Raw genomic sequence first — 57,671 nt, 5'->3', positions numbered from 1 at the left:
AACGCCCTGCAGCCGATTGTATAACTGCGGTTTACTCGATAACTTTTACTTAATAAATTACAAATAAAACAATATATATCAACATCCTTAACAAAGCTTGATTGTAATTAGAATAAGGTTTTATTTCTATAGATAAATACTAGTTGATATTCACCACTAATAAATTATAGATCAGTAAATATAACCGTTAATCACCAATAATAGCAAAACATACTTAAAATCAATCACATAGAAAACAAATAAGGCAGAACAAATATTTAGTGATAACTATGGAGCAAAAATTGCTTATTAACTTTAAAAAGGAATGAATAATGGGTTAACAGCGAAGGTGAAACATATGCAACATAAAACATTAGTACTTAGTATTGCTTTAAACGGCTATCAATGGATGTATCAACGGGAATTGAAATCTCATCGACACTATGCACAAAAATACGGTTATGTTCACCAGGCAGTGACTCGGCCTTTTATTTCAGCGCTCGGGGTAGAATGCTGTTGGCTTAAGTTAACGTTAATCCGAGCAGCTTTATTATCAGGCTATGACAACGTATTGTTTTTAGATGCTGATGCTATGGTTAGTCAAAACTGTCCCGATTTAACGTCTGTTTTTCAGGAAGGTAAATATGTTTATATGGCAAAAGGTTATTCTAATCGATTCAATTCAGGCGTGCTTTTAGCGAGACATAATATAAAAACCATCGCATGGCTAACGCAGGTTATCAACGCCCGGCTTAATGAAGTACAAAGAGAAAATAATGTTGGTTGGGGAGAGAATGGGCATGTTATTGAATTCAGTAAAGGCGTGCCATTTATAAAAGAGCTTGAAAAGAAGTGGAATAACACCTTCGATTATCAATTAACCGATTATATTCGTCATCGCAATTGTGGCCCTATGAGAACGGGTGTGCTCAATAATTTCTTTCATCAAGTTGTTTTTTTTCTATCCGCTCGGTTAATAGCTTATAGTAATAAAAAGAAGGGAGTCTCTAGTAAAGAACCGAGTGAAGATACTCTGTCACAAGAAACAAACGAAATATTATCGCTCTATAGCAAACTTGTCTGTCACTAAAAATCATATACCCGCTCCACTTGAAGATGTACGTTTCAGGAAACCAGAGCGAATCATAATCAAGGCACATTTTTTTGTTAAGGGTAGTACAGGAGAATATGCTGCTGCATTCTCTAATAAGCAACATCCATGTAGCGACCTTATAAACAAATGTAACGACGGGTATGGTTTGCTCAGTTTTCCCCAAAGGGCTGGTTTATAAACGCTTTATACTACGTTATTGATTTCGACAATAGAATAACTACTCTCTTCAATCAATGTCTTATCTAAAGGCGTTTATAATTCCAACTGAATCCTGCATCTTCAAGTAGAGCGGGTATACATATTGCAAAATGATAATCAAATTTTTATTTTGCAATATATTAACATCACAATCGGCTCCAACAACCACAAAGAAAAACAAAACTTATTAATTTACAACAAGATAAAATATTTTCACAGATTGGCATAGCTTAAGCAAAGAATCAGTTAACCCTCAACGATAAGGTTAACTGAAATGAAAAATACTAAATTCTCACTTCAAACGACGTCTCTATCTCTTAAGCATTATGATTCTATAAATCATCAATACAATGGACCTCATATTGATCGCCCTATCGCACTGATACTTATGTTAATCCTTCTTCCCTGTTTTCTGATAAATACAGTATTGGCTCTATGCACTAATAAATGCATATTCACGAGGAAACAAAAGACCGACGCTTTAAACAGAACGGTTTTGTTACCAACCTTTAGCTGTGGTATTTGGGTAAAAACTGCCATTTTATTTGATATTTACGCAGGAAAAATTTCATTCTGCGGTATTCCTCTAACTCACAGTCTCTCGCCTGATATACAGTTTTGTGTGCTGAACCAAATGAAGTGTAAAGCCGGCCTTTTTAGTTTGTATGATTTACACCTTAGAACAGGGTTAACTGTCATGAATAAAGAGCAATTACTTGAGCAACAACTTAATGGCAATACGACTGATTATTTGATGCTAATCATCAAGAGTTTTATGGCCATTGTTCTATATGGTCGAGCAATAACAGTATTAAAAAAGGCTAAGTCTTTATCTTTATTTGGTTTGCACGTTAAAAACACAACAATGGCAGAAGCTGTCGACTGGATTACACAAACACAAGCTGACAACACACAAATAGGTTTTTTCGTCAATGTACACTCAATTAACTTGTCGATAAGCGATCCAACATTTTTTAATCAATTATCAAATGCAAATGCTCTATTCGCTGATGGCTCTGGTATGAGATTAGCAGCAAGAAAAGCCGGTTTTCAGTTAAATGGCAACAATAATGGTACAGACATGCTGCCTTACCTTTGCAAAAGCTGTATTAAACGCAAGCAATCAATCTATTTTTTCGGCGCTGCTCCTGGTATTGCACAACAAGCAGCCCGTAAATTATGTAAGAAGTATCCTGATCTTAATATAGCTGGTACAGAGCATGGTTATAACGAAGGTAAGCATACCGAGCAAATTATCGAATCAATTAATAACAGTGGTTGTGACATTTTGTTAGTCGCAATGGGTTCCCCCCTTCAGGAAGAATGGTTACTTAATCACAGAGATAAGCTGCATTGTAAAACCGCATTAGCGGTTGGTGGGCTATTTGATTTTTATTCCGGCAATATATCTCGCTCCCCTTTATGGTTAAGAGAAATAGGTATGGAGTGGGTTTGGCGTTTATTGCAAGAGCCTCGCAACAAATTTAATCGGTATGTTATTGGCAACCCCATTTTTTTATATAGAACCTTCGTTCTTGGTTTAGTTAATACTGGAGAAAAATAATGACTATTCAAACTTTACTGCAAGTTAAAAATAACGCTTTATTTACTGGTACTCAAAAAACTAAGGAGAAAAACTATAGACATAAAGGGATCCCAGTTATTTTGCAACAAACAGTTGCTCTGATCGCATTACTATTCATAAGTCCGTTACTCTTATTAGTGTTCATTTTGATCAAAGCCGAAAGCTCAGGGAGTGCTTTATTTTCTCAAACAAGAGTAGGAGAAAATGGTCGTCATTTTAAAATGTATAAGTTTCGTTCAATGTATTTATCGACAGACCCTAAATATCAAGAACCAGATCCTGCACAAAGCTCTCGTGAAGGTGTTTGCAAAAAGTACATTAATGACCCAAGAATTACTAAAATAGGGCAATTCATCAGAAAATATTCGATAGATGAAATACCACAGTTATTTAATATTGTTAGAGGCGATATGTGTTTGGTAGGCCCTAGACCCGCATTATCTATTGAAACCTATGAATATGATAATGTTGTTCAAACAAGACTATTTACCAAACCAGGCCTTACGGGATTATGGCAAGTATCTGGCCGTGCAGACACTAATTTTGAAGAACAATTACAATTAGATAGAAGGTATATCAAGCAGCAGAGCTTTTTAATGGATTGTAAAATAATAGTACTAACAATTCCTGCAGTGTTAAGTGCAAAAGGCGCTTATTAATATTCACCATTTATTATCTGCAAAACATAATTAGGTTTTGGCCTTTAACAACTAAAGTGAATTGATAACATTAAATATCAATTCACTTTACTATCATAACTATGTATGGCTATTTTCTGGTAAATAGCATTTTGCAAAAGTTAAAAAACGCATTGCACATTGCAAAAACACCTCATGGACCACCCAAATAACGTAACAATAACCCCTTAAAATACAACAGGTAACACCGACAATAACACTTGGTACGTTAAGTGCTACAACTCTTTATATAGCTAACGACATTATGGAGAATATTATGCTGTATCACCTAGTTTATAATTATAAAATGATACCAGTACTTGTTGCTTTAATAGCAGCAATAATGACACAAGGTTGTGCTAAGCATTCTTCAGAAAATATAGATAAATCTGCGCTTCGTTTTTATGGTAATCCGACTGACAATGGCGATGATTTTATGCATGAAAAAGCCCCCGATAGTTTCTTTGCCGATGGCTTAAATTGCAGTCAGTTTCAAAACATGGGGGCCGCATTAAATTATAGAACTGATAAACCTATCAATTTAAACACAGCTAATATAAAAGCTTCCGCAAAAAATGATCCTATCCTAGCGCAAGGCTTACTGTTAAGCCCAGGGGATCTAGTAGAAGTGATTATAGAAGATGGTGAAGGCTTCAATGGCCGTTACATTGTTGATAATGCCGGTTATGTTAAATTGCCAATTATCGGTGTTATTGAGGCAGGCGGAGCAACGACCAATACATTGGAAACTAAAATTGAACTCGCCCTTATTAGAGCAGAAATATTTCAGCCAGACAGCGCAGGCGTAACAATATATGTGTTGAATTGGTCATCAATTGAAGTTGCCGTTGCCGGTGCTGTTTTTGAACCAGGCACTGTATTAATCAATAAAAAACCTATAGGAATTCAAAACGCTGAGCACTTAGAAGCGTTTGGTGACTATTCAACTACGCGTTTATTGTCTGAAGCAATAAGAGCGGCATCAGGCATTAGACCCGATGCCAAATTAGATCAAATAATTTTAATACGTAAAGGCTGGCAAGTACAAATTGATATGACAGGCATGTTAAGTGGCAATCTAGTAAGTGATTACCCTTTAGTCGCCGGTGACAGAGTAATAGTACCTAGTACAGGATGTTTTCAAGCGCATTTAGTTAGACCAAGTCAAATTACCCCTAAAGGTTTTCGTGTCTTTATGTCCAACTTAATTGATTCTGCTGGCGATAATTCAAGTGCCGCCATTGGCAGATTTTCAACAAGCTTACCCTATGGTACACGTTTACTTCAGGCAGCGGTTTCTGCTAATTGTGTTGGTGGTAAAGAATGGACTAATGCACCACGTAGAGTTGTGCTTTCAAGTAAAAATCCAATAACAGGTGAAACACAAGTCATCGAACGCTCGGTTGAACAGTTGATGACTATGCCTAATAAAGCGCGTATTAATCCTTACCTGATGCCAAACGATGCAGTTGCATGCTACGACTCAGATATAACCAATTATCGGGATATCGCTAAAACTCTTACAGATATTATTATTCCATTCAAATTATTATAGGTGATTTATGAAGTATCCTATTGTTCCACTAACAAAATTTGGATTATTTAGAGCACAAACCTACGCGGTATTGAAACGTCCCTATTTGGTTATAGCTTTAATTTCTTATTTCATGGTTGCTCTGCTAGTAATTATTTATTTAAATAAAGCTCCCTCATTTACCAGTGATATGGAAATGGTATTACCAGGTACAGGTAGTAGTAACAGTGTCTCATTGGATAATGTCGGTCAAGTTGTCTCACAAACTAACACGCCTTTTTCTGGAGGTGGGTTTAACCCGCGTGTTAATTATAAAGAAATGTTATCAAGCAGGGGCGTAAGAGCTCGCGCCGCAAAAAAACTTGACCTTACCCTTGAAGATTTCGGTGAGCCTAGAATTAAACTGACCGAGCAAACCTCAATCATTGCACTTGAAATGACAGCTCATGGTCAAGAATTAGCACAAGCAAAAACACTCGCCTTATATGAATCTCTCCAAGATGAGCTAAGTAATTTAAGAGCCGATGAAGTATTACGTCGAGACCAAAGTATTGAACAAGTGCTAGACCAATACCGAGAACGCATGAATATAACACGTAATGCTATTGTCGATTTTCAACAGCGGTCGATTGTAGTTTCAACGGATCAAATGGAGCAATTAGTAAGAACCCTTTCTGGCGTCAAAGAAAAACATCTTTTTGTCAAAGCCGAAGCAAAACAATTACAAGAGTATATATATCAGTTAAGTGACGAATTAGGCGTATCACCCAAATTAGCTGGACAAGCTTTTGCACTTCAATCTGATGTTGAATTTCGTGCTTACATTACTGAATTAAAGGAAAGTATTACCCAATTAACCGAGTACAGTTCACGATGGGGCGTGAATCACCCTAAAGTTAAAGCACAACAAAAAAGATTGAACTTTACCCGTGTCTCGATTAACGAACGCAGTAATCAAATGTACGGTTTAAACTCTAGTGAGATATTTAATTCATTAAATTTAGATTTAAACCCAAAACGTTCTGAATTATTTGCTGATTTAATTGACGCCTATGCAAAGCAAAAAGGACAAGAGTCAATGCTGGAAGATTTAGGACGCTCTGCCCTGCACTTGGGAGACCAATTAAAAGTTTATTCACGAGAAATTGTCGAATTAGAACGCTTACAAAGAGAATTCAACATGGCAGAAGCAATATTTACCTCCGCAGCAGCACGACTTGAAGCGAGTAAGTCAGATGTTTTTGCCTCTTATCCTGTGCTGCAAATGTTAACAACACCATCCTACCCAATAAAACAAAGCAGCCCTAAAAATATTATTGCTTTTATAGGTGCAATAACTGGATTTGTCTTTATCACATTAGGATTAGTTATCTTATCGCAACGTAATAAGTTAATTCAGGTACTACTTAAAAAAGAGGTGAACAATTCAGATAACAGTTAGCTTATCAAACACAAACCATGAATTGCAAAATAATAAAAGTCTTTTTTATTTTGCAATTTACCTGGATTTACCTCCTCACATCAAAACTCTAGAAATAAGAATATTTCTTTAATATCAACGGACTATAATTTAACCTTAAGTTTGGCATACCTTTAGCAATACAAAGAGTAACAATAACATTTTAGGCAAATAACAAAGTAAGCTGCCAAAGCATAATACTTTTAAAACAGCCTTTGTATTACTCACTATTGGACTCATGCTCTTATGACAACGAAGCAATTTATGCCAAACTCTACCGAAGAAAGACTGATCTGGTTTGGCCTAACGTTGACCTATCCATTCTTCGCTTTTGGTGGCCTTTACATTATGGGTTCAGTTCTAGGTTGGATGATATTCGCCGTAGTGTTATTACGTTGGTACGTTAATGGTAAAGATAAGTCATCAGTCATACCTGCCATTACTTGGTTATGGGTGTTTGGCGGTCTATTTATGTTATTAGCGTTACTTATTGGCCATTCAAATTGGGATCTAGGTGTTGCTAAAACGATTAAGTCATCTATTGGCTGGGCAAAAGGTTGGGCCCTTATGCCGCTATTTCTATTTATTGGGACATTTGTTGACATAAAACCGCAATTAATTGTAAGAGCTGTCTGCATAGTTTCATTTCATTCATTAATTTTTGCGCTTGTTACCATTGTTTTTTATTTGGCCGGTGCTCATGGCGACCTATTTATTTCACCGTTAAAAGTTATTGGTGGCCCAGGCGAAACCTTTTTCACAGTCAGTTTGTTCGGCTTAAACCCTGAAACAGGGGCAGGCCGTTGGAGGTTTTTTACCCCTTGGGCACCAGCAGCAGGCTTTATGGCCTGCATATTTTTAATTTTTACCTGTCAAGAAAAAGATAATTTTTGGAGAAATGCCGGTTTATTAGGTAGCTTTGTTATGTCTTTGCTGTCTCAATCACGTGCTGGATGGGTTATTTATATTGCCTTAACCCCACTATGTTTCTTACATAAACATTTTAAAAATCCAATGTTATTAATCCTTATGGGCTTAATAATTCCTGCCATAACATTATTAGGCGAGCCTTTATTTAACTGGATAAGCAATAGCTATGCCGATATCAAAGCTTCACGCCCTGAATCAACTCGCGTACGTAAAACGTTAGAAGTTTTAGCACTACAGCGCTGGGAGTCTGAAGCACCAATTTGGGGACATGGTATCGTCGAAAGAGGTCCTAAAATTGTTGAAGGAATGCCGATTGGCTCGCATCACACTTGGTATGGCTTGTTATTTGTAAAAGGGATCGTTGGTCTATTAGCGCTAGCAATCCCATTAACTTTTACCTGTATTTATTTGTTTTGGCACAGCCTGAAAAGCCAAGTTTGTTATAGCGCAACATTAATGCTTGTTGTCTTTATCTGTTACTCATTTTTCGAAAACTTAGAAATTTTAAGTTTTATTTACTGGCCAGCACTAATTTGGATTGGTATTGCGCTAAACCCATTAAAATCAGGAGAAAAATATGTTTAAGAAATATGACGCTTATTTGGTTGGCTATTACGGTATGCGAAATAGCGGTGATGACGCCCTAATGTACGCCACGGCATGGGCAGCTAAAAACATTCTAGGATGTAGCAACACTAAAGTAGGCTTATATGGTGATTACACCAGAGAAACCCAAAGCGATAATCAACTTCCTCTTAAGTTTACTCAGCAATTTCCTGGACAAAATAGGCTACTGCATTATAAAACGGCCATTCAAAGTAAACGTATTATCTTTGGCGGTGGATCAGTTTTACATAGCGAGCACGACATCAACCTTAAAAGACAGCTAATGTCTTTAGCTAACCAGAAAAAAAGCTTAGCCGTCGGTATTGGAATCGGCCCATTTAACTCTGTAATGGCTGAAAAATCTTGTGCAAAATTTTTGGATGAATGTGGCTACGTGGGTGTAAGGGATCATGCGAGTTTAGCCATAGCACAATCTATTGCGCCTAATGCAAATGTTCATAAAACTTTTGACTTAGCGCCATTGTTATTATGCTCGAAACAATACAAAGCACCAACTAAAGAACGCAAAGGTATTGCCTTAACCTTATGTTCAGTTGCCATCGATGCCATGGGTAATACCGATCAATTCGAAGAAGAAAAAAGAGTAGAACAATTTGTGCAATTAATTACCAAACTTTATGCTAAAACTGGTGAGCCTATCACGCTAATTGAGTTTAACGGGCATAAAAAGTTAGGTGATTGGCAAATCAATAACACTATTATTACCCGCTTACTCGATAAGTACATTCCAGTGTGCATTAAAAAGTATGAGCCAAACCCAATTATCTTACTAAATCAACTCTCAGGCTACAAAGCTATCGTAAGTATGCGTTTACACGGTGCTATTTTGGGGTATTTAGCAAACACTCCCGTTTTATCAATTAATTATCATAGTAAGTGCAACGGTTGGTGTGATGAAGTGGGCATGCCAGAAAACTATAGAATAGATTTACTTAACTTAAATATTGAAAAAATCGTTTCGCAAATAACTCTTGGTATTTCAACTACATTTCAGCAACCGTCTTTACCAATAAACAAAGCGTTAAAAAATTCTTTATCTAACTGGAGTATTCAAAATGAACAACTTAAATTTTACCGTAATTATTCCACTATTTAATAAAGCAGAACATATTCTAAGAACGCTGCAAAGTGTCGAGTGGCAGAAGTATCCTGCAGCAGAAATCATTGTGATTGACGATGGCTCTACAGATGAAGGTCCTGCCCTTGTCAAAGAAGCGAACATAAAGAATGTAACTCTGGTTCATCAAAAAAACCAAGGGGTATCGGCAGCTCGCAATAAGGGTGTAGCCTTGGCCAGCCATGAATATGTTGCCTTTTTAGATGCAGATGACCAATGGTTACCTTTATTTTTAGACGAAGTTGCTCGCTTAATTATTAAATTCCCACAAGCAAAATTTTTTGCTACTCGCTATCAAATAGTCGAATCTCAAGGTAACTATTGTGATGCTAAAATTAAGCTAGAGAGTACTAACCCTGAAGGTGTGATATTAGATGACTATTTTAACGTCGCTTCTCAAGGAGACTTACCTTTTACCATGTCCTCTATGGTCATTCAGCGTTCATTCTTTATGTCCATTGGTGGTTTCCCACTTAATGAACCTATTGGGGAAGATCAAGACTTATTTTGTCGTGTTGCTTTAAGCACACCTATTGCCTATTCACCAAACATTCACTCTCTTTATCATAAAGATGCACAAAACCAAGCCAGTAAAATGAATGTCCCTACAAGGGAATGTGGTTTCAGCATTCGTATAACCAAAGAAGCCAGAAAAGATAGCAGAGGAAAGAGTGCTAGGGATATGCTAAAATATAGCGCTGCGCATTTATGCCACCTAGCAAAACTCAATATTGGTAATGGGAACTTTGCTAAAGCAAGAACCTTGTTGTCAGATCCTCGTTGCAAATTAAAGCCAAAACATTTAGTTGGCCTTTATGGTCTTTCATGGATACAACAAACCACTCAATGGTTAACAAATGCCATTCATTACAAGCAATTATAATTTTAAGAACTCAATGAGCTCTTTTATATGTTGGATCAAACCCTAGTTATGATTTTACGGGATAATAAGCGCCATAGTCATAACATTACTATTAACCTAGCTGTCACTGTTTTGGTTAATATGCACTTTATTGGGTATTGGTTAACAATTTATTTTTTAAAGAGGAAGTAGAAAAGTTGAAAAATGAAGCTATTCACTGGACTACTTGTCAGGAGTGTCAAGGACGCGGCAAAAAAAACATGCGCCTTCGTAAGAAAGTAAGATTACGTTACCAACGGGACTTAGCGCAATTTGAAAAAACAAATACCGAAGGAATAGCACCTATTCGCCCTAAGGGACACCTATATGACTGTGTGCACTGTAGTGGTTCAGGCTTAACTCGCTCTGTTAGCAAGGCTAAAACGAATACTGAACAATACCCACACGTAGCGATTATTGGTGGAGGCATAGGCGGAGTAGCTTTAGCGGTAGCATGTTCGCACCGTGGTATCCCTTATACCCTCTATGAACGCGATAGTAGCTTCGATGCTCGCTCTCAAGGTTATGGACTCACCTTGCAACAAGCCAGCAAGGCGATCGAAAGCTTAGGTATTTTTTCTTTAAAAGATGGACTGATTTCAACAAGACATGTTGTTCATACCACCGAAGGTATAGCAATTGGAGAATGGGGCATCAGAAAATGGCTCCCTAGTGATATAAAATCCTCGGTCAAACGCAGAAACATTCATATTGCACGGCAGTCATTACGCTTAGCTTTGCTTGAACAACTCGGTGGTCACGATGAGATACAGTGGGGACACCAGTTAGTCGATTATAAAGAAAGCGAGGGGGGAACTGTTGATCTGAGTTTTCAGGTTGACGGAAAAGAAGCAATAAAAAGCGTCAAGGCGGACCTTGTCGTGGGAGCTGATGGTATTCGTAGTTCAGTCAGGAATTTATTAATAGGTGAAGAGGCAAGCCCCTTACAATACCTGGGTTGTATCGTTATCTTAGGTATTTGTCCTTTGGCTGCTCTCAATGGACTTGAAAACTCCTTGTTGGACTCAGCTACCGTATTTCAAACCGCCAATGGCCATGAGCGAATATACATGATGCCTTATACATCAGACTCGGTAATGTGGCAGCTCAGCTTTCCCATGCCTGAAGAGGAAGCTAAGGCATTAAGTGCCCTAGGACCTCGAGCTCTCAAAGAGGAAGCTTATCGTAGATGTCAGTGGCACGATCCCATTCCTCAGATTTTATCGGCAACGTTAGAAGCTCAAGTGTCAGGCTATCCAGTGTACGATCGAGCCCTACTCGAAGCTGAATTATTAGAAAAAGCAGCGCAAGTGACCTTGATTGGCGATGCTGCTCACCCCATGAGCCCTTTTAAAGGTCAAGGTGCCAATCAAGCTTTATTAGATGCACTTGCGTTGGCTCGTAGCATATCAAAAGAATGTAGACCTTTATCACAATGGAGAGAAACAGGGATAAGAGAAAGTGTATTAACTAAGTTTGAATCAGAAATGTTAGCACGCAGTGCTTCCAAAGTTAAAGGTTCAGCTGAGGCGGCAGAATTTCTTCATTCTGACATTGTACTTCATGAAGGCGATGAGCCTAGAGGACGTTGTCTACAAAGAGTGGATGAATAAAACTCTTTTTATATAAGTGAAGTTATTCGTTATCGTTATCCCCTTAGCATCACATTTAGCAGATACAGTGCATCTAACTCAGACAACCGTATAATGCGAGACCACATAGACTAGACGATAAAAGCCATGTTAATACCAAACACTAACCAAACTAACTTAGCAGAACTCGCTGAGACTAACCAAAATCACCAGCACTTCAAAATATTTAAGCCCTATGGTTTTTTAAGTCAGTTTGTACCCGAATCACGCAAGAAAAAACATCTACTTGGCGAGCTATTTAACTTCCCCGATAAAACCATGGCAATTGGGCGATTAGATCACGACTCTGAAGGGTTATTGTTACTCACTACTGACGGTATGATGAGCTATCAGATTAGAAACAAAGGGATAGAAAAAGAGTACTACGTGCAAGTTGATGGGACGATCACGGTAGATGCAATATCACAGCTGCAAAATGGTGTTGAGATCGGCATTAATGGCACTAAATATCTAACCCTACCTTGTCAAGCGTTCAAGCTAGACTGTGAGCCGAAACTCCCAACTCGTGGTCGTAAAATCCGCGATCCGAGACATGGCCCTACTAGCTGGATTTCCATAACGCTCGGTGAAGGAAAGAATCGTCAAATAAGAAAAATGACTGCTGCTGTCGGCTTTGCTACATTAAGGCTGGTAAGAGTTAGAATTGGCAACATCCATATCGATAGCTTGATTGCCGGTGATGTTGCAACGCTATCTAATTTTGACGCTGCACTTAAACGCCAATAGTTTTAGGATTAGTCTAAGGACTCTGCATAATAGTGACACAGCAATACAAAAAGCAATAGTAAAACCAGGCATTGCTAGGGAAAGCATTGTTAATCCTAGCTAAGAATTCTGATGTTCTGCTATACGAAATCAGGCCTATCATTAAATAACCTAAACTCTGTGTAAGAGATATTTAATCCATTGAAACATCTACACAAACCATTCCGTTGACTTTCTGGCTTGATAGTTTTTCTTAATTCAAGGTAAATTTCGCGTCAATAGCTGGTCTATTGCAAGTAAATTTAACGCAGAAGTTAGGAAAAATAGCTGCTAGATAAACATTTGTTAAGCCGAGTTCAGGTTAAATAGCTTAATTTATGAAGTAATATCACTGAAAATGTACAAAAACATATCAATATAAATTGTATTTAAAGCAATGTTTGTTTGTACTTGAACTTGCTTATCAGAGTTTATAGCACCGTAATATCAGTCAAAAATTTAAGCAAACTAAAGATTTACAGGCTAAAATAAAAATAATGCTTTTATTAGTAAAGCGAGAAACACTTGGCGTTGAGATTTTCATGGGGAAAAGTCATGATTAAACGGGTGTTAATTTATGATCCTGTACCACATAAGGATTTGTCTAAAACAGTAATGAAAACAATAGTCGCTGAACTACCCAGCAGCATTGATGTATGGGTTATTTCAAATGATGAAGAGTCATGGTGCAATAGCAATGTTCACCTAGTGAAGTTATTTTCTCCTCACTTTCTACAAAATAAAACAAGCGGCATATTTTACTTTATCAAACATATTATCTATTTATTTTCACTGATCTCAAATATGATGAAATTACAAAGATTCAGAAAAATCATTGGTTTTTCTGGGCCGAGTATTGATTTCTCACTTTACCTACTAAGTGAACTGGTCCACATAGAAATCATACAACTAATTCAATGTAATACTGCAAACTCTAGGGTTGAAAATTTTGGTCTAAAGCGGGCAAGTCAGGTGTTTTATTTACCATCAACTTACCACCCCATTTTGCCCGTATTAAAATTGCAGCATAACTATAGCGATAACGATTTGATAAAGAAAAACGATATACCTTTTGTAAATGATCTAAATAGTCCAACAAATAAACGACAAGAGAGTAATAATCAAATTAGTTTTCTATGGACCGCCTCTTTATTAAGATGGAAACGTATTGAATTTTTTATCAATGCACTGGCCAAACTAAATAATCCCCATGAAAATACGGATAAATACTTTTCAAATCTTTGTTATATTGAGCCAAAAAGTAAAACTTATTTAAATATAGAGACCTTTGATACAGTTAAAAAAATCCGCTGGTATTTAAAAGCTAAAAAATTAAAAGACTTTCATGCTAACTCATCAATATTCATCTCTACTTCTAAAAATGAAGCTTTTGGGCTATCTATTTTAGAATCAATGGCAGCTGGACTAGCTATCGTAATCCCCACTGATAGTGCCTATTGGGATCAACACCTCACTGATGGATACGACTGTGTAAAATATACGCCAAATAATATAGAAAGTTTAATTCAAGCCTTAACTCGGTTAGTCGATGATCCCACTCTATTATTAAAAATTTCTCAACAAGCTAAACTGTCAGCACAACAATATTGCAACTTATATTGCTACTCTCACATTATTAAATGCATTCCCAAATAGATAAACACTTTTGTAAAATGCAATTTTATCGTGAAGTAAATACACAACGCATTGATTATAATTAGATATATTATTTGGCCTGATAACTGCAGAGATACCCCTTATACATAAATAGAAATTAATATTAAAAGGAACTTGTTATGTGTGGAATTATTGGAGCAGTCGCAAAATCAGCAATAGAACCAGTAATAGAAGGCTTAGCTAGATTAGAGTATAGAGGGTATGACTCCTCAGGTATTTCAATTTTATCGAATAATCAAATCCAAACATTCAAAGCCCAAGGGAAGCTTAATAATTTAAAGCAAAGGTTATCACTCCAACCTCCAATGGGTGACTGCTGTATCGGGCATACCCGTTGGGCAACACATGGCAGAGCTAATGTCACTAACGCTCATCCTCATCAATGTGGTCAAGTCTCAGTTGTACATAATGGTATTATCGAAAACTACCTACCACTTAAACAACAATTACTTCAATGGGGTCATCACTTTAATAGTTCTACTGACAGTGAAGTTGTGCCGCATTTAATCAATCACTACCTTGGCCAACAAATGTCTCAAGAAGAGGCTATAGAAAAAACTATTGCACAATTAAAGGGTAGTTACGCCCTAGGCGTGTTAATTAATGGCTCAAGTAGTAATATCTACGCAATTAAGCAAGACAGTCCATTAGTGATAGCAGTAGGTCATAATAGTGCCTATATCGCGTCAGATGCCATGGCTTTGAGCACTGATTGCTCCAAAATTTACTACCCCAAAGATAAGGAGTTAATAAAACTAAATACGCATGAAATAAAACGATGTAGTAGCTCTGTCGGCCAGAAGATTCACTACATTAGTAACAATCATAGCGCCAAAGTAATATCAAAAGGACAACACGGCTCATACATGGAAAAAGAAATTTTTGAACAAGTAGATTTGCTTAAACGAATATCGCTTAATAATCACGCCGAAAAATACTCAACACTTAATTTTAAAACGTTAAATAAAATAACCATTATTGCTTGTGGTACCTCCTATTATGCAGCTTCTGTAGCAAAATTTTGGTTTGAAAAATACGCCAATATTTTAGTAGAAATAGATATAGCTTCAGAATATCGCTATCGCTCACCTATTATTATCGATAATGAATTAACCCTTTTTGTCTCTCAGTCGGGAGAAACGGCTGATACTCTAGCAGCATTAAGGTATGCAAAAAGTAAAAATTCTCAAACACTTGCATTAGTTAATGTGGCCAATAGTACTATAGCGCGAGAGGCAAAATTCACCTTTGAGATTTATGCTGGACCAGAGATAGGAGTCGCTTCTACTAAAGCATTTACCTGTCAATTAGCAGTGTTTTATAACTTGGCTATTGAAGCAGCAAAACAAAGAGCATTTATAGAACGGGATGAAGTAAAGCAGCTAGAGGTAAATTTCATGCAATTACCTCAAATCATCGAAAAGGTTTTACAGCGCTGCAATGAGATGAAAGTAGTGGCTAAAAAATTATCAGATTATTCAAACATCCTGTTTATTGGTCGTGGTGCGCTGACCGCTATTGCACAAGAAGGCGCATTAAAATTAAAAGAAATTAGTTATATTCACGCCGAAGCTTATGCCGCAGGTGAATTGAAACATGGACCGATAGCTTTACTAGATAAACAGATGCCTGTTGTGGTACTTGCACCTAAAAATAGCCTGACAGACAAGTTGCTTTCAAACATTCAAGAGGTACAAGCCCGCAATGCGCCACTATTTATCATCGGCGATAGCAGTATTAGAGACTACATCAACATACAAGAAGATGAATTCTTTGAAGTAGCAGAAATACCTGAATCCATACTCCCTATAGTCAGCGTTGTGCCCATGCAATTACTTGCCTTATATTCGGCTCAAATACTAGGGAAAAATATTGATCAACCCAGAAACTTAGCAAAATCGGTGACAGTCGAATGAATACATTTAATTTACATAGGCTGTGGATTCTAATTAACGTTGGAAGCCGTTAAATAAACTCGGAAACTAGAATTATTACGTTTAGGCACGACAGTATCTTTTAAAAAATTGAAGTTAACTTTGAGCTTGAGCGGACACAGCAGAGCAAGTACATTGAGTTAACAATCTCCTGACAGCGCTCGTTCACGCAATTGCTTTGCCATGACTTTAAAGTGTCATGACCCTGTATTTGAGCATAGCTTATCTTTAGGTCAACTGATTTTTCTTACTCCACGCATGTACGCTTCGGCGGATCGCACCATTTCGGTGCAAAAAAGCTCCCCCTTCAAGCCAGTTACAGTTATACATTAGCAGAAAATGGTTTTCTTTTTGTCGCATAAAACACTAACCAATTGTAATAAAACAGTTAATTAATCATGTGCACTAGGTGGCACGTCTGTTGCTCTCTAACATTCGACAACAAATAACAATCAACAATACACTTACCAGCGACCCACCGCTTCAGGAGCCTAACATGCAGACCATTACCGCTGAAACCATCATGGACCGTTCACCATTATCATTTCGCCCCGATAGCGGGGTAATCGTAGCCCTGCGCCAGCTGCTAACCGCCAGCATGTCCGGTGCACCTGTGGTTGATGCCGACAACAAGCTAATCGGCTTCCTGTCAGAAGCTGATTGTATGCGAGGCGCGCTGATGGGAGGCTACTACTCTACCATCGGCGAGTTAGTTCGCGACCGAATGACAACCGAAGTCGAATCGATCGGCACCAATACCAACTTGGTCGATGTTGCGGAGAAATTCTTACATAACAATCGCCGAGTACTGCCGGTAGTTGAGGAAGGCAAAGTGGTCGGTCTGGTACAGCGCCGCTGCGTTTTAGAGCAACTACTGGAGCAAATTGACAATAAGAGCGAGCAGGTGGAGTATAGGAAAAATATACGTCAGTTCTCCTAAAGTCTAAAGTATGAAGTCAATCTTTAGGTTTCATACTCTGCCATTATTTATCTTTTATTTCGGTGAACCATTTTAACACGCTATTCTTTATAACTAAGAATAGCGTGTGTTGCAATGACTGGTTGAAATCACAGCTCAATCTCAGCTGTTAACTCTATTACCGTTGCCACTATTATTAAGTTAAGATTTATCATTAAATCTGATAAAGGTGGCAATGAGTGCCTTGGCTCAACTAATTGGAATATAAACAGAAAAACAACTCCCCTTACCTAGCTCTGATTTCACCGTTATTTTACCATTATGTTGTTCAATTATTTGATGGCTGATAGACAAACCTAATCCCGTGCCTTGCCCAATAGGTTTACTGGTATAAAAAGGGGTAAATATTTGCCCTATATACGCAGAATCTATACCACTTCCAGTGTCTTCTATTTCAATAACTATATTACTTCCCTCAACAAACGTCCTAATAAATATATCTCCTTTATCCGTTATTGATTGCCCAGCATTGATCAATAAGTTCATAAACACTTGATTTAACTTACCTGGAAATACATGTACTCGTGGTAAGGTTTGTAAATCGACATGCACTTTACAATTGTATTTAAGTTCGTTATGAACCATGTTCAAAGTAGCGCTTAGCCCTTCGCTTATATCAGTAAGTGCTTTTTCTACTTGGTCAATACGAGCAAATGTTTTTAGATTTTTGACTATCTCCGAAACTCGATCGACTCCTGAGATACTACTTTTAATTAATGGTGGTGTATCATCAAACAGGAACTCTAACTCATATTTTTTAGCTAATTTCTTATGGTTTTCTTTGTGTTCTTCGCTAGCAAGTGTGTCGTTGAATTCATGATAATATTTTTCAATATCAGAAAAGTAATCTTCAAGTACTTCTAAATTACTTCTGATAAATCCAATAGGGTTGTTTATTTCATGTGCAACGCCCGCAGCCAGCACACCAATACTCGCCATTTTTTCAGATTGAACCAATTGTGATTCACTTTGTTTCAATTCGTCATTAATATTAGACAGCTTTTCATAGCTTTTCTTTAACGCACGTTCACGCAGAGCGACCTTTTCACTCATGAGGTTAAACTGGCTAAACAAATTAGCAAATTCCATAAACCTTAAATCGCCTTGTAAAGCATCTGGCTCATGACCTTTTTCAAGGCTAGAAGTTAACTGGGAAAGGGCAAGAATAGGTTTGACAAAATAACGATAACCATACAAATAGGCCAATAACGTCGTTAGAACTATTGCAAGAATAATGTAACTGCCCAGTTGAATAACTAAGTCAGACAGCGCTTTATTCCTATACGCTTCATCAACAGTAAAATTAAAGCTAACTCCAGCATCTTGCCAATGTAATGTTTGCTTACTACCAATGGCCTGTTGACCAAACTTAGCAATGCTTTGACTGCCCTTCATAACTTCGATCATTAAACCATCAAGAACTCCGACATCTAATTGACCGGCAAGGATTGTTGCTAAAGGAATATTGGCTAATAAAACACCTTCAACCCGCTTGTTATAAATAACGGGGAATGCAATACACCAAAAGTACTTTCCCTCAATAGCTAAAACTTGAATAGAGCTCGTCTGCTTTTCATTAAGTAACGCTTTAATCCAAGGGAATTCCTTGTAATTAGTTTTTATTTTTGCGGTGGAGTGCAATGTAGTCCCTTCGAAATCAAGTAAGGTTTCATCATATTTGAGACCTAATAATGTTAGATCTGCCATATAGTCTTTTATTTTCCCTATGTTTCTTTTCGGCTGCATTATGCCTTGTACAAATATTGACTCTTGAGATTGTTCTTTCAGTAAGATTAAATGATGATTAAGAAATAGACGATAACTGTTATTTAACGCATTAATCTCTCCTTTGGCAATTTTCTCATACTCTGTATTAATAAGTTCAACAATATGAGTACTCACTAAACTGGTAAAAATCACCGCTAAGCTGACGCAGCTAATAAAAACAAACCTTGCTAAAGCAAAAGAGACTGTGCTTTTAATCATTTATTTTACTCGATACTTTCGTTAATGTTACTTTACTGATTATTTCCTAATGAGTTAAGCAAATTTATCTCATTGTCAGAGGTATACTCTCCCATGGCATACTCTTCCATAGTCAAGGCTTCATGAGCATTAAGCTGAGCCTCACTATAAGGAGTAAAGGGGCGATGGTACGTTTTTAGCAACCCTTTAACTGGTTGCTCTAAATGCTCTAATGCGTAATGGACTAAGTCCTTATCTTGCTGCCGATTACCCGTTAATTTAACTTGATTGATAGCCGAAATGACAACTTTAGTGAGATCATAAGCATGAATAAAACCAGTTTGAGCTTTAATATCTGCTAACTGTTGTATATTGCTATTTGACTTAATTGCCGTTGCTAACACACTTTTAGCAAGTGCAGATAAGTTGTCACTGATGAATGAGAAGTTTGTTTGGATAAATTGTAAGTCAATTTTCTTACGCTGACTCGCGGTAACTTTATTAGTAAAATCTCCCCCCGTAATACCCCAGTGACTACGAATAGGTAAATGAATACTTTGAGGTAATTCCGCCATAGCATTTATAAATGTCGCTCCTTCTGCTGAATTACCAACAAAAAAGATAACATCCGCACCACTGGCTTTGATATCTCGCAGTAACACCTTGGCATGATTCTGCCCCACTCCCCAATTAAACCAGGATACACCAGCAGTTTTTATTGAGGATTCCTTTAAGGCTTGAGTCATTGTCTTTTCATTTGAACGGCCCCAGCCAGTATCCTCTAATAATAAATAGGGTTTACTAAAACCTTGCTCAATAGCTTTATTACTTATATATCTTCCTGCATTACTATCATCAATAGATAAACGAAATATCCAATTATTCTCTGAAGCGCTTCGAGTTATTGGGCCTGCAGCTGCCCAAGGGTCTAATAGTAAAATACTATTATCATTAATAAAGGATTTGTTGGCTAACAAAGGAGGCGAATGTAGACCAGAAAAAACCATTATAGCTTGTTCATCGGCTAAAAAGGCTTCCAAATTACGTCGGCTGCGTAATGAGTTTGCTCTATGGTCTTTTACAGCGATTTCAAATTCGAATCCTTGAATGTGGTTACCAACTTCAGCTAGCGCGGTGGTAATACCTTGCTCTATGGCCAAACTAGACGCACTAGCACCACTAAAGTCCGCATCAAGGTAAATAGTATACTTTTTTTTCGCCTGAACACTTTCAGAAAAAAATGTCATTAAAATAAAACAGAATAATAGTAAATATCGAAACAAAAGACTCATCACATGCATAACGTATCCTTTTAAAAATTAATGACATACTTGCCTTATTCATTGAGATAAGTTATCACTTTAGCAGGTTATCAATAAAACTTATTCATTGTTTTTTATTGAGAGATATAAAATATAATGTTGGTGTAATACTAACAAAATAGTATTACAACTTAGAGAGCGCTTTATCCAGTATGTTGTGTGCAAAATGAAACGATAGATGCTTATCGTTATGGGAAGCTTAAAATCAATGCAAAGCCAAAAGTGAAGTGAATATGTTTATCAAACTAAGGTAAAACTATAAGGAGTAAAAACATGAAAGATAATTTTCATAGGTACAGTTAACTTAATAGATGAGAAAGTAAATTTATTTGGAATAACTGAGGAGTTTTATCATAAATGGTACCCGGAGCCGGACTTGAACCGGCACGCTTTTCGGCGAGGGATTTTAAATCCCTTGTGTCTACCAATTCCACCACCCGGGCATTTTTCTTATGATAAAAATCAAAGATAAGGGTATTTTTTTTAGCGTAGGAGATTGGAAACCTACGTTGAACTTTTTACAAAATTGGAGCGGCTAACGAGACTCGAACTCGTGACATTCACGTTGGCAACGTGATGCTCTACCAGCTGAGCTACAGCCGCTTCGTAGAGATGATACTTGTACAAACTTTACTTTTAAATAAATGGTACCCGGAGCCGGACTTGAACCGGCACGCTTTTCGGCGAGGGATTTTAAATCCCTTGTGTCTACCAATTCCACCACCCGGGCATAGTTATCTAAAAGATAAAGGGAGTTTTTTATAGTAGGTATTGGTAACCTACTTATTCTTTTAGTGAAATTTGGAGCGGCTAACGAGACTCGAACTCGTGACATTCACGTTGGCAACGTGATGCTCTACCAGCTGAGCTACAGCCGCTTCGTAGAGATTAATCTTCACTTACTACTTTTACTTGATAAAACTTCTTTCAACTTGCCAGTTAAAAATTGGAGCGGCTAACGAGACTCGAACTCGTGACATTCACGTTGGCAACGTGATGCTCTACCAGCTGAGCTACAGCCGCTTCATGAGAGCTTTATTTTTACTTCCCATCATCGTTAGGAATGGTACCCGGAGCCGGACTTGAACCGGCACGCTTTTCGGCGAGGGATTTTAAATCCCTTGTGTCTACCAATTCCACCACCCGGGCACAAAATGGAGGCGGATACCAGAATCGAACTGGTGTACACGGATTTGCAATCCGCTGCATAACCACTCTGCCAACCCGCCATTTTGTAACGATGTTATAATGATATCAATATCATAAGCTTGTTCTTATTAGGTTTAAATTGGAGCGGCTAACGAGACTCGAACTCGTGACATTCACGTTGGCAACGTGATGCTCTACCAGCTGAGCTACAGCCGCTAAATTTAAACTTAACTCCTACAAACTTAAAGTAAATCGATTAGCTAGAAAATGTAACATTGTCTTGGCTCATTTCGTTTTACTTGCTGACTCCCTGTCAACGAAAACGCATTCTACATCTAAATATTTTCCAGTCAACTATTAAATCAAATTTTTATTCTAACTGCTTAAAAAGCGAGTCGTTTGCGCTATTTTTAGCTAAACGGTCTATTTATTGGACCGTTTATAATTAAACAAAGTAATTTGAATCTTTTATTGCCCTTTTAACTCAGGCCAGGCTGCTTTGAAATAACTAATCCAAGTTGTAATGGTTAATACCGTCGCAATTGAATAAAAAGCGTAAGAAAGGTAATTAATCACTTCATGTGGCAAATAAAACCAAATTAATGGAATATCATAACTCGGTTGCCAAATGAGTCCCATAATACCGAGCATTTGCGCAGCCGTTTTATATTTCCCCATATTTGAAACCGCAATAATGTCGCGTTTCCCTATAGAAGACATAAATTCGCGTAACGCACTGATAAACACTTCTCGCGCTATCATGATGATAGCGGCGATAGAAACTAACCATGAACTATAGTCCTGCGCAATCATGACTAAAGCAACAACCACCATGAGTTTATCGGCTACAGGATCTATAAACGCGCCAAAAGCGGATGATTGATTAAGTTTTCTAGCAAGGTAACCATCTAATATGTCGCTAATTGCCGCCAACCAGAAAACAGCAAATGCACCAAAATTACTCCACGAAAGGGGTAAATAGAAAATTATCAAGAAAATAGGGATCAAGATGATCCGAAATAAGGTTATTTGATTAGGTATTGTCCACATTCACTTTTCACTACAAGTATTTTTTTCTTTAGTTTACACAAGTTGTTATAGCAGTGCTACGGCAGAATAAGACAAGTTGAGGTAAAAGTTTTGAATAAAGCCTTGTAAAGAAAACCTTATTCAATTTTTGATAGCAGGTAAAATTCTCAACGTTGATCAGTTATTTATCGTGCAGTTCATTATGAATTTTTTCCGCTAGTACATGGCTTATGCCAGGTACTTTGGCTAAGGTGGTTATATCAGCTTGCATGACTTCTTGTAAGCCCCCCAAAAACTTTAATAAGCTTTGACGTTTTTTTGCTCCAATTCCTTCAATAGACTCTAAGCGTGACTTTTTACTCACCTTTTGCCTTTTCGCTCTATGTCCTGTGATAGCAAAACGGTGCGACTCATCACGAATATGCTGTACTAAGTGCAAAGCCGGTGATGTTGCAGGTAATGAGATCAATTGATGACTCCCCGCTAAAATTAATGTTTCTAAACCGGGTTTACGAGATTCCCCTTTAGCAACGCCGACTAACAAAGGCGTTTTTGTTAAAGCGAGTTCATTAAAAAAATCTTCAGCTTTAGCAAGCTGCCCTTTACCACCATCGATAAAAACAATATCAGGTAATTTTTCTAATGCATTGTACTCTTCAGGTTTAGTTGGATTAGCTTTTAATTTTCCATAACGTTTATTTAATGCAAATGCCATCGCAGCATAATCATCCCCAGGAGTGATACCAAAGACATTATAACGGCGGTAATCTGTTTTAAGTGGCCCTTCCTGGTTAAAAACAACATTAGAGGCTATCGTTTGTTGCCCCATGGTATGGCTTATATCAAAACATTCGATACGTTGAATACCATTTTCTAGCTCAAACACTTCATTTAACGCCACAAAGCGAGCTTGCATTGACTCTTTGTGGCTATTTCGAGTAACGAGTGCAGTCTGGGCGTTTGTACCAGCCAGCTTTAAATATTGCGCTCTTTCACTGCGTGTATTGGCAGATATCTTTACATCGTATTCGGCTTGTTCACTCAATAATGCTGCTAATTCTGAAACCTGCTCAATAGCCTCTTTAATAACAATCTCTTTTGGAATACTACTTTGTATTTTTCCATGCATTAACGCATCATTGTTTAAATAATGTTGTGCAATAAAAGCTTGTAATATTTCACTATCACTACTTTCACTAGGTACAGTAGGGAAATAGCTCTTACTTCCTAAGATTTTATGCTGTCTGATAAAGAGTAAATGAATACATACCTGCGTTTTATCTCGATACAAACCGACAACATCAAGCTCGGCTACATGACCACTGACATGTTGCTGTTGTTGAACTTTACGTAACGTCACTATTTGATCACGAAATTTTGCCGCAAGTTCAAAATGCAGTTCTTGACTTGCTAACTCCATTTTTGCTACTAACTGCTCAATAACGACTGAGCTTTTGCCTTGCAAAAACAACTTGGCTAAATTGACTTGTTCTTTATAATCATCAACCGATATTTTATCAACGCAAGGTGCAGAGCAACGGCCTAACTGATGTTGTAAACAAGGTCTTGAACGTGCTCGATAATAACTGTCTTCACACTGTCGGATAGGAAATATTTTCTGCATCAAGCGCAAACTTTCCCAAACAGCACCTACCGTAGGAAATGGGCCGAAGTATTCACCTTTTACTTTTTTACCACCACGGTGCAAGCCTAATTTGGGGTGCTTATGAGCTGTAATGAGTAAATAAGGATATGACTTATCATCACGTAATAAAATATTGTACTTGGGTTGATACTTTTTAATGTAGTTATTCTCAAGTATCAACGCCTCACCTTCCGTGTGAGTTACGGTAACTTCAATGGCAGCAATCTGCTTAACTAATGCTTGTGTTTTAACAGAGCCTACATCTTTTCGAAAATAACTAGCAAGACGCTTTTTTAATTGTTTAGCTTTACCTACATAAATGACAACTTGCTTACTGTCATACATTCGATAGACGCCAGCTTGCTCTGTAACAACACGCAAAAAAGCCTCACTATCAAAAGTTGAGGCCTGCATTGATTGTTTTTTTTCTATATGATCAGTGTTTTTTGAAGACATGGGAAAACTCTTTTAAAAGAGGTTTACAGTTTTTCTGTTTTTAACATGCCGTAACGAATGGCTAAATGTGTTAGCTCAACATTATTGCTAACATTCAATTTTTCAAACATTCGATATCGATAACTATTAATCGTTTTGGTACTCAAATTTAGATGCTCTGAAATAGCTGGTACTTTATCACCGCGCGTTATCATAATCATAATCTGTAGCTCTCGGTCAGATAACGTATTAAAGGGATTGTCATCAGCCGATTTAAATTGGTTCAATGCCATTTTTTGAGCAATATCAGTAGGTAAATAACGTTGACCACTATGAACTGCACGAATAGCATTAACCATTTCATCTGGCCCAGCTTCTTTGGTCAAATATCCTGCGGCTCCCATTTGCATGACCTTACTTGGAAAGGGATCTTCGGTATGGGCGGTTAATACAATAATTTTAACATCAGGAGCAAAGCGTAAAATTTTCTTTGTTGCCTCAAGTCCACCCATGCCAGGCATATCCATGTCCATGAGTAAGACATCAGGTTCATTATTACGGCAAAACTTAATTGCCTCCTCACCTGTTTCACATTCGCCAACAACCTTTAAACCTTTAACGCTCGTTAAAATTTTATTAATACCGACTCGAACAAGGTGGTGATCATCAACCAATAAAACATTTATCACGCAACGCAACCTTAATTAGATATGAAAAGAGCAAGAGTATAGCTAAACCACTGACTTTTCAATTAAATATTATCGAATACTAATGCTATTAAGATTTTTTAGTCTTGTGCTATATTGAAAGCACAAGACTGGTCAACTCTTTTAATTAACAACAATTAGAGCTTATTATTTTTCAACCAGCTGTTTAACAAACCTATTTGTCCATTTTTGTAAGCAGCATACGTTAACCGTACCGCATTACTCAATATAACACTATCAGACCAGTTCGTTTGTTCACTAATAAGTTGATAACAGTTTTTTGCTTCCGGAGACATATAACCGCGCATTTCCTGCAAACCGCGATCTTTTTGTCGTTCTCGATAGCGTTTCTGCTTTTCAGCATTACTCATGGCAACTTTTTTATTAGGTAACTCATTTGTTTGTTCGGCGTTTTTCATAACAGTATGGTTAATTTCTAGTTACATAAACCTATAATTACGTATAACGGCAGCATAATCAAGATATGAAATAAATTTGCTCTGGAAGATTTTTTAAAATAATTAACTGTTCAGAGTTGTTTAGTGTACAAGTGTACGCTAAAGTAGCCCCCTATAATTTATTATCGGATTTCAGCTTATTATGGCAATGCCACAACAAAACTCATACAGTAAAGAAGATCTAGTCAAAGCAGGCACTGGGGAATTATTTGGTGAAGGTAACTCACAGCTTCCCTCTGATAACATGTTGATGATGGATCGTATCATTACCATCACTGAAGAAGGTGGTGAAAATGGTAAAGGCTACATATTAGCCGAATTAGATATTACACCTGACCTATGGTTTTTTGATTGTCACTTTAAGGGTGACCCGGTTATGCCTGGCTGTTTAGGCTTAGATGCTATGTGGCAACTAGTTGGATTTTTCTTAGCTTGGACTGGTGGTCCAGGTAGAGGTCGAGCTTTGGGTGTAGGTGAAGTTAAATTTACTGGTCAAATACTACCTACAGCAAAAAAAGTTACTTTCAAAATAGACTTTAAACGCGTTATTAAGCGAAAACTATACATGGGTCTTGCTGATGGTAGTGTCAGTGTTGACGGTCGCGAGATCTACACGGCTAAAGACCTGAAAGTAGGTTTATTTACTGATACAACTAAATTCTAATACTGCTTACTATGCAATGAGTGAATATGAACTTGTTGCTGATAAAACAGATTATGTGATTAGATCGAAAAAGCCCAGTTATTCACTAGGCTGGTAGGATATCAAGGGATGATTTTCATCCCTTTTTTATTTTAATGACCTTATTTACAGTTACTTAAATAAAGACACCTTGTAATTAATAATAAGTTTACTTAAATAAAGGCAGCCAATACATATAGTTATGCAATATCGCATTAAATCAATATTTATACTATAATATAGTCATTCTTCCCACTTACTGGAGACTGACTCATGAAAAGACAGATCGTTATAGATACTGAAACTACAGGTCTTAGTCCTACAAGGGGAAGCCATCGAGTTATTGAGATAGCTTTAGTTGAAGTTATTGATAACAAGTTAACAGGAAGAACTTATCAATCTTACTTAAATCCTCAAGGTAGGAAAATCACCCGAAAAGCTTTTGAACTCCACAAAATTAAAGATTCATTTTTATTAGATAAGCCATTATTTGTTGATTGTATGTCAGATATTATCAGTTTTATTGGAGATGCGGAGTTAGTTTTTTATAACAAAGTTTTTGATCTGAAGTTTTTAAACAGTGAGTCTCAGTATGCTAACAGCGATATAAACTTTACTGAGAATTACAATACTACCTGTTTGATGGAAACTGTAACAGATGCACTTAATCGCAAAAGTGGAATGTTAAGTTTAGATGATGCTTGTAGGCTCTACCATATTGATAACTCTAACCGTGAAGCCCACGGTGCTCTTATTGATACAATCATTACTGCTAAACTCCTTATAGAATTAAATACTAGAACCACTTTAGTTAATCAAATTCCTCATAAAAACAAAGCTGAACCACCTGAAAAATTTCCATTTCCAAGAGCCTATAAAGGCTACCAAATTAACTTTTGTAAAAACCCAAATTGTAAAAATTATGGTGTAGCTCCATCTGCACCTACAAAGAAGGCTAATGGCGAATATAGTAAAGACATTGGTGAATATAAGCTACAAGTAACCAGAAGTAAGCGAAAAGGCAAAGCAACTGTAAAGATTTTAACTTGTAAGTTATGTAAGTCAGCCAGCACAATGTTTAGCAACAAAGGGATTGTTCAGGAAGTTGAAAGATTACAGTCTATTTATAAACTATCCATACCAAGTTGTCCTAATACAGCCTTATCGCCAAATAAGCGAAAAGGCATTCCAGATGGTCGAAGATATGAAAAGATACTCAAGAAAGTCCGAAATAAAACAATAGAACTATCCAAGCTTAAACCAGCTTGTTCTAATCATAACTTTGACATATTGGCATACCCTGATAATTACTGGCTTGATAGCAAAAATAAAAAGAGAGCTAAAAACTCTAAAGGGCTACCAAAGATTATACATCCTGATAGTTCAGGTAAATATCATGGTATCAATGAACTGGTGTCGCAAACCTTTAAGTGTAAAGAATGTAAAACAAAATTTTCAGCACCATTAAATCCTCAAAAAGGTCAAACTAATCAACAAATTAATTACCAACTCTTTTCTGAATTAGTTAACAAGGGAATTATTAATCGTATTGCTGAAAAGTTAAGAATTAATCATGATTTAATTTATTCAAGAATAGAGTTCTTCTACAATCAGTGCATACAATTTGAACAGTATCATTTAAATAAAAATATTTATAAACTTAAAAATAAAAAATTAAATTTAAGCATGGATAGGCAATCATTTTATTCAAATTGGACATCAAAACGAGACGCAAGAAGAACGCTATTGGTGAACACATCTACGGTAGATAATGATTCAAGGTTTGTTCTTGGTAGCACCCTAAACTTTGATTTTACATCTGATTATAAGGCACTATCAAAAGAGTTTATTCGTATTGGTGAATATAGCAAAGAACCTTTTAAAAGACGTTACCAGCAATATATTTTGCCAGAAGAAGGGATTTCTGAAGATCAAACTATCAAAACGCCTACAAAGCATTTATTAGTCCAACAAACATATTCTATTTTTGCTCACCTTGAAATGCTAAAACCATTTTTTGATGGTGTAGGAAAAATCAATCTATATGCCGATGATGATAATGCATTTGATATTTGCATTACTAAGACATTAAAAGATTACATCAAAGAAGGAAAATTGCAGGCTTGTATCACAAGAAATAGCAAATTAAGTGAAGGTGAAACAGAGTTTGATAGTATTTTTCAATGGACCCCCCAAATTACACCTAAAATTGATGGAAAATATCTCGATCTAAAATTATTAAGTGATGTTGATGACGACTTCTTGGAACAAGCTTCACTTAATGGTGTAGATAATTATTTTCAAATTCTAAGAAGACGCTTAAACATGCTAGAGCGACCAATAAAAGCGGCTGTAAATAGTAATAAAAAACAGGAAGTTAAAAATGATTTGTCATCTGAGTCACAATATGAAACATGGAATATTTACGGTTCATATAATCCAAAATATATTTCAATGATGATAGAGATTATGCGGGTTTACAATAATTACGTATTAACAGATGAAAAGTCTCTTAGAAACAAAAAATCATGTTCGAATAAACCTAAAACACCAGCGCAAAAGATTGGTTTAGTAAATAATATTTTTGATATTTACGATATTCTTGAATTTAGTGTAGCAAGGGTCGTTACTGATTACCTTGAACAGTTCAACACAATGCCGTTGTTAGCAAATGAAAGTTAGTAAAATAGACCGTATTAGATGACTAGCTATACGGCCTCTACAATTAAAGTGTAAATCGTGTTAATTCACTAATTTTAGATTCTAGCTTAGAGATTATTTCTTCCAGTTCAACTTTGGCTTCGCTTTCTAAACCAAGACACATACTGATTCCTTCAACATCAGTACTTTTTCTTTCATGAAGATCAAGACGATAATTATCATTTTGAACAGCATTTATATATGAATGAAAATGCAATGAATCACCAGTAAGTGCTGTATCTGAAATATGACTAAAAGAGAATTCTTTTTTCATGTAGTCAAGCAAATGGTTTTGAACAACCAGAACTAAATGTTTGTTTAGGTGTTCAAAAGTTTCTAATTTATGGTGCATTTGTACAAGAATTGTTTTTGCTGTCATTTTCCAGTTCATACCGAAAGGCTTTTTAGACTCAAGATCTGATGAATCAGCTTCAATCCCTTTGGAGTTTGCAAACCTTTGTCTAAACGGCCAAACAGTCCCTGTTGTATCAAGTGTTTGAAGCTCAATCCCAACAAAATCTTTTACTTTATTATGTCGTACAGAAACGAGGAAGTAATCAACATTACCGCCTGGAATACCAACTTCAGGAACTATATGCAGTTCATTACCAGGTTCATGCAGATTCAAAAGGTGGATACAATCTGTAAAAATTTGTTTTCTCTCTAATAAGCGATGAGGGCATATAATAACGTTATTATTATCTTTTCCATATGTAACTGAACACGTTCCAATAGTTTTTTCAGGCTCACTTTTTCTGTTCTTCACGCATTTACGATTAAGGTAGCTGCATTGCTGAGAATTGAATAACTCACTCCAATCTATTTCTTTCGAAATTGAATTACCATAAAGTTCAGCGACATTCTTTTTACTAGACATTTTCAAATCTTTCCTTGGCTAATTCTATGTACTCATCAGAAATATCAATTCCTATAGATTTTCTGTTTAATATTTTCGCAACGTATAAAGCTGTACCAGTACCAGCAAAAGGATCTAAAACAATGCCATCTTCAGGACAAGTAGAAAGTATTGGCATTTTGCATAAATCTTCAGGAAATGGGGCATAATGCTTTTTACGCTTTTGAGTATCTTCAGGTACTATATCCCAAACATCTGAAGGTTTACTGCCCTTCGGGTTATATTTAAGGAAATAATAACCTTTATCTCTTAATTCTTTTGCTCGACCTGAAACTTTCTCTGAATCAGAATGCGTTCCTCTCTGATTCCCACGAATTACCATTCTAAAATCTGATAATTTCCCTTCTGAAATTAACTCTAATATTTCATCTAACGCTTTCGTGGCATTTATTTTTTCTTGGTCACTTAATTCCGTAGAAAGCTCAATATGTCTTCTGTATCTCACACCAGAGACCCCTGTTCCAGATACTACAGCTCCATTTACAATTTTTGAATCTCTTGGCTTTTTACGAATAGCATCTACATTGTAATAATATCCTTTTGATTTTTTTACAAAGTGAAATACATTTTCGTGTATATTTCTCAACTTATCTTTAGAGTTACAAGGTGATCCTTTTAACTTGTTCCAGATAACACTGTTTCTAAGTATCCACCCTTGCTCATCACAAAGTTTCAAAGCTACACGCCACGGTATACCTAGAAGTGCTTTAGCTTTATAAGAATCACCAATATTTAACCAAAAAGAACCTTCATCCTTCAGCACTCGATGTAGTTCATTAAAAATTTGACACAAATTATCAATAAACTCTTCAGGTTTTTTTTCGAGACCAATTCCACCACCAGCATATTCTCGCTGCCCCCAATATGGTGGACTGGTGATACACATATCTATGCACTTATCGGGAAGCATTTGTAACATGTGCAATGAATCACCGTGAAGCATAAGTGGCTCAATAATATCAGATTTTTGGTAGGTTGAAACTTGTTTTTCAATGGTCATATTTTACTTCAAGTAAAGAATTAATGTTCTGCATACCTCCAATCCACAAGGCTCCTAGTTTTTAGGGAAGCTCGATTTAGGGATTGAAAAAAGTTTTATTTGGTGGGATTATATAATAATATAACTAAGTCAGATACGGATAATCTCATCTAATTCAGTGTGGGAGTTTTTTTGCTACCGTATGATATGCCTTACAAGGCTTGAATTCAATAAAGACTACGCAAAGCATTGATTAATCAAGTTTTATTGTTGCATACTTATTGCTTTATCTCTTTTCTTTCAAATCATTTTCAATATAAAACAGTAACATATAAAAAAACTGAGAGACTATTAATCCCTCAGTTTCCTACCAGCCTAGTTATTCACTGGGCTTTTTAATATATAAAACTGGTTCATCTACTATTGAGCTATCCTTGATATAACAAACAATTGTTTATTGAAAAAGCCCCTGTTGTTTGGCCTCTATGGCTTCTCGCCAGCCACCTAACCACTGTGACTTTATTGCATCAATTTGGTAAGGGCAATGTTCCTTGGAACGACCAGATATACCTGCTTGGTAACCTCTTGTATGTGCCCTATTTTGGCGATCGCGTTTTTGCCGCTTCATCATAAATACACGCTGCTTAGTTATGCTTAATATCAAATGGCAACGTCAATAAGAATAGCCTAAGAAAGTTAAAATGCAATGAAGAAAATCGGTAAATTCTAGCCATAAAAAAAGCACTAAACAGTGCTTTTTTTATGCTTAATAATCAATAGTTAATCGATTATATTAAATCTGCTTACACCAAAGTTACTTAGTAAATATTTTACGGCGAAGACCCAATAAACTAAATAAGGCTAATACAGTAATACTACTAATGCTTGCCCCTTGTCTTTCAACTTTTTCTTCCACTGACTCACAATCCTCAATCACACCGTCAGCTATAGGTTTAAGCAATACAGCCCTTACTACATCAACTCTAATAGCATTACCGCTTTCATCAAGCCTTAACTCACCTTTAGCGTCATAACTATCTGACTTAACAACGGCAGTAGCAGATATTAACCCTTCATCGTTAATATCATTTGCTTTGATTATGTTGAAGTCAGAATTACAGGTCAAAAGAGTATTAATATCAGTCATAACAGGAGAGTCGCTTGAAGTATCAAACATAAAACCCGCCGTACGACGAGGATTATTTGCACTATCATTATGAGTTTCTATTTCCGCCTCTCCAACAATCATGCCCGCTGAATTGATGGCAAAAGCAGTACTTTTTGACGTGGTAAAGAAGCCTTTTGGAATGATTAATTCCATTTCACTGTCAGCGACATTTGTATCTACATAAAAGAACTTTTTAACAAAATTATCGGGATTATGGGTGAAACCAACAGCCATACCATTGTCATTAATATCATTCGCTCTAGAAAAGGCAAAAACTGAACTAGTATTAAATCGATAATGTAACTGATTAAAATCTAAAACAACTTTGTTACCTTGCTCATCCTCTTTGAATATCACCGCATAAGAGCCAGTCATTCGCTCATTTACTGCTGGAGTAGTCACATCAGTATTATCCCAACCATGAGCATAACCAACAGCAACACCATGATTATTAACAGCAAGTGCTTGACTGGTAAAAGCTCTATCATCATCAACATGAGGGGTAACTAACAAGCCTAATTGTTCTGTTTCTACCACATTATCAGCCGACAGTGTCGCTTTAAACGCCTGAATGTAGTACATACCATTTTGAACTTTTTGCACACAAATTTCAAAAGGAATATCATCGACAATATTAGGGTCCGCACATCCGCCAGATTCATCAAGTATGTATTCTTCTCTAAGTTTACTTAGCTTATAACTACTATAACCTACAGCACTACCATTTTCATTCATATCAAAAACAGCTGAAATACCACCGCCATATCGTGTTTCAATGGGCAATACAGGGTAAATTGTCGCACCATTGTCTGGAGAAAAGAATCCTCGCTGTCCATGTTCTCTTACCCAGTGGGTATGGAGGTTACCAGAACTGTCTGTGAACTCTGGCATTGGTAGATAAGGAGCAGAAGCCGTACCAAAAGCTATATTACTATCGGTAACCCCCTCAATAACATCAACAGTGGAGCGAGTAACCACACCTCCTGTGGTATAATTCCCATCAAAATCAGTATCAAAAATACGAATTTCACTACTTTTACTACCATCGCCAAGGTTAGTCATAGCAGCCGTATCAGCAACAATTTGGTATTCAAAATTCGGATTTTGAGAGGATGTATTTATCGACTGAAGGTATAACTTAGCCCAAGCCAAGTCATTAGCTGTTGGATTGCCAGCTTTCAGTGCCTCAAAATCTTCAATTTCTTCCAAGCCAAATTCATAGTCATGACGTTGCAAAGCATAATTTCTTATATTATTAAAATCATTTTCACTTAAGTATTCAAATTGCACAGGAAAATTATAAATATTAGTGCCAGTAACAGCCATAACGCCTTGGTTATTCTGTTTTTTACCATAAGTATACTCAAGGTTTTCTGCATTACCTTTGTCGACTACTTCATAAGTAGCGGCGTGGCTAAAATTAAGGAAACTAAGGCTTAAAGCACTAGTAATTCCTATTGCCAATATATTCTTTGCAAATTGCTTCATTCTACTTGCTTACTCTTTAAGGTTATCTGCTTAAGTCGATTATTTTAAACCAGTTAAAGGCGTTAATTTAGGAACACCTTTAACGACTACTGTTCGTCTAACTCTTGCCATCTGGCATATACGATTTCAAGGTTTGACTCACTTTCAGCCAGCTGGTTCAAAACTTTTTTCGTTATTTTTTCATCTTGACTAAAAAAGTTTGCGTCGTTTACTTGTGCCTGGAGTGAATCAATCAAATTTTCTAATTCATCAATTTTTTCAGGAAGCGCTTCAAGTTCACGCGCCTCTTTAAAAGACAATTTATTTTTTTTCGCAACAGGCTCAGCAGAGACTTTCTTTTTATCAGAGCTGATATTGTTTTTAATCTGCTTTTCTTGACTGGCTTTTTGTTGCGCCCCATCAGCCATACTTTGACGTTGAGCCGTTTTTAATGCTAGGTAATCATCTACGTCATCATATCCGCCAACAATCTGGTTTATCTGTCCAGTGCCATCAAAATACAAACAGGTACTCACACAGTTATTAACAAAATCGCGATCATGGCTCACTAAAATAACGGTTCCAGCATAATTTGCAACCACTTCTTCAAGCAGTTCTAAGGTTTCGATATCAAGATCATTGGTCGGCTCATCGAGGATAAGCAGGTTACTTGGACGTAAAAATAGTCGGGCAAGTAATAGCCTATTCTTTTCTCCACCTGAAAGAGCTCTAACAGGAGTACGCGCTCTTTTAGGGCTAAATAAGAAATCTTGCAAGTAACCTAATACATGGCGAGAACGACCATTTACCATGACCTCTTGTTTACCTTCACCAACAATTTCTTGCACCGTTTGGTTTAAATCAAGTGCTTCCCTATGCTGATCAAAATAAGCAATTTCTAAATTAACACCTGAGCGCATTTTGCCACTCGATGCTGCTTGTTTTTCCATGATAAGTTTAATTAAGGTTGATTTACCGGTACCATTTGCACCAATTAGCGCTAACCGATCATTGCGCGAAATAAGTAGGTTTAGGTTTTCAATTACTACTTTATCGCCAAAAGCAACGCTAACATTTTCAGCTTCGTAAACGAGCTTGCCTGAGCGATCACCTTGAGTAATATTCATTGTACTTTGATTTCTCACATCGCGACGAGCTTTACGCTCAAGACGAAGCTTCTCCAGTGAACGAACGCGACCTTCATTACGAGTTCTACGCGCTTTAACTCCCTGACGTATCCAAACTTCTTCTTCTGCTAACTTTTTATCAAAGAGTGCATTTTGTTGTTCTTCTACTTGCAAGTCATGCTGTTTCTGTTCGATATATAAATCATAATCACCTGGGTAGCTTTTTAATTTACCACGATCTAAATCTAAAATACGCGTTGATAACCCACGAATAAATGCCCTATCATGACTGATAAAAATAATCGTACCGGCAAAGTCTTTTAAAAACTGCTCTAACCACAACACACTCTCAATATCTAAATGGTTGGTTGGCTCATCGAGTAATAAGATATCAGGACTGGTTACAAGAGCTTTAGCTAACGCAACTTTACGTAACCAACCACCAGATAAATCACAAATTTGAGCATCTGGATCTAATGATAAGGTACTCATCGCTAGTTCAATACGTTGTTCATCTTGCCAAGCATTTGCTTGTTCAAGATCGTCTTGAACTCTGGATAACTTGTTTAGGTTCTTTTCACTTGGGTCTTCGCTAATCAAGTGAATTAAGGCATGATAACGACGAATAAGTTCGGCATTTTCTTTTACCCCTTCAGCAACATAATCAAATACACTGGTATCAGATGACTCAGGCGGATCTTGCTCTAACATCGCCATTTGCATAGTACTAGACTTTAAAATTTGACCGTCGTCTAAACCTTGCAAGCCCATCAGTATTTTCATTAAGGTAGATTTACCCGCGCCATTACGTCCTACGAGACAGATACGTTCGCCGGTTTGAACACTTAATTCTGCTTTGTCTAAAATTTTATCTTCGCCAAAAGCAAGCTCACCATTGGCTATTCTTAATAATTCCATAATTCCATAATTCTTGTAATTGCTACAGGCTTAATTGTTCAACTTGTGCTTGGGTAAAAGGCCAAAATAATTTAGTATTTTTACTGCTATTTTGCTCTAGTTTTTCGAGTACGGGAATGTGTACTCCATATAACTCGACCAGCGTTTTCTCTTCATGATCAACACGCTCTTGTTCAACAATATCAATTTGCGTTAACTGCTCACTTGGTAAAACATTCAAGCAAAGCGCTAATGCTTGTTCACATAAATGGCAGCCTTCACTACCATATAAATTATACTTGTTCATAAATGCCCCATTTATGTCGCTGTGCGCCTAATAGACCAACTATTATGAATGTGCTTATTACGAGCAAAATCTTTATCACGAGTGACATCGGACATCGCTTGCGCCGTTAAGCCCAGTTCAGCTAGCGCTTCAAAATCTATTTTAAAGTTACGTTTGTTATTAGTGAAAAATATTTCTCCACCTCTGTTTAACGATTTTAATGCATCAGTGAGCAACGCAACATGATCACGTTGTACATCAAAGCTATCTTCCATACGCTTTGAATTCGAAAATGTTGGTGGATCGATAAAGATAATATCAAACTTATTCACATTCTTTTTTAACCAATCCAAGCAGTCTGCCTGAATAAACTGATATTTATGACCGTTCAACTTATTTAGGGCAAAGTTATCTTCTGCCCAGTTTAAATAAGTATTAGACATATCAACCGTTGTAATTGATGAAGCGCCTTGAACTGCCGCTTGTACTGATACCGAGCCCGTATAAGCAAATAAATTAAGTAAGGATTTACCTTGCGATTTCTTTGCCACTATTTGACGGGTTTTTCTATGGTCTAAAAACAAGCCCGTATCAAGGTAATCCCATAAGTTAATTTTAAACTTAGCGCCATGCTCATTAATAGTAAGAGATTGTTTAGATTTGTCTAAACGTTGATATTGATTACTACCCTTTTGCTTGGCTCGCGTTTTCAACACAACTTTATCTGTGGGTATAGCTAATACTTTTGGAGCCCAATAGATAACTTCTTGCAGACGTTTTTTCGCTTTGTCTTCTTCAATCGTTTTAGGTGCTGAATACTCTTGTATCACCAAGTACTCACCATAAATATCAATAGCTACATTATATTCAGGGATGTCTCCATCATATAAACGGTAGGCTTCAATGTCATTTGATTTTAACCAGCCCTTCAAGTTCTTACGGTTTTTCTTAAGTCGGTTTGCAAAAGCACTATCTTGCTCAGCAAACTCAGATTGCGGATTTACGGCATCTTTTGCCCTTTGTTTGTCATCAACATTGTATAAAGCCAGTTGACAATCCAATGGGCCGTTTTTAAATTTGTACCGTTTGAAACTAGACAGTTTCAACATAGCAAGTAGGTCAATATTTGCCGTCAATATTGCGACACGCCAATCTATAAATTGTGCTTTAAGTTTTTGGCCAAACAACACGAAATTTTCAACTAATTCAGGTAATTCACCTATACGTTCACCATAAGGAGGGTTAAATAAAACGGTACCAGGGCCCCCAAAAGTATTATTCATGTCATTAGTGTTTTTACATGAAAATTCAATGTATTGCTGTAAATGTGCATTACGAGCATTTTGTTGTGCCGTTTTTAAAACACGACTGTCAATGTCAATACCAAATACTTTTATCTTTAGTTTATCTAAACTTTCGGCTGACGCTGCTACAGCTTGTGACAATTGCTCTTGCCATAAATCATCATCATGTAATAACCATGACTCAAAGCCCCATGACGTTCTGTCAATTGCAGGTGCTTGTTTAGCTGCCATAGACACAGCTTCGATCAAAATGGTACCCGAACCACACATAGGATCCACTAAAGGCTTACTGGTATCATTCAACCATCCAGAGCGTATTATCAATGCTGCGGCTAAGTTTTCTTTTAACGGTGCTGCCCCACTATGTTCACGATATCCCCGCTGGAATAATCCACGGCCTGAAAAATCAAGAAAAATGGTTACATGATCTCTTAATAAACGTGCTTGAAAACTAATTTGTGGTGATTTTTTATCAACATCTGGACGCTCAAAGCCTTGATCTCTAAATTGATCAACGATTGCATCCTTTATCGTTAAGCCTCCAAACTGACTATTACGAATTTCTTCGCTGTAACCAACAAAATCGATTGCAAAGGAAGTGGTTGAGTTAAAAACCTCAGGCCAGTTTACACTACTAGCTGCTTTGAACAGTTCATCTTTATCTTTCGCTTCCCCCTCACCTAATTTAAGCATGATACGAGTAGCAAGACGTGTCCAAAGCGATATTTTATATCCCAACGCCAAAGATGCTTGAAAATATACACCTTCAGGTTTTTGTATTACATTAAGTGCGCCGAAGTTTTTTATCTCATCAAACAGTAAAACTTCAATACCTGGAGATGTTAAGGCTAAAAATTGTTGTGTGGATTCTTTCATGGTGACTTTCCAGAGTAAGCAGCAGAGTAAACTTTGGGCGCGATTATATACATAAACACAAAGCACATAAACAAAAGTTAACTTTAACTGACTAAAACAGCCTAAATTTCACCCGTAACGGATAACATTCGAGCTAACGGTGTTTTTTTTATAAAAGCGCTTGCTTTATCGATGCTCTATCCTTACTATACGCATCGCTTTCAGGGAGTAACCTTTTTGAAAGAAACTTCTCACAATAAGAAGTAAAATATTGTGGCTTGTTTAAATATATACTAGCAATAGTTATAATTAAACCATTCGGACGCTGGATGGAGCAGCCTAAAAGTTCAACCTCGTCGGGCTGTTCATTATAAATAGCCGAAGGTCGTCATGTTTGTTATCAAATTTGGCTACTGCAACCAATTCTTAAGTTTGAATTAAAACAACTTGGCTTTCCTACTTCAATGTAGGTCATTCGGACGCGGGATGGAGCAGCCTGGTAGCTCGTCGGGCTCATAACCCGAAGGTCGTCAGTTCAAATCTGGCTCCCGCAACCAACTTCACTCAAGTATAAAGAGCAGGTCGTCAGTTCCTTTTTCATAAGATAAGGGCTCCAACAACCAATTCTTAAGTTTGAATTAAAATAACTTGGCTTTCCTACTTCAATGTAGGTCATTCGGACGCGGGATGGAGCAGCCTGGTAGCTCGTCGGGCTCATAACCCGAAGGTCGTCAGTTCAAATCTGGCTCCCGCAACCAACTTGACGTTTAAAACGATAAGTATAAAAATAATTCTTAAGTTTGAATCAAAACAACTTGGCTTTCCTACTTCAATGTAGGTCATTCGGACGCGGGATGGAGCAGCCTGGTAGCTCGTCGGGCTCATAACCCGAAGGTCGTCAGTTCAAATCTGGCTCCCGCAACCAACTTTGCTAAAGTATAAATAGCCGAAGGTCGTCATGTTTGTTATCAAATCTGGCTTCCGCAACTAATTCTTAAGTTTGAATTAAAACAGCTTGGCTTTCCTACTTTACTGTAGGTCATTCGGACGCGGGATGGAGCAGCCTAAAAGTTCAAGCTCGTCGGGCTGTTCATTATAAATAGCCGAAGGTCGTCATGTTTTTTTCAAATCTGGCTACCGCAACCAATTCTCTGATAATAGAAGTAAAACAATTATTGGCTTGTTTAAATGTTTCTAGCAATAGTGATATTTAAACCATTCGGACGCGGGATGGAGCAGCCTGGTAGCTCGTCGGGCTCATAACCCGAAGGTCGTCAGTTCAAATCTGGCTCCCGCAACCAACTTAACGTTTTAAACGATAAGTATAAAAATAATTCTTAAGTTTGAATCAAAACAACTTGGCTTTCCTACTTCAATGTAGGTCATTCGGACGCGGGATGGAGCAGCCTGGTAGCTCGTCGGGCTCATAACCCGAAGGTCGTCAGTTCAAATCTGGCTCCCGCAACCAATTTTCATATCAAATTAAACAAAACTCACAACAAATCATTATACTCGTCGGGCTATTACTTATAATTGGCCGAAAGTCGTCATTGTTTAATTCAAATCTGGCTCTCGCAACCAATTTTCATATCAAATTAAACAAAACTCACAACAAATCATTATACTCGTCGGGCTATTACTTATAAATGGCCGAAAGTCGTCATTGGCTATTTCAAATCTGGCTCCCGCAACCAATCTACATATCTCTTTTCGTATAAAATCCAAGGTAGTTACTGTAATTAACTATGCCATAAAGACTACCGCAACCGCATTGACCTGTTTCGTGCTTTTATTGCCATAACAGTGTGGAAGATGGCCATGGAAATAAATTAGGTTACCCGCTTCTACAACATATTCCTCTCCTTGTACTTCTACACAGGCACTCCCTTCTAGGCATAAAAATAACTCATGACTCCCTTCTGGATGTGGTACGCCTTTGCTATAACAATTAGGTTTCATTTTAATATCATTGATTTGTAATTTCTGAGTACTAATAGGGCTCGTTCGTGTGCTTGAAAATCTGCCATTATCTAATTGAGTAACCGGCATATCTTTACGCGAAACTTCGGTGACATGGGCAGACTGCCTACTAATTAAATCATCGACTGAAACGCCCAATGCCTGCGCCACTTTGACAACTAGCGTTATGCTTGGGTTGGATTGTTCACTTTCCATGTTAGCCAAAGTTGCCCTTGGAATGTCAGCCATATCCGCTAGCTTAGTTTGTGTTAACTTATGCTGAGCACGCAATCTTTTGATACCTTCACTAATTGGATTGGTCACAGATTATCTCCATCATGTTATGCTTTGATTTGCCACAATATATAAGTCTTTATCAAGTAATAATTAAGACTACAAAATATCAACATATTACCGTCTTATATTCTAGTATTAAAACATATTGTTAATTTCTTGTCATTTTTAGTGCTTCAGCTCTAGACACTGCTATTTTTTTCATTACAATCTAGCCATCTTATCAATCGTGATAATTTCACTCATCAAAATGTCCTGGAGAATAATATGAATGTTGATCAACATATCAAAGTAGCACAATGGCACCTAGAACAAGCTCGTTTACACAACGTTAGCGATCACACTTGTGGCTGTCCTGCTAACAAGCATGACCAACGCGCAATTGACGCAGTTGAAGCGGGTTTAATCATTGAAGAAAAAGCCTGTACAATTGAAGCTAAAGAAGCGCGCGTTTAAGCTACAGCTTAAAGCCAATTAAATAATAAAAACCGATAAATAGCTTTTATCGGTTTTTTTATGCCCTCAATATTGTATACGCCCAGCTATAAACTCCCCCACATTATAATTAATACATTAAGAATCAACACGCTCCATTAAAGGTTATCATTGAAAAACAGCCTTAAGGTAAATATAGTGTTTAAGTTACAGGTTTAATTAATCGAAAAATAATTTACAAGGATTTCTATGGCTAGTGCAAGTTTGCTAACCTTATTAGATGATATTGCCATGTTGCTAGATGATGTAGCAGTATTATCCAAGGTTGCCGCTAAAAAAACCGCGGGAGTACTAGGTGATGATTTGGCTGTAAATGCAGAGCAACTATCAGGTGGTTTGAAAGCAGACAGGGAGTTGCCTGTTGTCTGGGCAGTTTTTAAAGGCTCTATGCTTAACAAAGCTATTTTAGTGCCTATTGCTTTATTGCTGAGTTACTTTCTTCCAATGGTAATAATGCCTTTGTTAATGCTTGGTGGCGCTTATTTGTGTTATGAAGGCTTCGAGAAAGTATGGCATAAATTTTATCATAAAGAAGTGCACAAAGAACAACATCAAAAGCATATAGCCGCACTGCAAGATGAGAATATTGATATCACCCTTTATGAAAAAGAAAAAATTAAAGGTGCTATTCGAACTGATTTTATTCTCTCTGCAGAAATTATTATTATTGCACTTGGTACTGTTGCTGATAAGCCGATAACAACACAAATATCAGTGTTAATTTTTATTGCTATCCTGATGACTATTGGGGTTTATGGCTTGGTTGCTGGTATTGTAAAAATTGATGATGGTGGTTTGTTACTTATTAAAGATAAATCAAAAAACTTTTGGGCAAAAACAAAACGTGCTTTGGGTTATTTTATGATTTCTTTTGCGCCCAAACTAATGAAGTTTTTAGCGGTTGCCGGTACGGTCGCTATGTGGTTAGTCGGCGGCTCACTTATCACTCATGGCGTTCCTACTTTTCATCACACAATTGAATCAGCGACAAATTTTGCCAGTACCCTCCCCGTTCTTTCTGGGTTTATGGTTGTAATCACGCCACTGGTAATAGATTTACTTGTTGGTTTTTTATTAGGTGCGCTGCTGGTATTCATCTCTATAGCTATTATGAAAGTAACTAAAAAAACAGTGCACTAATGTCAAAGAAAAGCCATAAAAATGTCATAAGAATAGGGGCGAGTTAATGGTAGCTGGCTCTTCATTTTATGCCTGTCATTAAAAGTCAATTTACCAGTAAAATTAATTTGCCAATATTATTATTTTGCGCCATTTTCTCATGGGCTTGCTCGACTTGTTGCCATGGATAAGTCGAATCAATGACCGGTTTAATTTTACCATTAACTAAATCTGCATAAAAATCTCGAGTAAAACTGGCAACGAGTTGAGCTTTGTAGTCTTCACTACGATTACGCAAGGTTGAAGCGGATACCGTTAACCTTTTGGCCAACAGCTTAGCAATATCAACTTGTGAGCAATACCGACCACCTAACATTGATAAAGTCACTATGTGTCCATCAAGTGCTGCAACGTTAATGTTTTTAGCTAAATACTCACCACTAACCACATCAACAATTACATCATAGCCTATTGAATCATTTTCTTTCGACCATTCCACAAAGTCAGTATTTTGATAGTTTATAGTACAATCAGCGCCTAGCGCTAAACAAGCTTTAGCTTTAGCTTCACTACCCACAGTGACCGTAACATGGCAATGTCTCGCTTTAGCCAGTTGTATCGCTGCGCTGCCCACGCCACTCGCACCAGCATGTATCAGCACCTTATTTTTAACTGCTACGCTCGCAATACTGAATAAACTCTGGTAAGCCGTTAAAAAGACTTCTGCACAAGCGGCTCCTTGCTCAAAGGTAAAGTGGTCAGGTAAGGAAATTAGTTGCCCCGCTTTTACTTTGACATATTGCGCATATCCGCCACCAGCAACTAACCCGAAAACTTTATCCCCGACCTGCCATGCTTTCCCCTGATGATTATTAGCAATGGCCTCACCACATTGAATAATTTCACCTGAGACTTCCAGACCTAGGATTGGTGACTCGCCAGCAGGGGCCGGATACTTTCCTGCTCGTTGCAATAGATCAGCACGATTAACACCAATAGCGTGGACTTTAATTAAACACTCATCCGCCGCTATTTCAGGCATATCGGTCTGACTAAACACTAATGATTGCGGGTCATCAACATGGATATATTGCAAAGTAATCACCTTACGTTAGGTTTTGTAGGTTTAAGCGAGGTAGGAAATACGCTATGTAAAGATTAAGAAAGCAACAAATAAAGTGCATGAACAATACACTTTATCTAAATACCTTAGTCAACCATTGGAACAGGAGAAGTTAGGTAAGTGGCGTCAAGGCAACCGAGTTGAACTCTACTTTATTCCAGCCATGTAGCATAAAGTTACGAATATTACCGTGGTCTGTTCCTTCGGGGTTATTCACCACATCTTCACGATAAAAACGGCCAAAACAAGCCAAGGTTTGTTGTTCAGTTAACTTATTGAGTTTAGCAAAATAAAATATTTTACATGAGCCTTCGTTCGTTCCTGCTTCATTAAGTAAATCACCATTACTGAATGTTGCAGGAAGGTAATTATAGTTTTCACTAATAACTTGCATCACTTGTTCAAAGCTAACTTGCTCAGCATTTACATTCAACTGTTTGATAAAATCAGCTAAGGCAACATTTATTGCTAGAGTGCTCATTAAGCATCACCCGCTTTTAATTTCGCCTTAGCTTCCTCTACTTTAGAATAGTCTAAACCTAATTCGTTAACCGCTTGCTCGATAAGACCTGGATCAGCCATTACTAAGCTCATAATAGCTTGTAATTTCTCTGGTGGGATGCCCAGTTGCGTAATGAATGCCATTGCCATCATTGGGTTATCAGTAAGGGCCTGAAACATTTCATTAATTTTATCATCACTGATATTTTGGTCTTTTAAAATTTGAATAATCGGGTTCATTATTTTCTCAATTTAACTTTGGGTTTAGCGTTTGTAATAATCAGGCTATTTTTGCACAAATAGCCTGAAGTGTTATGCCGCTTATAATATCAAATTATTAAGAACTTTACAGATAGCAGTGAATGAATATATCAAATATCTAATTTACTCACTTCGTTCGCTACATTATCGATGAAGAAAAAGTATAATAACGATTGGTTAGTGCAACTCAGGTGCACAATGATTAAGTCTGTGCTAAATAAACTCTGCACCAAGGCTAAATATCACTTTCACTAATACGTTCATATAACGCTAACATTGCTAACTAACACACAATATGTCATCAAAATTTAGAAATACAGAAATTCAATCACCCAAATTAAAGTATTTAACTGCTTATTCTGCAGAAATGCAAATGCAAATGCAAGTTCAGCAAATGATTGAGCAAAATAATTTAGCGCAATACTTACTGAAAAAAATCCAACTATCCATGACGTCAGTAATGATAAAGCGCTTCGTGCTTATGTTATGTCACTAAAAAGTCAATACTTGAAGAAGGCTTCACCCTTAAGCCAGATTAAGTATGATGATAGAATTCATATTATTAACAATTCGCTAGGCCTTCATACCTATTTTTAAAAAAGCCCCTGAAGCCTTCTTAACCATGATAGTTGTTCATGAATTAGCTCACCTTAAAGAAAAAGAACATAACTATTCCTAACAATCGATTTTTGGCTAAATGTTGTCAACTTATGTACGGCGACAGTAGGTAGTATTAACCATCAAATTACATTTACCTTGACCATCCATTTACATTCAACGCTGCCACACCTAATGACCACTACAAACTAAACCTAAAATGGAATTTTGGTTAGTATATATCACCTTTTAGTTCTAGTTGAGTTAGATATACACGCATTTCAAATTCTAGTTGATGGTAGTCAGGTAACATATATTGGCACAATTGATAAAATGCCTTATCGTGAGGTTTTATACGGATATGGGCTAATTCATGAACGACTATCATCTCTAGAAATGCTTCGGGAGCAGTTTTGAATATCTCACTAATCCGTATTTCATTTTTACTTTTTAATTTACTCCCTTGAACTCTCGATATAAAGGTATGTAGCCCTAGCGCATTGTTTACAACATGAATTTTTTTATCATAAATAACCTTACTCAAAGGAGAAGACTTTCGTAAATGTGTATTTTTTAAATTCATAACATATTCACGAAGCATTTTATCATTATTAATATCGTGAGTTTTAGGATGCTTTTTAAGTAGAAAACTTCCTAATGTATCCTGCTCAACCATGGTCCTGATATTATTTTGTATCTCTAGTGTATATGAAGATAAATACTTCAGTTGATTAGGATTTGTTTTTGAATATGTCATTGGATAAAGTTACGGTGTTTTTCAAAGCAATTATCGCGTAAATTGTACATTACTTATTTACATTTCGACAGTTAGATGGCCTTAAATTTATAAAACTAAATTAACCTATGCCACCTAAGATCGCTAATTATATAGCTTCACAAAGAACAAAAGCATACCCGTTTAGCTTTTTCTTGATCAATGTGGTCAATTACATCAGTTGTGCCACCCAATTGCATCAGAAGTGTCAGTCATTATCATCCAACTTTGCCACCCAATCACATTTACAGTGACCACTAAATAATATTAGGTTTGCCATTAAATATGGTCACTTTATGAATATTAATGACTTTAGTTGTCGGCTATTCTTTAGGTCAACTGATAGCCAAAAGCTGACATTAGCTGTTGTGAAACTATGATCCTAATTAGAGCATTAATTGCCAAAACTTTATACTCGCTTGTGGGACTGGTTTAAGTTCAATATAGTCATTACAGATTAGAATTATAGAACTAATAATTATCGCGTAGTTGACTTTTGTATTAGGTCTGATGTTTAGATAACTTTTCCGAAATTATAAAACTAAACATTCTCATCCATTATAAAATTGAACCATAACACCGCATATTCCGAAGCTAATAACCATTAGTAAGATAGGCATTCTTATTATTTTCATTGCAAATAAACCTAGCACAACCAAAGCCATATCTATTGGCGTAGATACTGCGCTGATAAATATAGGGTCAAATAATGCTGAAAATAATAAACCAACAACGGCTGCATTTATCCCCAAAGTAGCACCTGCAACTTTGGGTCTTGAAGCAAGTGTCTCCCATACTCCTTGCAAACTAAGGACTAATAAAAGACCCGGTAAAAATATACCAACCGTAGCCATCAATGCAGCAAGAATTTGGTGGGGTTGTGATAATTCAGCGCCTAGAAATGCAGCCAATGTAAACATAGGGCCAGGGACAGCTTGTGCTGTTGCATACCCAAGTAGAAAACGGTCTGTAGAAATTGCATCTCCAATAGTTTGCTGTAATAAGGGTAATACAACGTGTCCTCCGCCAAAAACAAGACTTCCTGCTTGGTAGAAGTCGGCAAAAATATTCAAAGGCGCAGGCATCACAGTAACAAAAGGAAGGATGACTAGAAAAGAAATAAAGAGTATTAACGGGAGTAATTTAAGGCGATTTTTACTGTTGCTTACCGTTATGATGGGGGTTCCATAAAAAGCTCCCACTATTGCGGCTGTTATCAAAGCGAAAATCTGAATACTTAAGCTAGGAATACATAATAAAAAAATAGCAGTGAATACAGCAATAGAAATGGATAGTTTTTCTTTACAAAATGCTTGGAACATGTTGTATGTTGCATCAGCTACCACCACTACAGCGAGTAACTTTAATCCGTGTATAATGCCTGAAATCAGACTGTTTGAGCTTAAGTCTGTGCTTGCGATTGCAATAAAATACATCAAAAGAAAAGATGGTAGCGTAAATCCGATAAATGCAGCTATCCCTCCAAAAATTCCAGCACGACGTAGTCCAATAGCAAAACCTATTTGACTAGAGCCAGGGCCAGGTAAAAATTGACTCAAAGAGATTAATCTTGCGTAAGATGATTCATCTAGCCATTTAAGTTTTTGTACGAAGGTGGTCTGAAAGTACCCTATATGTGCAGCAGGTCCTCCAAAACTTACACAGCCCAAAATTAAAAACTGCCAAAAAACTTCAGCAACTTTATTCATACACCTTTCCTATAAATAAATCATTAATGTTAAAAAAATCAAGTTTGAACATGTCTACCAAGGTTGGATTTTAACGAGTTTAACGTTGAATTATGATATTTTTACGACAAGTTATTTTTTATTACTACGTTGCAGTCTAAATAGTGGCTGATTATTCACAAAACTAACATCCTCAGCGACATGACACGATAAACAAGCTACGGTTGCTTTATCAAACCCCTCCCATGCAGTGTTCTTATCTTTACTGCTAATATCATCAAACACTTCTTTCCATGTTTGATTAAGTAAAAATATTTCTGCATTTTCTCTCCTAGCAGGTCTTTTCATAAGACCATTTTCAATCGTTTTTTTAATTTTATTCCATTGATATATAGCAAAATCATAATTTTCATCTTGTAATGCTTGATAAAGGCTCTCATACCTTTGCCCCACTTCCAACATAGGCTGATCAAATCCTCTAAGGTAAGTTTCCAGCTTGTTTATCCTTTTTGTGCGATCACCTTCATCTAAGAGCCAGTGCTTTGAATACTTTGTCTTCTCTTGGCTATTAACCTCAGCTTCCTTTGCTATTGAGCTGCCCATAATCAGTGTGGTGCATATTGCTAAAAGGACCATTTTATATTCCATTACTACTACCATTCCCATTACCTATTTTAAAGACCTTTAGATTACACTTTAATATGTCTCAAAAATGTGACACACCTTTTCATTACACTGACACATGTATCATCTTAATTCGAGCTTATTTAAAATTAGGATTCATAATGATTAGTAGAAGACAATTTGTTAAAAACATTTCATTGGGTACTGCATCTTTAGTCATTTTAGGTTGTGGTGGCGGAAAAAATAAAGGCGGTAGTTCAATTGGGGCAACACCTCCTAGCTCAAGCACCTCTGGTACAAATAATCCATTAGTTATACCTCCGTTGATCGATACTCGAAATACCACAACAGATCTTTGGGTAAGAAAGAGCCAAACAAGCATTTTGGCCAACACAGTTACTAATACGTACAGTTATAATACAGCTACTGAAGCTCTCGGGTTGTTAGGGCCGACCCTATTAATGGAAAATACAATGACTTCATCGGTAAACTTTATTAATGAGTTGGATGTTGCTACAACTGCCCATCAACATGGGTTACATGTTTCAGGCTCTAATGATGGTGGCCCTCAATCAAGGATACTTCCTGGCCAATCAAGAACAAATGTATTGGAAATAGACCAACCAGCAGGCACGCATTGGTATCACCCTCATCCCCACGGAAAAACAGGTGAACAAGTTATTAACGGCTTGGCTGGATTAATCATTATCCAAGATCAAAATGAAATAAACACATTGCCTAATTTGCCTCGAGATTACGGTGTAAACGATTTTCCTGTTATCATCCAAGATAAAACGTTTAATGCTGATGGTACAGTTCAATATGATTCAGCAAAGAATTACGGAAAAAGGGGCTATTTAGGAGAGAATATTCTTGTAAACGGTAAAATTGAACCTACAGTCTCCACTCCTACAGGTTGGGTAAGATTCCGTATATTGAATGGCTCTAATGCAAGGTTTTATGAGCGTGACGATAGTTTATCATTAAGTAATAACCAAGCTTTTTATGTAATTGCCAGTGATGGTGGATTATTAGAAGCACCTGTACAAACAACTAGCTTGCCTATCGGGCCCGGCGAGCGCTATGAAATAATGGTAGAATTAACGGCAAGTCAAAGCGTTAATTTACGCGCGGGCAAGCGATCTATTCTTAAAATAACGGCTGATTTAAGTGGCATTGATAATTCAACGGCAAATTTACCTCACGTTCTGGCTAGTATTCCATCAACATTAAATCAAGGTCAGGCTATTTCAAGGGAATTTGTGTTAGGTGGTGATATGACAATCAATGGTAAAAAGATGAAAATGGCCGTTATTAACGAAGCTGTAACTCTTGGAACTACTGAAGTTTGGTATATTCACGGAAAAGGCGCAAGACATACATTCCATGTACACGGTTGTTCATTTTTAGTGATTGACCGTGATGGGGCTAATATACCGGCTTGGGAAAAGGGTTGGAAAGATACGGTGATTGTCAGTGGTAAACGCCCCGTAAGAGTGTTGGTGAAATTCAATCAAGTCGCCGATAGAAACTCACCTTATATGTATCACTGTCATATGCTTGAGCATGAAGATATGGGAATGATGGGACAATTTACTGTTATGTAATAGTCTCAATCATATATTAATATTTTCGTTGTTTTACTCGGATAATACTAATAACATCCCACATGTTATTAGTATTTATTTGGTTTTTATCGCTCAGTATCTACTCTTTTCAAAGTAATGTTTATTTATGAAAATTCAACTTTGGCAGTACATCCATTTTTTAAATTGTTATTTAGAGTAAACGTCCAGCCATATCGATGACAAATATCTTTAACTAATAATAAACCCAAACCGTAACCATCTACTGATTCTCTTATGCTTTCGCCATCAATTCCCTTGCCTGTATCTATAACCTCAATATAAGTAGGCATTACGTTAATGACAATTTCCCCATACTGGGTGTAAGCAAAAGCGTTCTTAATAATATTTCCAAGCAATATATGAAAGGAAAATTCGGGCATGAGAATAGTTATGGTGCCTTGAAAATTAACTTTCCAGCTTATTTTCTTATTAGAGATTAGGTGCTCATGACTTAATATAATATTAGTTATTTCGTCTTTATCAATTAAACGAACGGCTGACTCAATAGTAGATTTAGATAAACTAAGTAATGTTTCTACAAACTCGGTCATTTCTTTCGTTGCTTTTTTTAATCGCTCTCTTTGTCTAGAGACCACCTTTATATCGGAACTAGCTTCAAGTATATTAATTGCGCCTGTCATCACCATAAGCGGAGATCGGAGTTCATGGCTAGCATAACGATTAAAAGATCGCTCTCTTTCCATCGACGCCTTTATTCGTTCTTGATACTCATTAAAAGTGTTAATAAGCTTGGCTAATTCGATTGTTGATACTTCTTCCGTAATTGAAATTGGCGACAAATCATCAGGAGAACTAAGTGAAAGGGTTTTAACTAAATGTGAGATCGGGTTAGTTAATTTTGTTGATATTTTAAATACAGCAAACAATGTTAGAATTAACAACGAAATTGAGATAATGATTTGTTTAGTATGTAAGGAGAATAGCTGTGTTTCACTTAACTCAAACAAACTATTACCAACCAAAAAGTAAACATCAACTTTTCCATCTAATGTATCCAGCTTACTTTTACTGACAAAATATGCTTGATGGTCGCTTGCAGATCTTATTTCTATCACTTCATTAAATGGAATTTCTTCAAATTTTGGGAAACCCAAAGGTAGCATTTCAGAAGCAAAGTATAAAACAATGTGTTCATGAAGAATTGAGCTTCCTTGAGGTTGCAAATCAAGACTTGTCACTCCTTGAATAGATTTATCTGACAGATAGTCACTGGTATAACTTTCAATTTTTTCTAGTCTATTGGTCGTGTAAAGGTGCTCTAAATCACTGGTAGTAAATTCATAAACTGAAAAATGAATGGTAACAAGTGCAATCGCGATTAATGAAAAATAAAGGGCAGTGATATATTTTGCAGGGTATAATTTTTTCAATTTGAATCACTCTTAAGTTGATACCCAACTTTAGGCAAGGTTTTTATATAAGTATTTTTAAATGGCTTATCGATTAATGCTCTTAGTCTATAAACATGATTTCTTAATAAATCTTCATCTGGCGAATCATTTCCCCAAATCTCTCTAATCACTTCATCTCGCGTGACAACATCAGGTGCTTTAAGCATTAAGAGTTTTAACAAAATAAATTGCGCATTATTAAGCTGAAAAGTACACTCACCGCGAGTTGCCGTATGGGTTTTAATATCTAAGCTCAAGGCTTCAAAAGTTAATGTTCTACAACCCTGCGTTCCTAAATTACGATGATGGATAGCTTTCACTCTAGCTTCTAGTATATGCAGATCAAATGGCTTAATTAAATAGTCATCCGCGCCACTATTAAATCCATTCAATATGTCTTCTTTTTCATCTCTTGCTGTAAGCATCAGTATAGGTGTATCAATACCCTGAGTTCTTAGCTTTTTACAAACAGCTAAGCCATCTATTCCTGGAAGCATAATATCTAAAATAATAAAATCATATTGATTATTGTTGGCTAATTCTAATCCCATTTCACCATTACTAGCGTAATCAAGATCGTAGCCCTTAATTTCAAAATATTCGAATATAACTTTCGATATCTCAATATGATCCTCAATTAATAGTAATTTCATATGACACCTAAGTAAATCAATTCGCAATAAACATCTCTTCATCAATGAGTCGTGTTTTTCATAATTTCAGACATATTATAGTGAAATAAATGTCACATAAATGTCACATACATTTTGGCGACTTAAGGGATTATAAAATCGATACCAGCTTTAGTAATAGTGGTATTAAAATTAAATGAAAACCCAGCCAACAATCAAACTTAAATTTCACTCTTTAGTGCTTTTTATAACATTGTTTATTCTCTGTCTAGGGAATGCTAGTTTTCTAGAACAAGTAAGTTTTGTGTATCCTGTAGATGATAATTTAGGCTTTTTAGTCGCATTATCTATAGTCGCTATTTTTGTTATTGCTATTTTAGCCACGCTATTTTCTCTGATTATGCCAACCAAAATAGCACTTTCTTTTTTACTTTTGGTTTCAGCAAGTAGTGGTTATTTTGTTGATAGTTTTGGCGTTATTATCGATGATGTCATGATCCAAAGCCTATTTGAAACAAACACAGATGAAGCGTTCGATTTATTTTCTGTGACTATGTTTATTAGAATATTTCTATGCTTCATATTACCTTCACTATTTTTATACTTTATCGAGTTGCCGCAGCAACCTTTAAAAACCACTATTATTCAAAAGTCTAAACTATTACTCTTTTCAGTGGTTTGTATTTTCTTAATGCTGGCAATCTTTAGCAGTCATTTCACTACATTTTTCAGGGAACATAAACCACTTCGGTATTATCTTAATCCAATTTACCCTGTGTACTCATTTGGTTACTTTATAAATTCACACTTCAAAAGTGAAGATTTATCCGAACTAGCAACTTATGACTTTACCAAAAAGCCCACAAATAGAATTAAAGGCAAACTAGTGATTGTTGTTGTAGGTGAAACGGTCAGGGCAAGCAACTTTCAATTAAACCAATATCAACGTGCAACAACCCCCTTGCTCAGTAAGCGTGATGATATCATCAATTATAGTAATTACTCGTCATGCGGAACTTCAACCGCGATTTCAGTACCTTGTATGTTTTCTTTTAATGGTAAAAATAACTTTGATGTCAGTGAAGCAAAAAACACAGAAAATGCTTTAGATATTTTGGCAAAGGCTAATGTAAACGTTTTGTGGCGCGACAATAACTCTAGTTCAAAAGGCGTGGCTGATAGAGTCAATTATCAAAGTTTCAAATCAAGTGAGACTAATACCGTATGTGATACCGAATGCCGTGACATTGGTATGCTTGTCGGTTTAGATACTTATCTTACAGAAAATACGGGGGACACTGTTATTGTATTACACCAAATGGGTAACCACGGACCCGCCTATTACAAGCGTTACCCAAAACAATTTGAAATATTCAACCCTGCTTGTCAAACCAATGAATTATCACAATGTAGCCAACAAGAAATTATAAATTCTTATGATAACGCTATCGTTTATACCGATTTTTTTCTTAACCAAACAATAAAATTTTTAGAAAAACATAACGCTACTTACGACACAACGATGTTGTATGTCAGTGACCATGGCGAATCTCTAGGTGAAAATGGGATTTATCTACATGGGTTACCGTATTTTATTGCTCCAAAAAACCAAACCCATGTCCCTATGGTTGCTTGGTTTGGTACTGGTTCAAATGTAAATAGAGATGAGAGTAATAATTATAGTCAGCAAGCGTTAAATCATGATTCGCTGTCTTACTCATTAATCGACCTTTTTGATATATCCCTAACAAATAGTCGTTCACCTTATCCTCTTTTATTTCCTAAAAAAGAAACACTGCTAGTGAGTGAGTCTACTAACCATAGCACTGAGGCCGAGTAATGATGTATCACATTAATTTACCTAAGCACATATCGATCAGTATCATTTATTTGCTATTAGTTTTTGGTTTATTTGAACTCACTAATATAGATATTGCGATACAAAATTACTTTTACAATAATGCTCAAGAAGCGTGGTTATGGTCAAAACAAGAACCCGTATTAAAGTTGTTCTTCTATGATGCACCAAAAACTGCTCTGACATTTTTTGCTCTAGGCATCATTATTTCATTACTGTTTTTTCGTAAACGGGATCTAATTTCCCGATATAAAAATGGTCTTGTTATTGTTTTATTATCTCTAATTATCGTGCCTTCGGTTGTTGGATTGTTAAAAGCAACAACAAATTCTGCTTGCCCCGTTGCGCTAGACAATTATGGAGGAGAAATACCCTACGTCAAAGTTTTAGCTTCATATCCTCCAAATAAAACGCCATCAAAAATCCAAAAATGTTTTCCCGCCGGGCATGCCAGTGGCGGCTTTGCTTTGCTGTCTTTGTTTTTTATTTTTACTACAACAAAAAATAAAAAAATTGCCATGGTTTTTGCTACCTCTTTAGGAGGATTAATGGGGAGCTACAAAATGATAATTGGCGATCACTTTATCAGCCACACGTTAATTACAATGGGGTTAGCATGGCTATTGATTTGCACCATAGCCGCGTTAGTTCAAAAATTCACTGCTTTATCAATTATCAATTCAAACAATTAATTCGAACAATAAATAATAGAGATTTATTATGAACTATCAAAGTAAACCAACAGGGCTAAAGCGGGTATATTTGGCAACAGGTCACTCACTCAGAGCGTTAAAGTGGTTAATAAAAAATGAAGCCGCATTTAAGCAAGAAACTGTATTGTCAGTTGTGCTTTTTATTATTACATTTTTTCTTAATATTAGCTTAACTGAGCAAATATCCTTATGGCTAACCTTAATATTCGTGTTATTTGCCGAAGTTGTTAATACGGCTATTGAAGCCGTTGTGGACAGAGTAGGCCTTGAACATCATCCACTCTCAGGCCTTGCAAAAGATTTAGGCTCTCTTGCCGTAATGCTTAGTCTGATTGCTGCAATGCTAATTTGGCTAAAAATCCTCGTTTTATAAACGCTAACGCATCCCCTAATTTAATCCAGAGAACTAAATATGAAAGCTATCAAGCTATTCAGGCCTTTTGCTGTCTACACTTTATCAGTTTTGTTTTTTTTAGCAGCTTGGCGCTGCCTATTAATGCTGTGGCAACAAGATATAATAACAAATGTTGGAGACTTCTTGACTGTCTTGATAAACGGTATAAGAATTGATATATCTTCTTTAGCTTATCTATTGGCTATCCCTTTATTATTACATTGCGTAGCGGCGACCAACGTAAAAGTTAATAAATACTGGTTCATTTTCCTAAAAACTTACTTTCTATTAATTTTTGTCTTGTTTGCTTTTTTTGAATTTGCCACAGTGGAATTTATTGTCCAATACAGTACTAGGCCTAATAGGCTGTTTATAGAATATCTTAGTTTTCCAAAAGAAGTATTTGGCATGCTTTTCGAAGGGCACCTTTTTGCCATGATATTTACCCTTGTAGGTATGCTAGTATCTACAATTATTTACTTAAAAATTCAGAAAGTAATATTTGCTAAGACATTACCTATAGTTGAACTCAAATCACATGCTGAACTACTTACTTCGATAGTTATAATTATGCTAACGGTTCTTGCAGCTAGAGGTACCGTCGGACATCGACCGATTAATCCTTCCTTGGTTTACTTCTCAAATGACCCACTTATTAATTCATTAACCCTTAACTCAATGTACAGTGTTGCCTTTGCTTTAAAGCAGTTTGGTAATGAAAAAAATGCGACTAAAATGTATGGGGAAATGTCAGAAGAGAATATTTTTGAATTAGTTAAACAGTCAACTTTAATAACAGAGGACAAATTTTTAAGTAGTCAAATCCCTACACTTGTAAAACGCGTGCCTTACTTCAAAGGTAAGCCCAAAAATCTAGTTATCGTGTTAGAAGAAAGCCTCGGTTCTCAACATGTAGGCGCTCTCGGAGGAAGGCCCCTAACGCCAAATCTGGATAAATTAATTAACGAAGGCTGGGCATTCAACCAGATGTATGCAACAGGTACGAGATCAGTTAGAGGTATTGAGGCTGTAATTACTGGATTTACGCCTACGCCATCGAGATCTGTAGTTAAACTTGATAAGTCTCAACGCAATTTCTACACCATTGCACAAACGTTGAAGGATAGTGGATACACAACACAGTTTATTTACGGTGGTGAAAGTCACTTTGATAATATGAAAAGTTTTTTTCTAGGTAATGGTTTTACCGACATAGTTGATTTTGATGACATTGATAGTCCTGAGTTTGTCGGTTCTTGGGGCGCTAGTGATGGTGATCTCTTTACGCAATCAATTAAGGAGCTTAATACACTAAATAAAAAATCTGCGCCATTTTTCAGCTTAATTTTTACTTCGAGTAATCATACCCCTTTTGAAATACCAGCTAATAAAATCCCATTTATTAAAAGTGAAAGTGGTCGAGAAAAAGCAATACGCTATGCAGACTTTAGCTTAGGTGAATTTATCAATGAAGCAAAACAGCAAGCATTTTGGCAAGATACGATATTTTTAATTGTGGCAGATCATGATAGCAGAACCATTGGTCATGATTTAGTGCCATTAAGTGCATTTCATATTCCTGCCGTTATATTAAATAGCTCTTTCCCTAACAAGAGAGATAATAGAGTAGTAAGTCAAATAGATTTGCCCGTTACCATGTTATCTTTATTGGGGATAAAGGATGCTACACCAATGTTAGGAAGAGACTTGAGTAATGAGTATTCAAATGAGCGTGCTTTGATGCAATACCAAGAAAACTTTGCCTACGTGGAAGACCAAAAAGTAACTATCCTACAACCAAATAAAAAAGCTACATACTGGTCGTGGGATATTATATCTAAAACGTTATCTCCTACAGAACCACATCCTGAATTAGGTGAAAAAGCACTGGCTCATGCCCTTTTTGGTTCTATTGCCTATGATAAAGGACTTTATACTGTCTCTCCTAACAAGATAGAAAAGATGTCAGATTAAAATAAAAAATACTGTTAATTAGAAGCATGATAAATAGCCACAATATCTGTTTTTAGTGTTTAACAATCAATAGCTAATGTCGCCAGTGTGCAAAGTTAGTATTAATTTTTTGATGGCGAATGAAAGTTATGGTGGCTTAGTTGCCTATCGGGATATAAGATAGATCTACTTCTTCTGAACACTGCAAGCAGCTCAAAAAGCTATTGATGTTAATGTCCGCTTTCGTATCAAAGCGAACATAAAACAGGGGTGTTTTGACCAGTGAATTAGGTCGGTTTTTGGCAAAAGTGACTATTAGACCAGATAGTTAATTTTAAAATATTAGACTTAGCAGACGTTGATGGGATCGTTTTTAAGATATATTCAATGATAAAAAAAGCAAAATATAGTTATAGAGTGAGAACAATATCTAGTTGACTGAATGCCTCAGGGCGTGAAGCTGCCGTTAGGAAATCATCTTGAAACGCTAACTTTTGACACAAGTTCATTGATGTATTTATTTTTAATGCTTGGATTGGCAATATTGATCGCCATAAAAATTATTTGAAAAGTTACAGACCCTGTAACTTATTTTGTTACAGGGTCTTTTCTAATAACCTATTCTTTACCTCAGTAATGGCTTATGAAGTTAAGCAGGTGAAGTACTATTAGTGACTTCTTCGTTTGTATTAAGCATGGAAGTCTCGCTTACTTACCTTTACTTCAGCAACAATACCGGCACGTATAGTGAAATCACCAAAACCTTCGTCTGCGTTACGCTTTTTTGACCAATGCTCAACTAACTGATTAATTTCAGTTAAAATAGTCGCTTCATCAACACTCTCTTTGTAAAGCTTAGGAACGCGTGTACCACTATGGTTTCCACCTAAATACATATCGTATTTACCAGGACCTTTACCTACTAAGCCAATTTCAGCAAGCATTGCTCGACCACAACCATTTGGACAACCCGTAACACGTAAAATAACATGTTCTTCAGACACATCATGTTGTGTTAAAATTGCTTCCACTTTGGTAACTAAACCAGGTAAATAACGTTCAGCTTCAGCCATAGCTAATGGGCAAGTAGGAAATGCTACACAAGCCATTGAGTTTTGACGTTGCTTAGATATTCCGTCATTAATTAAGCCATATTGACGTGCTATCGCTTCAATATTGTCTTTATCTGATTCAGCAACGCCAGCAACAATTAAGTTTTGGTTGGCTGTCATTCTAAAGTCACCTTTGTGTACTTTAGCAATTTCTGCGACACCAGACTTCAAAGGACTATTAGGGCCATCAATTAGACGACCATTTTCAATAAATAGTGTTAGATGATGTTTACCTTCAATACCTTCAACCCAACCAAATCTATCCCCACGAAAAGTAAATTGATAAGGACGACTTTCAGCAAATTCTACACTGGCACGTTTTTCAACTTCTGCTT

General features: G+C 36.6%; 47 protein-coding genes and 13 tRNA genes (1 of these 60 only partly in view). 29 read left to right on the top strand and 31 right to left on the bottom strand.

Annotation, left to right across the window (positions count from 1 at the left end):
- Nucleotides 1-337 precede the first annotated feature (337 nt).
- The 13 genes from ND2E_RS00870 (at nt 338) to ND2E_RS00925 (ending at nt 17,068) form a co-directional block, all read left to right on the top strand.
- On the top strand, nt 338-1,069 hold the full coding sequence (locus tag ND2E_RS00870) for a putative nucleotide-diphospho-sugar transferase (protein WP_033096003.1): 732 nt from the start codon (nt 338-340) through the stop codon (nt 1,067-1,069).
- A gap of 856 nt (nt 1,070-1,925) precedes the next feature.
- Nucleotides 1,926-2,855 carry a WecB/TagA/CpsF family glycosyltransferase gene (locus ND2E_RS0122090; protein WP_223303717.1) on the top strand — a complete coding sequence of 310 codons (930 nt, stop codon included), beginning with the start codon at nt 1,926-1,928 and terminating at the stop codon, nt 2,853-2,855.
- On the top strand, nt 2,855-3,535 hold the full coding sequence (locus tag ND2E_RS00875; RefSeq protein ID WP_033095877.1) for a sugar transferase: 681 nt from the start codon (nt 2,855-2,857) through the stop codon (nt 3,533-3,535). The genes ND2E_RS0122090 and ND2E_RS00875 overlap by 1 nt, the downstream gene beginning before the upstream one ends.
- 295 nt (nt 3,536-3,830) lie before the next feature.
- On the top strand, nt 3,831-5,108 hold the full coding sequence (locus ND2E_RS00880; RefSeq protein ID WP_081962136.1) for a polysaccharide biosynthesis/export family protein: 1,278 nt from the start codon (nt 3,831-3,833) through the stop codon (nt 5,106-5,108).
- Nucleotides 5,109-5,115: 7 nt separating this feature from the next.
- Complete coding sequence (locus tag ND2E_RS00885) at nt 5,116-6,528, top strand: GumC family protein (protein WP_033095876.1); 1,413 nt, start codon at nt 5,116-5,118, stop codon at nt 6,526-6,528.
- A gap of 264 nt (nt 6,529-6,792) precedes the next feature.
- A complete protein-coding gene (locus ND2E_RS00890; RefSeq protein WP_033095875.1) occupies nt 6,793-8,061 on the top strand; it encodes an O-antigen ligase family protein in 1,269 nt (422 codons plus the stop codon).
- Nucleotides 8,054-9,199, top strand: coding sequence for a polysaccharide pyruvyl transferase family protein (locus tag ND2E_RS00895; protein ID WP_052057073.1), 1,146 nt, complete (start codon nt 8,054-8,056; stop codon nt 9,197-9,199). The genes ND2E_RS00890 and ND2E_RS00895 overlap by 8 nt, the downstream gene beginning before the upstream one ends.
- Complete coding sequence (locus ND2E_RS00900) at nt 9,159-10,103, top strand: glycosyltransferase family 2 protein (RefSeq protein WP_052057072.1); 945 nt, start codon at nt 9,159-9,161, stop codon at nt 10,101-10,103. The genes ND2E_RS00895 and ND2E_RS00900 overlap by 41 nt, the downstream gene beginning before the upstream one ends.
- Before the next feature lie 239 nt (nt 10,104-10,342).
- Nucleotides 10,343-11,734, top strand: a complete 1,392-nt coding sequence (locus ND2E_RS00905; RefSeq protein ID WP_081962155.1) for an FAD-dependent oxidoreductase — start codon at nt 10,343-10,345, stop codon at nt 11,732-11,734.
- 132 nt (nt 11,735-11,866) lie between these two features.
- Nucleotides 11,867-12,499, top strand: a complete 633-nt coding sequence (locus ND2E_RS00910) for a pseudouridine synthase (RefSeq protein WP_033095997.1) — start codon at nt 11,867-11,869, stop codon at nt 12,497-12,499.
- A 573-nt stretch (nt 12,500-13,072) separates the two neighbouring features.
- Nucleotides 13,073-14,173, top strand: coding sequence for a glycosyltransferase family 4 protein (locus ND2E_RS00915; protein WP_033095874.1), 1,101 nt, complete (start codon nt 13,073-13,075; stop codon nt 14,171-14,173).
- A 140-nt stretch (nt 14,174-14,313) separates the two neighbouring features.
- Nucleotides 14,314-16,110: a glutamine--fructose-6-phosphate transaminase (isomerizing) gene (gene glmS / locus ND2E_RS00920; protein ID WP_033095873.1), complete on the top strand. Its 1,797-nt coding sequence runs from the start codon at nt 14,314-14,316 to the stop codon at nt 16,108-16,110.
- A 514-nt stretch (nt 16,111-16,624) separates the two neighbouring features.
- Complete coding sequence (locus tag ND2E_RS00925) at nt 16,625-17,068, top strand: CBS domain-containing protein (RefSeq protein ID WP_033095872.1); 444 nt, start codon at nt 16,625-16,627, stop codon at nt 17,066-17,068.
- Between the two features lie 228 nt (nt 17,069-17,296).
- Here ND2E_RS00925 and ND2E_RS00930 read toward each other — a convergent pair whose 3' ends face one another.
- The 14 genes from ND2E_RS00930 to ND2E_RS00995 form a co-directional block, all read right to left on the bottom strand.
- Nucleotides 17,297-19,093 (bottom strand): sensor histidine kinase, encoded by a 1,797-nt coding sequence (locus ND2E_RS00930; protein ID WP_033095871.1) that lies wholly within the window; start codon nt 19,091-19,093, stop codon nt 17,297-17,299.
- Nucleotides 19,094-19,125: 32 nt separating this feature from the next.
- Nucleotides 19,126-20,319, bottom strand: coding sequence for an ABC transporter substrate-binding protein (locus tag ND2E_RS00935; RefSeq protein ID WP_223303716.1), 1,194 nt, complete (start codon nt 20,317-20,319; stop codon nt 19,126-19,128).
- Between the two features lie 433 nt (nt 20,320-20,752).
- Nucleotides 20,753-20,837 (bottom strand) — tRNA-Leu (locus ND2E_RS00940).
- An 84-nt stretch (nt 20,838-20,921) separates the two neighbouring features.
- Nucleotides 20,922-20,997, bottom strand: a tRNA-Gly gene (locus tag ND2E_RS00945).
- 42 nt (nt 20,998-21,039) lie between these two features.
- A tRNA-Leu gene (locus tag ND2E_RS00950) sits at nt 21,040-21,124 on the bottom strand.
- Nucleotides 21,125-21,196: 72 nt separating this feature from the next.
- A tRNA-Gly gene (locus tag ND2E_RS00955) sits at nt 21,197-21,272 on the bottom strand.
- Nucleotides 21,273-21,341: 69 nt separating this feature from the next.
- A tRNA-Gly gene (locus tag ND2E_RS00960) sits at nt 21,342-21,417 on the bottom strand.
- A 41-nt stretch (nt 21,418-21,458) separates the two neighbouring features.
- A tRNA-Leu gene (locus tag ND2E_RS00965) sits at nt 21,459-21,543 on the bottom strand.
- 6 nt (nt 21,544-21,549) lie between these two features.
- A tRNA-Cys gene (locus tag ND2E_RS00970) sits at nt 21,550-21,623 on the bottom strand.
- A gap of 60 nt (nt 21,624-21,683) precedes the next feature.
- Nucleotides 21,684-21,759, bottom strand: a tRNA-Gly gene (locus tag ND2E_RS00975).
- Nucleotides 21,760-22,011: 252 nt separating this feature from the next.
- Nucleotides 22,012-22,593, bottom strand: a complete 582-nt coding sequence (gene pgsA, locus ND2E_RS00980) for a CDP-diacylglycerol--glycerol-3-phosphate 3-phosphatidyltransferase (protein ID WP_033095870.1) — start codon at nt 22,591-22,593, stop codon at nt 22,012-22,014.
- A 160-nt stretch (nt 22,594-22,753) separates the two neighbouring features.
- Nucleotides 22,754-24,631, bottom strand: coding sequence for an excinuclease ABC subunit UvrC (uvrC, locus tag ND2E_RS00985; RefSeq protein WP_033095995.1), 1,878 nt, complete (start codon nt 24,629-24,631; stop codon nt 22,754-22,756).
- A 65-nt stretch (nt 24,632-24,696) separates the two neighbouring features.
- Complete coding sequence (uvrY, locus tag ND2E_RS00990) at nt 24,697-25,341, bottom strand: UvrY/SirA/GacA family response regulator transcription factor (protein ID WP_033095869.1); 645 nt, start codon at nt 25,339-25,341, stop codon at nt 24,697-24,699.
- Between the two features lie 155 nt (nt 25,342-25,496).
- Nucleotides 25,497-25,778, bottom strand: coding sequence for a hypothetical protein (locus tag ND2E_RS00995; RefSeq protein ID WP_052057069.1), 282 nt, complete (start codon nt 25,776-25,778; stop codon nt 25,497-25,499).
- A 187-nt stretch (nt 25,779-25,965) separates the two neighbouring features.
- Here ND2E_RS00995 and fabA point away from each other — a divergent pair, with 187 nt between their 5' ends.
- Complete coding sequence (gene fabA / locus ND2E_RS01000) at nt 25,966-26,481, top strand: bifunctional 3-hydroxydecanoyl-ACP dehydratase/trans-2-decenoyl-ACP isomerase (protein ID WP_033095993.1); 516 nt, start codon at nt 25,966-25,968, stop codon at nt 26,479-26,481.
- 291 nt (nt 26,482-26,772) lie between these two features.
- Nucleotides 26,773-29,181 (top strand): exonuclease domain-containing protein, encoded by a 2,409-nt coding sequence (locus ND2E_RS22570; protein ID WP_052057067.1) that lies wholly within the window; start codon nt 26,773-26,775, stop codon nt 29,179-29,181.
- A 43-nt stretch (nt 29,182-29,224) separates the two neighbouring features.
- On the opposite strand, the gene ND2E_RS01005 is transcribed toward ND2E_RS22570, so the two are convergent.
- From ND2E_RS01005 to rlmKL, 7 genes are all read right to left on the bottom strand, one after another.
- The gene (locus ND2E_RS01005) at nt 29,225-30,076 is read right to left on the bottom strand and encodes a NotI family restriction endonuclease (protein ID WP_033095868.1); all 852 of its coding nucleotides are present in this window, start codon (nt 30,074-30,076) and stop codon (nt 29,225-29,227) included.
- The gene (locus ND2E_RS01010; RefSeq protein ID WP_052057065.1) at nt 30,069-31,115 is read right to left on the bottom strand and encodes a DNA-methyltransferase; all 1,047 of its coding nucleotides are present in this window, start codon (nt 31,113-31,115) and stop codon (nt 30,069-30,071) included. The genes ND2E_RS01005 and ND2E_RS01010 overlap by 8 nt, the downstream gene beginning before the upstream one ends.
- Nucleotides 31,116-31,548: 433 nt before the next feature.
- A complete protein-coding gene (rmf, locus tag ND2E_RS01015) occupies nt 31,549-31,722 on the bottom strand; it encodes a ribosome modulation factor (protein ID WP_033095990.1) in 174 nt (57 codons plus the stop codon).
- Nucleotides 31,723-31,908: 186 nt separating this feature from the next.
- A complete protein-coding gene (locus tag ND2E_RS01020) occupies nt 31,909-33,750 on the bottom strand; it encodes a DUF3466 family protein (protein WP_033095867.1) in 1,842 nt (613 codons plus the stop codon).
- Between the two features lie 86 nt (nt 33,751-33,836).
- Nucleotides 33,837-35,774 (bottom strand): ATP-binding cassette ATPase Uup, encoded by a 1,938-nt coding sequence (gene uup / locus ND2E_RS01025; RefSeq protein WP_033095866.1) that lies wholly within the window; start codon nt 35,772-35,774, stop codon nt 33,837-33,839.
- 22 nt (nt 35,775-35,796) lie between these two features.
- Nucleotides 35,797-36,060 carry a glutaredoxin family protein gene (locus ND2E_RS01030; protein ID WP_033095865.1) on the bottom strand — a complete coding sequence of 88 codons (264 nt, stop codon included), beginning with the start codon at nt 36,058-36,060 and terminating at the stop codon, nt 35,797-35,799.
- A gap of 11 nt (nt 36,061-36,071) precedes the next feature.
- Complete coding sequence (gene rlmKL / locus ND2E_RS01035; protein ID WP_081962129.1) at nt 36,072-38,219, bottom strand: bifunctional 23S rRNA (guanine(2069)-N(7))-methyltransferase RlmK/23S rRNA (guanine(2445)-N(2))-methyltransferase RlmL; 2,148 nt, start codon at nt 38,217-38,219, stop codon at nt 36,072-36,074.
- Nucleotides 38,220-38,678: 459 nt separating this feature from the next.
- Between rlmKL and ND2E_RS01040 the strand changes: the two genes are divergently transcribed.
- The 5 genes from ND2E_RS01040 (at nt 38,679) to ND2E_RS01060 (ending at nt 39,666) form a co-directional block, all read left to right on the top strand.
- Nucleotides 38,679-38,755: transfer RNA gene (locus tag ND2E_RS01040), tRNA-Met, on the top strand.
- A gap of 124 nt (nt 38,756-38,879) precedes the next feature.
- A tRNA-Met gene (locus ND2E_RS01045) sits at nt 38,880-38,956 on the top strand.
- Between the two features lie 90 nt (nt 38,957-39,046).
- Nucleotides 39,047-39,123, top strand: a tRNA-Met gene (locus tag ND2E_RS01050).
- Nucleotides 39,124-39,422: 299 nt separating this feature from the next.
- Nucleotides 39,423-39,499 (top strand) — tRNA-Met (locus tag ND2E_RS01055).
- A gap of 90 nt (nt 39,500-39,589) precedes the next feature.
- Nucleotides 39,590-39,666 (top strand) — tRNA-Met (locus ND2E_RS01060).
- Between the two features lie 275 nt (nt 39,667-39,941).
- Here ND2E_RS01060 and ND2E_RS01065 read toward each other — a convergent pair.
- The gene (locus ND2E_RS01065; RefSeq protein WP_033095864.1) at nt 39,942-40,481 is read right to left on the bottom strand and encodes an XRE family transcriptional regulator; all 540 of its coding nucleotides are present in this window, start codon (nt 40,479-40,481) and stop codon (nt 39,942-39,944) included.
- 237 nt (nt 40,482-40,718) lie between these two features.
- Between ND2E_RS01065 and ND2E_RS01070 the strand changes: the two genes are divergently transcribed.
- A complete protein-coding gene (locus ND2E_RS01070) occupies nt 40,719-40,907 on the top strand; it encodes a hypothetical protein (RefSeq protein ID WP_011044050.1) in 189 nt (62 codons plus the stop codon).
- Between the two features lie 228 nt (nt 40,908-41,135).
- The gene (locus ND2E_RS01075) at nt 41,136-42,086 is read left to right on the top strand and encodes a DUF808 domain-containing protein (RefSeq protein ID WP_033095863.1); all 951 of its coding nucleotides are present in this window, start codon (nt 41,136-41,138) and stop codon (nt 42,084-42,086) included.
- 85 nt (nt 42,087-42,171) lie between these two features.
- Here the strand turns inward: ND2E_RS01075 and ND2E_RS01080 are convergent, their stop codons facing one another.
- From ND2E_RS01080 to ND2E_RS01090, 3 genes are all read right to left on the bottom strand, one after another.
- Nucleotides 42,172-43,161, bottom strand: a complete 990-nt coding sequence (locus tag ND2E_RS01080; RefSeq protein ID WP_033095862.1) for an NAD(P)H-quinone oxidoreductase — start codon at nt 43,159-43,161, stop codon at nt 42,172-42,174.
- Between the two features lie 139 nt (nt 43,162-43,300).
- Entirely contained in the window at nt 43,301-43,669 is a 369-nt protein-coding gene (locus ND2E_RS01085) for a HopJ type III effector protein (RefSeq protein WP_033095861.1), read from the bottom strand.
- The gene (locus ND2E_RS01090; RefSeq protein ID WP_033095860.1) at nt 43,669-43,929 is read right to left on the bottom strand and encodes a DUF2999 family protein; all 261 of its coding nucleotides are present in this window, start codon (nt 43,927-43,929) and stop codon (nt 43,669-43,671) included. Before ND2E_RS01090 ends, ND2E_RS01085 begins: the two co-directional genes overlap by 1 nt.
- Nucleotides 43,930-44,245: 316 nt before the next feature.
- Between ND2E_RS01090 and ND2E_RS23445 the strand changes: the two genes are divergently transcribed.
- Nucleotides 44,246-44,446: a hypothetical protein gene (locus ND2E_RS23445; protein WP_223303715.1), complete on the top strand. Its 201-nt coding sequence runs from the start codon at nt 44,246-44,248 to the stop codon at nt 44,444-44,446.
- 87 nt (nt 44,447-44,533) lie between these two features.
- Complete coding sequence (locus ND2E_RS23440; RefSeq protein WP_317628143.1) at nt 44,534-44,629, top strand: YgjP-like metallopeptidase domain-containing protein; 96 nt, start codon at nt 44,534-44,536, stop codon at nt 44,627-44,629.
- Between the two features lie 150 nt (nt 44,630-44,779).
- Here ND2E_RS23440 and ND2E_RS01095 read toward each other — a convergent pair whose 3' ends face one another.
- The 3 genes from ND2E_RS01095 to ND2E_RS0122075 form a co-directional block, all read right to left on the bottom strand.
- Nucleotides 44,780-45,304: a YgjP-like metallopeptidase domain-containing protein gene (locus tag ND2E_RS01095; RefSeq protein WP_033095859.1), complete on the bottom strand. Its 525-nt coding sequence runs from the start codon at nt 45,302-45,304 to the stop codon at nt 44,780-44,782.
- Nucleotides 45,305-45,873: 569 nt separating this feature from the next.
- On the bottom strand, nt 45,874-47,031 hold the full coding sequence (gene chrA / locus ND2E_RS01100; RefSeq protein WP_033095858.1) for a chromate efflux transporter: 1,158 nt from the start codon (nt 47,029-47,031) through the stop codon (nt 45,874-45,876).
- A gap of 111 nt (nt 47,032-47,142) precedes the next feature.
- Nucleotides 47,143-47,658, bottom strand: coding sequence for a hypothetical protein (locus ND2E_RS0122075; RefSeq protein WP_150113811.1), 516 nt, complete (start codon nt 47,656-47,658; stop codon nt 47,143-47,145).
- Nucleotides 47,659-47,795: 137 nt separating this feature from the next.
- Here ND2E_RS0122075 and ND2E_RS0122070 point away from each other — a divergent pair, with 137 nt between their 5' ends.
- Entirely contained in the window at nt 47,796-49,241 is a 1,446-nt protein-coding gene (locus ND2E_RS0122070) for a multicopper oxidase family protein (RefSeq protein WP_052057039.1), read from the top strand.
- 125 nt (nt 49,242-49,366) lie between these two features.
- On the opposite strand, the gene ND2E_RS01105 is transcribed toward ND2E_RS0122070, so the two are convergent.
- Together ND2E_RS01105 and ND2E_RS01110 are read right to left on the bottom strand one after the other, a co-directional pair.
- The gene (locus tag ND2E_RS01105; RefSeq protein WP_033095857.1) at nt 49,367-50,653 is read right to left on the bottom strand and encodes a sensor histidine kinase; all 1,287 of its coding nucleotides are present in this window, start codon (nt 50,651-50,653) and stop codon (nt 49,367-49,369) included.
- Nucleotides 50,650-51,327, bottom strand: a complete 678-nt coding sequence (locus tag ND2E_RS01110) for a response regulator transcription factor (RefSeq protein ID WP_033095856.1) — start codon at nt 51,325-51,327, stop codon at nt 50,650-50,652. The genes ND2E_RS01105 and ND2E_RS01110 overlap by 4 nt, the downstream gene beginning before the upstream one ends.
- Before the next feature lie 175 nt (nt 51,328-51,502).
- On the opposite strand from ND2E_RS01110, the gene ND2E_RS01115 reads away from it, so the two are divergent.
- Genes ND2E_RS01115 through ND2E_RS01130 form a run of 4 tightly spaced genes read left to right on the top strand, consistent with a single transcriptional unit; the run spans nt 51,503 to nt 56,245 of the window.
- Nucleotides 51,503-53,146: a phosphoethanolamine transferase gene (locus ND2E_RS01115; RefSeq protein ID WP_052057037.1), complete on the top strand. Its 1,644-nt coding sequence runs from the start codon at nt 51,503-51,505 to the stop codon at nt 53,144-53,146.
- A 50-nt stretch (nt 53,147-53,196) separates the two neighbouring features.
- The gene (locus ND2E_RS01120; protein WP_223303714.1) at nt 53,197-53,856 is read left to right on the top strand and encodes a phosphatase PAP2 family protein; all 660 of its coding nucleotides are present in this window, start codon (nt 53,197-53,199) and stop codon (nt 53,854-53,856) included.
- 28 nt (nt 53,857-53,884) lie between these two features.
- The gene (locus ND2E_RS01125) at nt 53,885-54,250 is read left to right on the top strand and encodes a diacylglycerol kinase (RefSeq protein ID WP_033095855.1); all 366 of its coding nucleotides are present in this window, start codon (nt 53,885-53,887) and stop codon (nt 54,248-54,250) included.
- Between the two features lie 39 nt (nt 54,251-54,289).
- Nucleotides 54,290-56,245, top strand: a complete 1,956-nt coding sequence (locus ND2E_RS01130; protein WP_033095854.1) for an LTA synthase family protein — start codon at nt 54,290-54,292, stop codon at nt 56,243-56,245.
- A gap of 668 nt (nt 56,246-56,913) precedes the next feature.
- Here ND2E_RS01130 and cysI read toward each other — a convergent pair.
- Nucleotides 56,914-57,671 carry the 3' end of an assimilatory sulfite reductase (NADPH) hemoprotein subunit gene (gene cysI, locus ND2E_RS01135; protein ID WP_033095853.1) on the bottom strand. Its footprint extends 973 nt past the window's final position, so 758 of the gene's 1,731 nt are visible here — the last part of the coding sequence; the start codon falls outside the window, past its right edge; it ends in the stop codon at nt 56,914-56,916.

Origin of the sequence: Colwellia psychrerythraea (genome assembly GCF_000764225.1) — a bacterium.
GTDB lineage: Bacteria > Pseudomonadota > Gammaproteobacteria > Enterobacterales > Alteromonadaceae > Colwellia > Colwellia psychrerythraea_D.
Note: the sequence above shows the minus strand (reverse complement) of the source record. Positions and strands in the feature narration are given on the sequence as shown.

What these genes read in the sequence shown, in the direction of transcription:
- ND2E_RS0122070 (WP_052057039.1), top strand. Translation starts at nt 47,796, where the DNA reads ATGATTAGTAGAAGACAATTTGTTAAAAACATTTCATTGGGTACTGCA.
- ND2E_RS01095 (WP_033095859.1), bottom strand. Translation starts at nt 45,304, where the DNA reads ATGACATATTCAAAAACAAATCCTAATCAACTGAAGTATTTATCTTCA.
- ND2E_RS00915 (WP_033095874.1), top strand. Translation starts at nt 13,073, where the DNA reads ATGATTAAACGGGTGTTAATTTATGATCCTGTACCACATAAGGATTTG.
- ND2E_RS01075 (WP_033095863.1), top strand. Translation starts at nt 41,136, where the DNA reads ATGGCTAGTGCAAGTTTGCTAACCTTATTAGATGATATTGCCATGTTG.
- ND2E_RS01070 (WP_011044050.1), top strand. Translation starts at nt 40,719, where the DNA reads ATGAATGTTGATCAACATATCAAAGTAGCACAATGGCACCTAGAACAA.
- ND2E_RS01085 (WP_033095861.1), bottom strand. Translation starts at nt 43,669, where the DNA reads ATGAGCACTCTAGCAATAAATGTTGCCTTAGCTGATTTTATCAAACAG.
- ND2E_RS22570 (WP_052057067.1), top strand. Translation starts at nt 26,773, where the DNA reads ATGAAAAGACAGATCGTTATAGATACTGAAACTACAGGTCTTAGTCCT.
- ND2E_RS01010 (WP_052057065.1), bottom strand. Translation starts at nt 31,115, where the DNA reads ATGACCATTGAAAAACAAGTTTCAACCTACCAAAAATCTGATATTATT.
- ND2E_RS01090 (WP_033095860.1), bottom strand. Translation starts at nt 43,929, where the DNA reads ATGAACCCGATTATTCAAATTTTAAAAGACCAAAATATCAGTGATGAT.
- ND2E_RS01125 (WP_033095855.1), top strand. Translation starts at nt 53,885, where the DNA reads ATGAACTATCAAAGTAAACCAACAGGGCTAAAGCGGGTATATTTGGCA.
- ND2E_RS00930 (WP_033095871.1), bottom strand. Translation starts at nt 19,093, where the DNA reads ATGATTAAAAGCACAGTCTCTTTTGCTTTAGCAAGGTTTGTTTTTATT.
- rmf (WP_033095990.1), bottom strand. Translation starts at nt 31,722, where the DNA reads ATGAAGCGGCAAAAACGCGATCGCCAAAATAGGGCACATACAAGAGGT.
- pgsA (WP_033095870.1), bottom strand. Translation starts at nt 22,593, where the DNA reads ATGTGGACAATACCTAATCAAATAACCTTATTTCGGATCATCTTGATC.
- ND2E_RS0122090 (WP_223303717.1), top strand. Translation starts at nt 1,926, where the DNA reads ATGAAGTGTAAAGCCGGCCTTTTTAGTTTGTATGATTTACACCTTAGA.
- ND2E_RS00875 (WP_033095877.1), top strand. Translation starts at nt 2,855, where the DNA reads ATGACTATTCAAACTTTACTGCAAGTTAAAAATAACGCTTTATTTACT.
- ND2E_RS01030 (WP_033095865.1), bottom strand. Translation starts at nt 36,060, where the DNA reads ATGAACAAGTATAATTTATATGGTAGTGAAGGCTGCCATTTATGTGAA.
- ND2E_RS00880 (WP_081962136.1), top strand. Translation starts at nt 3,831, where the DNA reads ATGCTGTATCACCTAGTTTATAATTATAAAATGATACCAGTACTTGTT.
- chrA (WP_033095858.1), bottom strand. Translation starts at nt 47,031, where the DNA reads ATGAATAAAGTTGCTGAAGTTTTTTGGCAGTTTTTAATTTTGGGCTGT.
- ND2E_RS0122075 (WP_150113811.1), bottom strand. Translation starts at nt 47,658, where the DNA reads ATGGAATATAAAATGGTCCTTTTAGCAATATGCACCACACTGATTATG.
- ND2E_RS00925 (WP_033095872.1), top strand. Translation starts at nt 16,625, where the DNA reads ATGCAGACCATTACCGCTGAAACCATCATGGACCGTTCACCATTATCA.
- ND2E_RS01005 (WP_033095868.1), bottom strand. Translation starts at nt 30,076, where the DNA reads ATGTCTAGTAAAAAGAATGTCGCTGAACTTTATGGTAATTCAATTTCG.
- ND2E_RS01130 (WP_033095854.1), top strand. Translation starts at nt 54,290, where the DNA reads ATGAAAGCTATCAAGCTATTCAGGCCTTTTGCTGTCTACACTTTATCA.
- ND2E_RS00900 (WP_052057072.1), top strand. Translation starts at nt 9,159, where the DNA reads ATGAACAACTTAAATTTTACCGTAATTATTCCACTATTTAATAAAGCA.
- ND2E_RS00895 (WP_052057073.1), top strand. Translation starts at nt 8,054, where the DNA reads ATGTTTAAGAAATATGACGCTTATTTGGTTGGCTATTACGGTATGCGA.
- ND2E_RS00890 (WP_033095875.1), top strand. Translation starts at nt 6,793, where the DNA reads ATGACAACGAAGCAATTTATGCCAAACTCTACCGAAGAAAGACTGATC.
- uvrC (WP_033095995.1), bottom strand. Translation starts at nt 24,631, where the DNA reads ATGCAGGCCTCAACTTTTGATAGTGAGGCTTTTTTGCGTGTTGTTACA.
- ND2E_RS00995 (WP_052057069.1), bottom strand. Translation starts at nt 25,778, where the DNA reads ATGAAAAACGCCGAACAAACAAATGAGTTACCTAATAAAAAAGTTGCC.
- rlmKL (WP_081962129.1), bottom strand. Translation starts at nt 38,219, where the DNA reads ATGAAAGAATCCACACAACAATTTTTAGCCTTAACATCTCCAGGTATT.
- uup (WP_033095866.1), bottom strand. Translation starts at nt 35,774, where the DNA reads ATGGAATTATTAAGAATAGCCAATGGTGAGCTTGCTTTTGGCGAAGAT.
- ND2E_RS00885 (WP_033095876.1), top strand. Translation starts at nt 5,116, where the DNA reads ATGAAGTATCCTATTGTTCCACTAACAAAATTTGGATTATTTAGAGCA.
- ND2E_RS01110 (WP_033095856.1), bottom strand. Translation starts at nt 51,327, where the DNA reads ATGAAATTACTATTAATTGAGGATCATATTGAGATATCGAAAGTTATA.
- glmS (WP_033095873.1), top strand. Translation starts at nt 14,314, where the DNA reads ATGTGTGGAATTATTGGAGCAGTCGCAAAATCAGCAATAGAACCAGTA.
- ND2E_RS01020 (WP_033095867.1), bottom strand. Translation starts at nt 33,750, where the DNA reads ATGAAGCAATTTGCAAAGAATATATTGGCAATAGGAATTACTAGTGCT.
- ND2E_RS00870 (WP_033096003.1), top strand. Translation starts at nt 338, where the DNA reads ATGCAACATAAAACATTAGTACTTAGTATTGCTTTAAACGGCTATCAA.
- ND2E_RS23445 (WP_223303715.1), top strand. Translation starts at nt 44,246, where the DNA reads ATGTCATCAAAATTTAGAAATACAGAAATTCAATCACCCAAATTAAAG.
- fabA (WP_033095993.1), top strand. Translation starts at nt 25,966, where the DNA reads ATGCCACAACAAAACTCATACAGTAAAGAAGATCTAGTCAAAGCAGGC.
- ND2E_RS00935 (WP_223303716.1), bottom strand. Translation starts at nt 20,319, where the DNA reads ATGACATTTTTTTCTGAAAGTGTTCAGGCGAAAAAAAAGTATACTATT.
- ND2E_RS01115 (WP_052057037.1), top strand. Translation starts at nt 51,503, where the DNA reads ATGAAAACCCAGCCAACAATCAAACTTAAATTTCACTCTTTAGTGCTT.
- ND2E_RS00905 (WP_081962155.1), top strand. Translation starts at nt 10,343, where the DNA reads ATGCGCCTTCGTAAGAAAGTAAGATTACGTTACCAACGGGACTTAGCG.